General features: G+C 72.3%; 54 protein-coding genes and 1 pseudogene (2 of these 55 cut by a window edge). 36 read left to right on the top strand and 19 right to left on the bottom strand.

Annotated features, from left to right (window positions below):
* Positions 1-43, bottom strand: partial view of a molybdopterin-dependent oxidoreductase gene (locus OG782_RS06755; RefSeq protein ID WP_406458885.1) — the beginning only. Its footprint begins 1496 nt before the window's first position; the window shows 43 of its 1539 coding nt (coding positions 1-43); its start codon is at positions 41-43; its stop codon lies off the left edge, out of view.
* Between the two features lie 261 nt (positions 44-304).
* On the opposite strand from OG782_RS06755, the gene OG782_RS06750 reads away from it, so the two are divergent.
* Genes OG782_RS06750 through OG782_RS06730 form a run of 5 tightly spaced genes read left to right on the top strand, consistent with a single transcriptional unit; the run spans position 305 to position 5805 of the window.
* Positions 305-1579, top strand: coding sequence for an NAD(P)/FAD-dependent oxidoreductase (locus OG782_RS06750; RefSeq protein WP_406448481.1), 1275 nt, complete (start codon positions 305-307; stop codon positions 1577-1579).
* Positions 1573-2298: a DUF1365 domain-containing protein gene (locus OG782_RS06745; RefSeq protein ID WP_406458883.1), complete on the top strand. Its 726-nt coding sequence runs from the start codon at positions 1573-1575 to the stop codon at positions 2296-2298. Before OG782_RS06750 ends, OG782_RS06745 begins: the two co-directional genes overlap by 7 nt.
* Positions 2295-3584 (top strand): class I SAM-dependent methyltransferase, encoded by a 1290-nt coding sequence (locus tag OG782_RS06740; RefSeq protein ID WP_406448480.1) that lies wholly within the window; start codon positions 2295-2297, stop codon positions 3582-3584. Before OG782_RS06745 ends, OG782_RS06740 begins: the two co-directional genes overlap by 4 nt.
* Positions 3581-5005, top strand: coding sequence for a class I SAM-dependent methyltransferase (locus OG782_RS06735; RefSeq protein WP_406448479.1), 1425 nt, complete (start codon positions 3581-3583; stop codon positions 5003-5005). Before OG782_RS06740 ends, OG782_RS06735 begins: the two co-directional genes overlap by 4 nt.
* The gene (locus OG782_RS06730) at positions 5002-5805 is read left to right on the top strand and encodes a DUF1295 domain-containing protein (protein WP_406448478.1); all 804 of its coding nucleotides are present in this window, start codon (positions 5002-5004) and stop codon (positions 5803-5805) included. The genes OG782_RS06735 and OG782_RS06730 overlap by 4 nt, the downstream gene beginning before the upstream one ends.
* 312 nt (positions 5806-6117) lie before the next feature.
* Here the strand turns inward: OG782_RS06730 and OG782_RS06725 are convergent, their stop codons facing one another.
* Both OG782_RS06725 and OG782_RS06720 read right to left on the bottom strand, forming a co-directional pair.
* Positions 6118-6891: an anti-sigma factor domain-containing protein gene (locus tag OG782_RS06725; RefSeq protein ID WP_406448477.1), complete on the bottom strand. Its 774-nt coding sequence runs from the start codon at positions 6889-6891 to the stop codon at positions 6118-6120.
* A complete protein-coding gene (locus tag OG782_RS06720) occupies positions 6888-7472 on the bottom strand; it encodes a sigma-70 family RNA polymerase sigma factor (protein WP_406448476.1) in 585 nt (194 codons plus the stop codon). Before OG782_RS06720 ends, OG782_RS06725 begins: the two co-directional genes overlap by 4 nt.
* Before the next feature lie 198 nt (positions 7473-7670).
* Between OG782_RS06720 and OG782_RS06715 the strand changes: the two genes are divergently transcribed.
* From OG782_RS06715 to OG782_RS06705, 3 genes are all read left to right on the top strand, one after another.
* Positions 7671-8333 (top strand): PadR family transcriptional regulator, encoded by a 663-nt coding sequence (locus tag OG782_RS06715; protein ID WP_406448475.1) that lies wholly within the window; start codon positions 7671-7673, stop codon positions 8331-8333.
* A gap of 267 nt (positions 8334-8600) precedes the next feature.
* On the top strand, positions 8601-9614 hold the full coding sequence (locus OG782_RS06710; RefSeq protein WP_406448474.1) for an ABC transporter ATP-binding protein: 1014 nt from the start codon (positions 8601-8603) through the stop codon (positions 9612-9614).
* A complete protein-coding gene (locus tag OG782_RS06705; protein ID WP_406448473.1) occupies positions 9611-10390 on the top strand; it encodes an ABC transporter permease in 780 nt (259 codons plus the stop codon). Before OG782_RS06710 ends, OG782_RS06705 begins: the two co-directional genes overlap by 4 nt.
* Positions 10391-10425: 35 nt before the next feature.
* Here OG782_RS06705 and OG782_RS06700 read toward each other — a convergent pair whose 3' ends face one another.
* Together OG782_RS06700 and OG782_RS06695 are read right to left on the bottom strand one after the other, a co-directional pair.
* Complete coding sequence (locus tag OG782_RS06700; RefSeq protein ID WP_406448472.1) at positions 10426-10902, bottom strand: ABA4-like family protein; 477 nt, start codon at positions 10900-10902, stop codon at positions 10426-10428.
* Positions 10899-11360 (bottom strand): annotated as a pseudogene (locus OG782_RS06695) (hypothetical protein); the annotation flags it as partial. The pseudogene OG782_RS06695 and the gene OG782_RS06700, both read right to left, overlap by 4 nt.
* Between OG782_RS06695 and OG782_RS06690 the strand changes: the two are divergent.
* Complete coding sequence (locus OG782_RS06690; protein WP_406448471.1) at positions 11323-11730, top strand: hypothetical protein; 408 nt, start codon at positions 11323-11325, stop codon at positions 11728-11730. The pseudogene OG782_RS06695 and the gene OG782_RS06690 sit on opposite strands and share 38 nt — an antisense overlap.
* Positions 11731-11781: 51 nt before the next feature.
* Here the strand turns inward: OG782_RS06690 and OG782_RS06685 are convergent, their stop codons facing one another.
* Together OG782_RS06685 and OG782_RS06680 are read right to left on the bottom strand one after the other, a co-directional pair.
* Positions 11782-12624: a siderophore-interacting protein gene (locus OG782_RS06685; protein ID WP_406448470.1), complete on the bottom strand. Its 843-nt coding sequence runs from the start codon at positions 12622-12624 to the stop codon at positions 11782-11784.
* Between the two features lie 62 nt (positions 12625-12686).
* A complete protein-coding gene (locus tag OG782_RS06680) occupies positions 12687-13595 on the bottom strand; it encodes a 5'-3' exonuclease H3TH domain-containing protein (RefSeq protein ID WP_406458881.1) in 909 nt (302 codons plus the stop codon).
* 320 nt (positions 13596-13915) lie between these two features.
* Between OG782_RS06680 and OG782_RS06675 the strand changes: the two genes are divergently transcribed.
* From OG782_RS06675 to OG782_RS06665, 3 genes are all read left to right on the top strand, one after another.
* A complete protein-coding gene (locus OG782_RS06675; RefSeq protein ID WP_406448469.1) occupies positions 13916-14980 on the top strand; it encodes a glycine betaine/L-proline ABC transporter ATP-binding protein in 1065 nt (354 codons plus the stop codon).
* Positions 14973-17609: an ABC transporter permease/substrate binding protein gene (locus OG782_RS06670; protein ID WP_406448468.1), complete on the top strand. Its 2637-nt coding sequence runs from the start codon at positions 14973-14975 to the stop codon at positions 17607-17609. Before OG782_RS06675 ends, OG782_RS06670 begins: the two co-directional genes overlap by 8 nt.
* Positions 17610-17780: 171 nt before the next feature.
* A complete protein-coding gene (locus OG782_RS06665; RefSeq protein WP_406448467.1) occupies positions 17781-18326 on the top strand; it encodes a helix-turn-helix domain-containing protein in 546 nt (181 codons plus the stop codon).
* 20 nt (positions 18327-18346) lie between these two features.
* On the opposite strand, the gene OG782_RS06660 is transcribed toward OG782_RS06665, so the two are convergent.
* Positions 18347-19495 carry a TDT family transporter gene (locus OG782_RS06660; RefSeq protein ID WP_406448466.1) on the bottom strand — a complete coding sequence of 383 codons (1149 nt, stop codon included), beginning with the start codon at positions 19493-19495 and terminating at the stop codon, positions 18347-18349.
* A 70-nt stretch (positions 19496-19565) separates the two neighbouring features.
* On the opposite strand from OG782_RS06660, the gene OG782_RS06655 reads away from it, so the two are divergent.
* The gene (locus OG782_RS06655; RefSeq protein WP_406448465.1) at positions 19566-20498 is read left to right on the top strand and encodes a LysR family transcriptional regulator; all 933 of its coding nucleotides are present in this window, start codon (positions 19566-19568) and stop codon (positions 20496-20498) included.
* A 58-nt stretch (positions 20499-20556) separates the two neighbouring features.
* The gene (locus tag OG782_RS06650; protein WP_406448464.1) at positions 20557-21522 is read left to right on the top strand and encodes an aminoglycoside phosphotransferase family protein; all 966 of its coding nucleotides are present in this window, start codon (positions 20557-20559) and stop codon (positions 21520-21522) included.
* On the opposite strand, the gene OG782_RS06645 is transcribed toward OG782_RS06650, so the two are convergent.
* Both OG782_RS06645 and OG782_RS06640 read right to left on the bottom strand, forming a co-directional pair.
* Entirely contained in the window at positions 21519-22583 is a 1065-nt protein-coding gene (locus OG782_RS06645) for a class I SAM-dependent methyltransferase (protein ID WP_406448463.1), read from the bottom strand. The two genes, OG782_RS06650 and OG782_RS06645, sit on opposite strands and share 4 nt — an antisense overlap.
* A 195-nt stretch (positions 22584-22778) precedes the next feature.
* On the bottom strand, positions 22779-23477 hold the full coding sequence (locus OG782_RS06640; protein WP_406448462.1) for a gamma-glutamyl-gamma-aminobutyrate hydrolase family protein: 699 nt from the start codon (positions 23475-23477) through the stop codon (positions 22779-22781).
* Between the two features lie 109 nt (positions 23478-23586).
* Between OG782_RS06640 and OG782_RS06635 the strand changes: the two genes are divergently transcribed.
* The 4 genes from OG782_RS06635 to OG782_RS06620 are packed head-to-tail and all read left to right on the top strand — an operon-like array spanning position 23587 to position 28096.
* Positions 23587-24954, top strand: coding sequence for a glutamine synthetase family protein (locus tag OG782_RS06635; protein WP_406448461.1), 1368 nt, complete (start codon positions 23587-23589; stop codon positions 24952-24954).
* 8 nt (positions 24955-24962) lie between these two features.
* Positions 24963-26327: an aldehyde dehydrogenase family protein gene (locus tag OG782_RS06630; protein ID WP_406448460.1), complete on the top strand. Its 1365-nt coding sequence runs from the start codon at positions 24963-24965 to the stop codon at positions 26325-26327.
* Positions 26328-26333: 6 nt separating this feature from the next.
* Positions 26334-27122: a 3-oxoacyl-ACP reductase gene (locus OG782_RS06625; protein ID WP_406448459.1), complete on the top strand. Its 789-nt coding sequence runs from the start codon at positions 26334-26336 to the stop codon at positions 27120-27122.
* Between the two features lie 41 nt (positions 27123-27163).
* Positions 27164-28096, top strand: coding sequence for a DUF2510 domain-containing protein (locus tag OG782_RS06620; RefSeq protein WP_406448458.1), 933 nt, complete (start codon positions 27164-27166; stop codon positions 28094-28096).
* Positions 28097-28106: 10 nt separating this feature from the next.
* Here OG782_RS06620 and OG782_RS06615 read toward each other — a convergent pair whose 3' ends face one another.
* Positions 28107-29309, bottom strand: coding sequence for an amino acid deaminase/aldolase (locus OG782_RS06615; RefSeq protein ID WP_406448457.1), 1203 nt, complete (start codon positions 29307-29309; stop codon positions 28107-28109).
* A gap of 183 nt (positions 29310-29492) precedes the next feature.
* On the opposite strand from OG782_RS06615, the gene OG782_RS06610 reads away from it, so the two are divergent.
* From OG782_RS06610 to OG782_RS06595, 4 genes are all read left to right on the top strand, one after another.
* Positions 29493-30740 carry a hypothetical protein gene (locus tag OG782_RS06610; RefSeq protein ID WP_406448456.1) on the top strand — a complete coding sequence of 416 codons (1248 nt, stop codon included), beginning with the start codon at positions 29493-29495 and terminating at the stop codon, positions 30738-30740.
* A complete protein-coding gene (gene mycP / locus OG782_RS06605) occupies positions 30737-31930 on the top strand; it encodes a type VII secretion-associated serine protease mycosin (RefSeq protein ID WP_406448455.1) in 1194 nt (397 codons plus the stop codon). The genes OG782_RS06610 and mycP overlap by 4 nt, the downstream gene beginning before the upstream one ends.
* Before the next feature lie 376 nt (positions 31931-32306).
* On the top strand, positions 32307-33035 hold the full coding sequence (locus OG782_RS06600) for an SseB family protein (RefSeq protein ID WP_406448454.1): 729 nt from the start codon (positions 32307-32309) through the stop codon (positions 33033-33035).
* A 90-nt stretch (positions 33036-33125) separates the two neighbouring features.
* A complete protein-coding gene (locus tag OG782_RS06595) occupies positions 33126-33833 on the top strand; it encodes an MIP family channel protein (protein WP_406448453.1) in 708 nt (235 codons plus the stop codon).
* A 76-nt stretch (positions 33834-33909) separates the two neighbouring features.
* Here OG782_RS06595 and OG782_RS06590 read toward each other — a convergent pair whose 3' ends face one another.
* Complete coding sequence (locus OG782_RS06590; RefSeq protein ID WP_406448452.1) at positions 33910-34272, bottom strand: DUF1844 domain-containing protein; 363 nt, start codon at positions 34270-34272, stop codon at positions 33910-33912.
* Positions 34273-34606: 334 nt separating this feature from the next.
* Here OG782_RS06590 and infC point away from each other — a divergent pair, with 334 nt between their 5' ends.
* The 9 genes from infC to OG782_RS06545 all read left to right on the top strand — a co-directional run bounded on the left by infC (position 34607) and on the right by OG782_RS06545 (position 44527).
* Positions 34607-35353 (top strand): translation initiation factor IF-3, encoded by a 747-nt coding sequence (infC, locus tag OG782_RS06585; protein ID WP_406448451.1) that lies wholly within the window; start codon positions 34607-34609, stop codon positions 35351-35353.
* Between the two features lie 120 nt (positions 35354-35473).
* Positions 35474-35668 carry a 50S ribosomal protein L35 gene (gene rpmI / locus OG782_RS06580; RefSeq protein ID WP_173311612.1) on the top strand — a complete coding sequence of 65 codons (195 nt, stop codon included), beginning with the start codon at positions 35474-35476 and terminating at the stop codon, positions 35666-35668.
* A gap of 107 nt (positions 35669-35775) precedes the next feature.
* Positions 35776-36159: a 50S ribosomal protein L20 gene (gene rplT / locus OG782_RS06575; protein ID WP_024494113.1), complete on the top strand. Its 384-nt coding sequence runs from the start codon at positions 35776-35778 to the stop codon at positions 36157-36159.
* 111 nt (positions 36160-36270) lie between these two features.
* Positions 36271-37113: a TrmH family RNA methyltransferase gene (locus tag OG782_RS06570; protein WP_406448450.1), complete on the top strand. Its 843-nt coding sequence runs from the start codon at positions 36271-36273 to the stop codon at positions 37111-37113.
* Between the two features lie 122 nt (positions 37114-37235).
* Entirely contained in the window at positions 37236-38405 is a 1170-nt protein-coding gene (locus OG782_RS06565) for an ATP-binding protein (RefSeq protein WP_406448449.1), read from the top strand.
* Positions 38406-38530: 125 nt separating this feature from the next.
* Positions 38531-39658, top strand: coding sequence for a phenylalanine--tRNA ligase subunit alpha (pheS, locus tag OG782_RS06560; protein ID WP_406448448.1), 1128 nt, complete (start codon positions 38531-38533; stop codon positions 39656-39658).
* On the top strand, positions 39658-42168 hold the full coding sequence (gene pheT, locus OG782_RS06555; protein WP_406448447.1) for a phenylalanine--tRNA ligase subunit beta: 2511 nt from the start codon (positions 39658-39660) through the stop codon (positions 42166-42168). Before pheS ends, pheT begins: the two co-directional genes overlap by 1 nt.
* Before the next feature lie 436 nt (positions 42169-42604).
* Complete coding sequence (locus OG782_RS06550) at positions 42605-43945, top strand: transcriptional regulator (protein WP_406448446.1); 1341 nt, start codon at positions 42605-42607, stop codon at positions 43943-43945.
* Positions 43946-43996: 51 nt separating this feature from the next.
* The gene (locus OG782_RS06545; protein ID WP_406448445.1) at positions 43997-44527 is read left to right on the top strand and encodes an NUDIX domain-containing protein; all 531 of its coding nucleotides are present in this window, start codon (positions 43997-43999) and stop codon (positions 44525-44527) included.
* Positions 44528-44582: 55 nt separating this feature from the next.
* Here OG782_RS06545 and OG782_RS06540 read toward each other — a convergent pair whose 3' ends face one another.
* Complete coding sequence (locus OG782_RS06540; RefSeq protein WP_406448444.1) at positions 44583-45443, bottom strand: 3-hydroxybutyryl-CoA dehydrogenase; 861 nt, start codon at positions 45441-45443, stop codon at positions 44583-44585.
* A gap of 188 nt (positions 45444-45631) precedes the next feature.
* On the opposite strand from OG782_RS06540, the gene OG782_RS06535 reads away from it, so the two are divergent.
* The gene (locus OG782_RS06535; protein WP_406448443.1) at positions 45632-46897 is read left to right on the top strand and encodes a glycoside hydrolase family 10 protein; all 1266 of its coding nucleotides are present in this window, start codon (positions 45632-45634) and stop codon (positions 46895-46897) included.
* A 72-nt stretch (positions 46898-46969) separates the two neighbouring features.
* Here OG782_RS06535 and OG782_RS06530 read toward each other — a convergent pair whose 3' ends face one another.
* A complete protein-coding gene (locus OG782_RS06530) occupies positions 46970-47170 on the bottom strand; it encodes a DUF1918 domain-containing protein (protein ID WP_406448442.1) in 201 nt (66 codons plus the stop codon).
* Between the two features lie 104 nt (positions 47171-47274).
* Positions 47275-48297 (bottom strand): DMT family transporter, encoded by a 1023-nt coding sequence (locus tag OG782_RS06525; RefSeq protein ID WP_406448441.1) that lies wholly within the window; start codon positions 48295-48297, stop codon positions 47275-47277.
* Here OG782_RS06525 and OG782_RS06520 point away from each other — a divergent pair.
* From OG782_RS06520 to OG782_RS06505, 4 genes are all read left to right on the top strand, one after another.
* Positions 48296-49765 (top strand): PLP-dependent aminotransferase family protein, encoded by a 1470-nt coding sequence (locus OG782_RS06520; RefSeq protein ID WP_406448440.1) that lies wholly within the window; start codon positions 48296-48298, stop codon positions 49763-49765. The two genes, OG782_RS06525 and OG782_RS06520, sit on opposite strands and share 2 nt — an antisense overlap.
* The gene (locus OG782_RS06515; RefSeq protein ID WP_406448439.1) at positions 49762-50193 is read left to right on the top strand and encodes a GNAT family N-acetyltransferase; all 432 of its coding nucleotides are present in this window, start codon (positions 49762-49764) and stop codon (positions 50191-50193) included. Before OG782_RS06520 ends, OG782_RS06515 begins: the two co-directional genes overlap by 4 nt.
* Positions 50194-50254: 61 nt before the next feature.
* Entirely contained in the window at positions 50255-50821 is a 567-nt protein-coding gene (locus OG782_RS06510) for a histidine phosphatase family protein (protein WP_406448438.1), read from the top strand.
* A 134-nt stretch (positions 50822-50955) separates the two neighbouring features.
* A complete protein-coding gene (locus OG782_RS06505) occupies positions 50956-52107 on the top strand; it encodes a serine hydrolase domain-containing protein (protein WP_406448437.1) in 1152 nt (383 codons plus the stop codon).
* A 15-nt stretch (positions 52108-52122) separates the two neighbouring features.
* Here OG782_RS06505 and OG782_RS06500 read toward each other — a convergent pair whose 3' ends face one another.
* The 4 genes from OG782_RS06500 to OG782_RS06485 form a co-directional block, all read right to left on the bottom strand.
* Complete coding sequence (locus tag OG782_RS06500) at positions 52123-54363, bottom strand: MMPL family transporter (RefSeq protein ID WP_406448436.1); 2241 nt, start codon at positions 54361-54363, stop codon at positions 52123-52125.
* Between the two features lie 138 nt (positions 54364-54501).
* Positions 54502-55278 (bottom strand): Clp protease N-terminal domain-containing protein, encoded by a 777-nt coding sequence (locus OG782_RS06495; RefSeq protein WP_406448435.1) that lies wholly within the window; start codon positions 55276-55278, stop codon positions 54502-54504.
* 135 nt (positions 55279-55413) lie between these two features.
* Positions 55414-55911 (bottom strand): peptidylprolyl isomerase, encoded by a 498-nt coding sequence (locus tag OG782_RS06490; RefSeq protein ID WP_406448434.1) that lies wholly within the window; start codon positions 55909-55911, stop codon positions 55414-55416.
* Between the two features lie 129 nt (positions 55912-56040).
* Positions 56041-56122 carry the 3' portion of a LysR family substrate-binding domain-containing protein gene (locus OG782_RS06485; RefSeq protein WP_406448433.1) on the bottom strand. It continues 722 nt past the right edge of the window, so the window shows 82 of its 804 coding nt (coding positions 723-804); its start codon lies beyond the right edge, outside the window — the gene reads right to left on this strand; its stop codon occupies positions 56041-56043.

The following is a 56122-nucleotide window of genomic DNA, read 5'->3' as shown; positions in this document are numbered from 1 at the left end:
CCACGAGCTCGGCGACGGCCAGGGCGCAGAACCCGGCGATCAAACCGCTGAGCGCGGCGAAGGCGGCGCGTGCCCAGCGGGACCGCCGGGACCCGTGGGCCCCGCTCTGCGCTTCGTTCTGATCTTCACTCACAACCGGGATTCGTCACCGGACGCCCGGCGGATTGGTCTGTCACCCGAATGGATGAGAGTCGATCCCGGCCAATCCGCGACGCGACCGGTAACGAACCACAGCCGAGAGGCACCGGCCGCTCCCGCGCACCGGAATCAGGAGCGACCGGCGCCGGCACTCGGAGGGAGCGGCATGACAGGCAGGCGGCAACGCACAGCGGTGGTGGGGAGCGGGGTGGCGGGACTGACCGCCGCCCACATCCTGCGCACGGCCCACGACGTGACGCTGTTCGAGGCGGACGACCGGGTGGGCGGCCATGCGCACACCCATGACCTTCCCGCGTCGGACGGCCGCGTCCACCGCGTGGACTCCGGCTTCATCGTGCACAACCGGCGCACCTATCCGCATCTGCTGCGGCTCTTCGCGGAACTCGCCGTCCCGACGCAGGAGTCGGAGATGAGCATGTCCGTACGGTGCGAGGGATGCGGCCTGGAGTACGCGGGTGCCCGCGGCCCGGCAGGTCTCCTCGCCCGGCCGGCGGCGGTCCGCAGCCCCGCCTATCTGCGGATGCTGGCCGCCGTGCCCCGCTTCCACCGGGCCGCCCGGCGCCTGCTTGAGGACGGCGGCCCGGACGCGGACACGATGACGCTCGGCGACTTCGCCGCCCGCGGCCGCTTCTCCCCGTACTTCACCGCCCACTTCCTGACCCCCGTGGTCTCCGCGGTCTGGTCCTGCGACCCGGCGACCGCGATGCGCTACCCCGCCCGCTACCTCTTCCGCTTCCTCGACCACCACGGGATGCTCGCGGTGGGTGGCTCCCCGGTGTGGCGGACCGTCACCGGCGGATCGGGCGCCTACGTCGAACGCGTCACCGAACAGCTCGGCGCCGTCCGTACGGCGACCCCGGTCCGTGCCGTGCGCCGCCACACGGACGGTGTCGACATCGTCACCGCCGACGACGCCACGGAGCCGTTCGACTCCGTCGTCATCGCGACCCACCCCGACCAGGCGCTGCGGCTGCTCACCGACCCGACGGACGAGGAGACCCGCGCCCTGGGAGCCTTCCGCTACTCCCGCAACCCCACCCTCCTGCACACCGACACCCGGCTGCTGCCGAGGGCCCGCGGGGCCCGCGCCTCCTGGAACTACCTGATGCCCTCCTGTTCCGCCGACGCCGGGCACGTCGCCGTCAGTTACGACATGAACCGGCTCCAGCGGCTCGACGCCCCCGAGACCTTCGTCGTCACGCTGAACGGCGCCGACCGCGTCGCCCCCGGCCTCGTCCGAGCCCGCATGGTCTACGAACACCCCGTCTTCACCCCCGAGTCGGTGGCCGCGCAGGCCCGGCTGCCCGCACTGTCCGGCCCGGTCACCGCCTACGCGGGGGCGTACCACGGCTGGGGCTTCCACGAGGACGGCTGCCGCTCGGGCGCCGAGGCGGCCGCCGCGCTGGGGGTGGACTGGTGAACGCCCTCTACCCCTGCACGATCACGCACGTACGGACCGCGCCCGGCCGATACGCCTTCCGGCACCGCACCTATCTGTGGCTGATCGACCCGGACGCGCCCCCGCTGCTGCCCCGGGCCCTGCGCCCGCTGGCCGGCTTCGACCCGCGCGACCACTTCGGCGGCACGGCCCCGACCATCCGGGCCGGCCTCGCCCGCTTCCTGGCCGCCCACGGTACCGATCTCGCCGACGGGTCCGTGACGATGCTCACCCAGGCCCGGGTCCTGGGGCACGTCTTCAACCCGCTGACCGTCTACTGGTGCCGCCGGGCCGACGGCACCCCCCTCTGCACGGTCGCGGAGGTGCACAACACCTACGGCGAACGCCACTGCTACCTGCTGCACCCGGACGGCTCCGGCCGGGCCGACACCGGCAAGGAGTTCTACGTGTCGCCGTTCTTCGACACCGACGGCGACTACCGGATGCGGCTGCCCGAGCCCGGACCCCGGCTCGCCCTGACCATCCATCTCGAACGCTCCGGCACCCGGCCCTTCACCGCCACCGTCCGGGGCGTACGACGGCCGGCCACCCCCGGCGTGCTGCTCCGCCTCGCCGTCCGCCATCCCTGGTCCACGGCCGTCGTCTCGGCCGCCATCCGGCTGCACGGCATCCGCCTCCTGCTGCGCGGCCTGCCCGTACAGCCCCGTCCCCACCACCGCACCCAGGAAGGAATGCAGTGAGCGTGTCCACGTCCCACTCCCCGTCCCCCTCCTCCTCGCCTCCCGTGCACGCCACCGCGGGCATCGACCCCGGCCGCTGGCCCGACGTCGTGCGGCCGCCGCGCGGCTCCCGGCTGCGCACCGCCCTCGCCGAACGGCTCGTCCGCCGCGCGCTGGCCCGTCTGCCGCTCCGGGTCCGGCTGGCCGGACGCGAGGACCTCGGCCTCGGCGGCCCGCTGATGGACGTCCGCGACCCCGCCACGTTCTTCCGCAGAATCGGCGTCAACGGCCTGATCGGCTTCGGCGAGTCCTATATGGCGGGGGAGTGGGACGCACCCGACCCGGTGAGCGTCCTGACGGTCCTCGCCGACCACGTCGCGACCCTGATCCCGCAGCCCCTCCAGCGGCTGCGGGGACTCTGGGCCCGCCGCCGTCCCGCCGGGCAGCTCGGCACCCGCCAGGGCGCCCGCGACAACATCAGCCACCACTACGACCTGTCCAACGAACTGTTCGCACTCTTCCTCGACGAGACCCTCAGCTACTCCGCCGCAGTCTTCCGCGGCTTCCCCGCCGAGCCCGCCCTGCTGCCCGCCGCCCAGCACCGCAAGATCGACCGGCTGCTCGACCTCGCGGACGTCGGACCCGGCACCGACCTCCTCGAAATCGGCACCGGCTGGGGCGAACTGGCGATCCGCGCCGCCGCACGCGGCGCACGCGTCGTCTCCGTCACCCTGTCCCGGGAACAGCAGGAGCTGGCCCGCCGCCGGATCGGGGACGCCGGATTCGAGGACCGCGTCGACGTCCGGCTCTGCGACTACCGGGACGTCGACGGCGCGTACGACGCGATCGTCAGCGTCGAGATGATCGAGGCGGTCGGCGCGGAGTTCTGGCCCGTCTACTTCCGCACCCTGGAACAGCGGCTGACCCCCGGCGGCCGGATCGCCCTCCAGGCCATCACCATGCCCGACGACCGGATGCGCGCCGGCGGGAACACCTTCACATGGATCCAGAAGTACATCTTCCCCGGCGGACTCCTCCCCTCGGTCGAGGCCATCGAACAGGTCACGGCCGGACACACCGCCCTGCGCATCGACCGCTGCGACGACTTCGGCCCGCACTACGCGGAGACCCTGCGGCTGTGGCGGGAACGGTTCACCGAACGGGCCGCGGAGGCCGCCGCGCTCGGCTTCGACGCCACCTTCCGCCGGATGTGGACCTTCTACCTTGCCTACTCCGAGGCGGGATTCCGATCCGGCTACCTCCATGTGCAGCAACTGCTGCTGACCCGTCAGGAAACCGTGCGATGACACTCACCGGCAATCGGGCCGCCCCCGGCGCGGCGCAACGCCTCGAACCCCTCGTCGAGCAACTGCTCGGCGGCGAACTCCCGGTCAGGGTACGGATGTGGGACGGCAGCGAGACCGGCGCCGCCGACGGCCCCCTGGTCCACGTCCGCTCCCGCCGGGCGCTGCGCAGACTGCTCTGGGCCCCGGGCGAACTCGGTCTCGCCGAGGCCTACATCACCGGCGACCTCGACATCGAGGGAGACCTCGCCGCCGGGCTGCGGGCGATGCGCCACGCGGTGCGCGAGCGCGGACTGCGCCCGCCGCGCCCCGGCGTCGGCGGCCGGCTGCGGGCCGTCGGCGCCGCCCTGCGCATGGGCGCGGCCGGCCCGCGGCCACCGGTCCCCGCCGCCCGCGCCGGACTCCACGGCGTCCTGCACAGCAAGGCCCGCGACCGGGCCGCCATCAGCCACCACTACGACCTCTCCAACGCCTTCTACGCCCTGCTCCTCGACGAGACGATGGCCTACTCCTGCGGCTACTGGACCAGTGACGCCCCCGGCTACGGCCCCGCGGACGCACAGCGCGACAAGCTCGAACTCATCTGCCGCAAGCTGGGACTCCGCCCGGGCGCGCGGCTGCTGGACATCGGCTGCGGCTGGGGATCGCTGACGCTGTACGCCGCGCAGCGGCACGGCGTCCGGGTCACCGCGGTCACTCTCGCCCGGGAACAGGCGGCGTACGTCCGCCACCAGGTGGCCGAACGGAACCTGACCGACCTCGTCGAGGTCCGCTGCTGCGACTACCGGGACATCGCACGGGCCCCCGGCCACGAGGGCGGGTACGACGCCGTGTCCACCGTCGAGATGGGCGAGCACGTCGGGGACGCCCAGTACCCGGCCTTCGCCGGGACGCTGCACACCATGGTGCGGCCACGCGGCCGGGTGCTCGTCCAGCAGATGTCGCGGGGGCGCGACGCCCCGGGCGGCGGAGCGTTCATCGAGTCGTACATCGCGCCCGACATGCACATGCGCCCGCTCGGCGAGACGGTCGCACTGCTGGAGGGCGCCGGACTCGAGGTGCGCGACGTCGAGGGGCTGCGCGAACACTACGTCCGCACCGTCGACGCGTGGCGCCGCACCCTGGAGGAGCAGCACCGGGAGTTCACGGACCTCGTCGGCGAGGAGACCGTGCGGGTGTGGCGGCTCTACCTGGCCGGCGGGGCCCTCGCCTTCGAGGAACGGCGGATGGGCGTGGACCAGATCCTCGCCGTACGGCCGGAGGCGACCGGGGACGCCGGGATGCCGGCCACCCGGAGCGGCTGGTACGCGGCCGGGGTCCCGGCTGTCGGGGACGGGGCCCCGGCCGCCCGCGACGGTGTCTCAGCTGTCCGGGACGGGCTGCCGGCCGCCCGCGACGGGGCGACGGCCGGACTCACGGGATGACCGGCTTCGCCTGGGCGGCGTTCGCGCAGGGACTCGCGCCCTGCGCGGGCGCGGCCCTCTGCGTCATGCTCGCCACGTTCGCCGTCGGTCTGCACAAGGGCGTGCACCGGGTCGTGGACGTCGCCTGGGGCCCGGCGTTCGCCGCCGTCGCCCTCGTCTCCTGCGCCCTGTCGGCCGGGGACGGGGACGCCACCCGCCGCCTTCTGGTCACCGTGCTCACGGCTGTCTGGGGGCTGCGCCTGGCCTGGCACATCGCCCTGCGGGGCCGGGGTCACGGCGAGGATCCGCGCTACGGGGCGATGCTCGCCAAGGCGCCGGGCAACCCGGACCTGTACGCCCTGCGCAAGGTGTACCTCCTCCAAGGCGCCCTGGTCTGGCTGATCTCGCTGCCGGTGCAGGCGGCCGGGTATCTCACCGGGCCGGTGGGCGGCTGGACCTGGGCCGGTACGGGGGTGTGGGCGGTGGGGCTGGCCCTGGAGGCGGTGGGAGACCGTCAGCTGGCCCGGTTCCGGGCCGATCCGGCCAACCGCGGGAAGATCATGGACCGCGGACTCTGGGCCTGGACCCGGCATCCGAACTACTTCGGTGACTTCTGCGTGTGGTGGGGCCTGTTCCTGATCGTCTGCCAGGCACCCGGGGCGGCCGTCGCCACGCTGGTGGCACCCCTCCTGATGAGCTTTCTGCTCATCGGCGGCAGTGGGAAAGCGCTCCTGGAACGGCATATGGCCCAGCGCCCCGGCTTCGCCGCGTACACGGCGCGGACCAGCGGATTCTTCCCGCGCCCGCCGCGCCGCGGCTGAGCCGACGACACCTGCGCCGCGGCTGAGCCGCCCAGTCCGACGCCGGTGCTGAACCGCCCACCTGCGCCTCGGCCGGGCCGCCCACGACAGCGCGGCCGGGCCGCCGTCCCGCCGGGCCAGTGTGCCCCGTGCTCCGCCGCCTCCCAACGGCGGAAGCACGGGGTGGACACCGCGAAACGGTCACGGCCCGCCGGGACGACCCGACCCGGGGCGAGCGCCGTGACCACTGCGTCATGGGGCCGGACGAGCGGCCGTGCGGGTCACCTGCGACGGGTGCCCGTCCGGGCGGCGTTCATGCGGCCGGTCGCCCGCTCACGCCGAGGGCAGGTTCATCAGAGCCACCGGAGTCGACGTCGGCTGCTCGGATCCGCCCGCAGGCTCGACGGTGACGCCCATGCCCGTGGCGCCGTCCACCGGTCCGTCGAGAAGCGCCGCGTACGTCGTCGAGCCGTCCGCCGCCTCCATCAGGCCCGCCGAGCGCATCGCGCCGTCGTCGTCGAACCACAGCTGGTAGACCTTGCCGGGGGACGCCTCGGGGAGTCCGGACGCGAGGAACACCGCGCGATTCTGGCTCCTGGCCACCACGACCGTGCCCTGCGCGCCGTCCTCCAGGGCCCCGGACCGCGACCGCGCGTCGGGCGCCGCGAGGACCTGGGCCAGCTCTTCGCTCTCCCGCTGCGTGGCGTCGGCGTCCTGCCGGGCGTCCTGTGCCTCCTGGTTCTGCCACACCGCTATGCCGCCGAAGCCCGCCGCCGCGGCCAGGCTCGCGGCGAGTGCGAACCTCGGCCACCGGGCGGCCCGGCCCGCAGCGCCGCGGCCGGTGCCACCGGTGTGTGCGCGGCGTCCGCCGGCCGGCGGCTCCTGACGTACCGTCGCGACCTCCCGCAGCACCCGCTCGCGCAGCTCACGCGGGGGTGCGGCGGAGACCGCGAGCCCGAGCCGGGTCGCGGTCTCCGAGAACTCGCGTACCTCGACGGCACAGGCCTCGCAGTCGCCCAGGTGCCGTTCGAACTCCCGGCGTTCGGGATCCGGCAGGGCGTGCAGGGCGTAGGCCCCGGTCAGTGTGTGCAGTCCGGCGTCACTCATGCGCTCACCCCGAGGCAGTCGCGCAGCCGGATCAGTCCGTCGCGCAGTCGAGTCTTGATCGTTCCGAGTGGCACCGTGAGCAGCTCCGCCACCTCGCGATAGGTCAGTCCGCGGTAGTACGCCAGGGTGACGGACTCCCGTTGCAGCTCGGACAGGGTCCGCATGCAGCGGCGTACCTGTTCGCGCTCCAGCCGGCTCTCGACCTGTTCGGTGACGTCGTCGAAGGCGGGGGTGCGGTCGAGCAGCGCGGCCTTGTGCTCCCTGGCCGTCGCCGCCTCCACCGAACGCACCCGGTCCACGGCCCGGTGATGAGCCAGCGTCAGCACCCAGTTCATGGCGCTCCCGCGGGAGGCCTGGAAGCGCGGCGCCGTGCGCCACACCTCGACCAGCACCTCCTGGGCGACCTCCTCCGACTGGGCCGGATCGCGCAGCACGCTGCGCACGAGACCGAGCACCGGACCGCAGACCGCCTCGTACACCTGGGAGAAGGCGTCCTGATCTCCCCGGGCGACCATCCCCAGGAGTTCCTGGAGATCGGGCCCGGGAGAGGCCAGTTCGCTGATGTGCACGGCTTCTTTCACGCGGGCTTCCTCCCAGGGTGCTCATCGGTCTCCACGGGTGATTCGGAGCCGGTGGCAGCGCGGATTGGTCAGGGGACGAAATCCTTCCACGTTCACCGGAATTCGAGATACATCGTGGTTGACGTGTCGCGCGGACTCGCGATATGTTCGGCTACGAGTATTCGGTGACGAGGTGACGAAGCGAAGGGGGTCGGGGCGGTGGCCAAACGGCGCAAGCTCAGCAACCCGCTGGCGCTCACGGTGATGGTGCTCCTCGCGGAGCGGTCCATGCATCCGTACGAGATCGCCCAGACTCTCCGCCGAAGGGGCAAGCAGTACAGCGTCAAGATCAACTTCGGCTCGCTGTACACCGTGGTCCAGAACCTGGAGAAGCACGGGTACGTCGAGGTCGCGGGCGTGCAGCGCCAGGGCAACCGTCCGGAACGCACGCTGTACGGCATCACCGAGGCCGGTCGCGCCGAGATGCTGGACTGGCTGTCCGACCTGATCGCCGTGCCGGCGGACGAGTACCCCTCGTTCGACACCGCCCTGTCGCTGCTTCCGGTGCTGCCGCCGGACGAGGTGGCGGAGCTCCTGCTGGACCGGGAGCAGGCGCAGACCGTGCACGCCGCGGCGCTCCGTGGAGTGCTCACCCAGCTGGGTGGCACGCTGCCCCGGGTCTTCGTCATCGAGACCGAGTACCAGCTCCACATGGTGGAGGCGCAGCTGGAGTGGATCAGGAGTCTGCGCAAGGAGCTCACCGACTCCACCATCAGCGGCATCGAGGAATGGAAGTCGTTCCACGAGACCGGTGAGGTGCCCCAGGAATGGCAGGACCTGGACGAGCAGGACATCGTCCTCGACCCCGAACGCAAGGCGTGAGGGAAGGACGGACAAGAAGAAGAGAAGACCCCGGCAGGAGCTGTTGGAGCAGCGCCCGCCGGGGTCTCGAACCCCGGACCGGACAAGCCGTGAAGGCGCGCCAGGCGATCGAGGTGCGGCACACCCAGGATAGCCCGGCTCTTCACGCGCGGACCGGCTCGGCCCACCGGGGGCGCCTTGCCGGACAGGACCCGTTCCTGGCCGGCGGGGCACTCCCGCGGGCACTCGGGGACCCGAGTGCCCCGCCGACCACAGGAGAGCTCCCTCATGAGCACCCGTGCGCCCGCCGTCGAGGCGAGGCAGCTGATCAAGACCTATCCAGGTGATGTCACCGCGCTCAGCGGAATGAACCTCACCGTCGCACCCGGCACCGTCTTCGGGCTCCTCGGGCCCAACGGAGCCGGGAAATCCACCACCGTCAAGATCCTCACCACCCTCGCCCGCCCCGACTCGGGCACCGCCGCCGTCGCCGGGCACGACGTCCTGCGCCACCCCGACCGGGTCCGCCGGGCCATCGGCGTGGTCGCCCAGAAGTCCGGCGCGGACCCCGTCGCCACCGGCCGCGAGAACCTGCTGCTTCAGGGCCGGCTGTACGGGATGCGCGGCGCCGCCGTCCAGCACCGCGCCGATGAGCTGCTGGACCGCTTCGATCTCGCGGACGCCGGGAAACGCCAGGTCAAGGGGTACTCCGGCGGGATGCAGCGCCGTCTCGACGTGGCGCTCGGCCTGGTCCACCGTCCCGAGGTGCTGTTCCTCGACGAGCCGACGACCGGCCTCGATCCGGAGGCCCGTACGGCGATGTGGGAGGAGATCTCCCGGCTGGCCGGTGAGGAGGGCCTGACCATCGTGCTCACCACGCACTACCTGGAGGAGGCCGACCGGCTCGCCGATCGCATCGCGATCGTCGACCGCGGCCGCGTCGTCGTCGAAGGCACCCCCGACGAGCTCAAAGGTGAACTGAGGGGCGACGCCGTCCACATGGAACTGCGCGCCGACGGCGACCGCGAGGCCGTCACCGCCGCGTTCGCCCCCCTGCCCGGGGTGCACGAGGTCCTGGTGGAGGGCCGAAGGGTCAGCGTCCGCGCCGAGGACGGCGCAGCCGCCGTCCCGGTCCTGCTCGCCGCGCTGGAACGGGCCGGTGCGGCGGTGGCCGCCGCCACCGTCGCCCGCCCCTCCCTCGACGACGTCTATCTGCGCTACGCCGGCCGGCGCTTCTCCGAGGCGGAGGCCGCAGGTCCGCTCAGCGCTCCCGCACCGGCCGCCGCAGGAGGCACCCGATGAGCAGTCAGGCACTCGCCCAGACCTGGTACATGACCCAGCGCCAGCTGATGGCGATCCTCCGGCAGCCGGTCTTCCTGGTGATCTCGCTGATCCAGCCGGTGATCTGGCTGTTCCTGTTCGGCAACCTCTTCAGGAAGGTCGTCGAGCTGGGCGGCTTCGGCACCACGTCCTATCTGGACTACCTGATCCCCGGCATCGTCGTGATGAGCGCGCTGGGGTCGAGCATGTGGGCCGGGATGGGCACCCTGGAGGAGATCGAGCGCGGCACGCTCAACCGCTTCCTGACGACGCCCGTCAGCCGCAACGCGCTGATGAACGCCAACGTGGTGCAGAACGGCATCAGTACGGCCGTGCAGTCCGTGATCATCGTCCTGCTCGGCCGGGCCGCGGGCGCCACCTACCCCGGCGGGGCGGGCGGACTGCTGATCCTGGTCGTCGCTTCCATCCTGCTCGGTACGGTCTTCGGCGCGCTCTCCAACGCCCTGGGGATGCTGGTCCGCCGGCGGGAGTCGATCATCGGCATCAACACCTTCCTGCTGCTCCCGCTGACGTTCCTGTCCTCCTCCTTCATGGCCCCCAGTCAGATGCCTTCGTGGATGCGCCACACAGCCGACTTCAACCCGGTCAACTGGGCGATGGTGGCTGGGCGTTCGGCGCTGACCTCGGACCCCGACACGGGGCTCGTGCTCAGCCGCGGGGGAGCGCTGCTGGCGCTCGCCGTGGCCGCGGTCTGGCTGTCGACCCGTACCTTCCGCTCGTATCAGAAGTCCGTCTGACGGCAGGTCCGGCGGACCTGCCGCCGGCCGGTGCCTCACCGGCCGTACGCCGCTGTGTCACCGGCCCGGTCCGGGAGTCCGCTCCCGGACCGGGTTCGGCGTTCCCGGACCGCGCGCAGCGCGAGGAAGACCAGCAGCCCGAACGGCGAGAGCAGAATCGTCAGCACCAGCAGCGGGCCCATCAGATACGGCGGAAGCCGCAGCCGCCGGCCCTCCAGGAACATCCACTGCCCCAGCAGCAGATCCCAGGCGATGACCTGGGCCCACACGGCCCCCGCCCCGTTCGACAGTGCGGTCAGATCGCGGAAGGTGTCGATGTCCGGGCTGCTCACCGCGGTCCAGAGCTCGGGGAGGACCGGCAGGGCCATCGCCAGGTAGACGGCCAGGACCGGCAGGACGGTCAGGGGCGAGGCGGCGACCCGGGCGGTGACCGCCCGGCCCGGCGCGAAGATCATCAGGAGCCAGAACGGCGCCGCCAGCAGGAACGAGATCTCGAAGAGTGCGCCGGTCATGACACGAGCTCCTTCTCGGCGGCCTGCGGGGGCGGTTGCGGTGCGCCGGCCGGGCGCAGCGCCGCACGGGTGCCGGCGGCGGTGACGGCCAGGATCAGGGCGGCGGCGCCGAGCGTCGCGCCGTCCGGATGGATCAGCGGCTGACCGCGCAGCGCCTGCCAGGTGAGCAGGGCGACGACCGCGGCGTAGGCGCCCGAAGCGACCAGGACCAGCCGCAGTCGCACCCGGGGACTGCGCAGCCGGGGAACACGCGGTGCCAGCGTGACGAGGGCGAGCAGGAGGAGCGGCAGCAGCTGGAGTGCGTGCATGCCCACGAAGTGCGGGATGCGCAGATCGCCGCCGGTCGTCGACCAGCCGGTCAGCGGCATCGAGGGTCCGCCGTCCGGTACGCCGACGGAATGGGCCCCGATCACATCGGCCGTGCCGAGGTTTCCCGCCGCCCGCTGCTGGGGGGTGGGCTGTGCCCGCGAGGACGTACAGGAACTGCTGAAGCGGCGGGGCTGGGTGTCCGAGGCGCACAGTCCGGGCGGGGAGTCGCTGGCCGAGGTGCTGGTGGCGCTGCGCCGGGCGGGGCACGGCGGCTTCGTCGAACTGCTCGACGACTACGCTGACGCCGCCGAGCGGATCGCCCGGGCCGATCTCGACTACGTCGGCCGGCGGGTGGCGCGGGAGGACCTGGTGGAGAGCGTGGTCGTCGGCACGGTGCTGGGTGAGGCGATGTTCGCCGCGCTGCGGCGGCTCGCCCATGTCGACGTGTCTGCGCGGGCGTACGGCGAGGCCCCGGCGGGGGAGGGGCCCGGCGGAGCCACGGAGGAGGCGGGGGCCTGAGGGCACATGACTGTGCCCCGGTCCGCGGACCGGGGCACAGTGGACAGCCGGCTACGCGGCGGTCTCCTGCTCGCGCTCCACCTGCTCGTTCCACTCGCGCTTGACGGAGCGCCAGGCGTCGTCGTTCTGGCCGAGCCGCCAGTAGCCGGAGATCGACAGCTGGGCCGGCGGGATCGCACGGTCCAGTCGCAGGTGGCGGCGGATCTCCTTGACGAAGCCCGCCTCGCCGTGGACGAACGCCTGGACGTCGCCCGGGGGGAACTCCAGCGCCTTCACCGCCTCCGTGAGCGCGTCGCCGACGGGGCGCTCACCGCGGTGCAGCCAGGTGACCCGGACGCCGTCGGGCGTCGCGATCTTCTGCTCCTCCGAGGCGTCCGCGACCTCGATGAACGCGTGCACCACCGCATCCGCGGGCATCTGCTCCAGCGCCGCGGCGACGGCCGGCAGCGCACTCTCGTCGCCCACCAGCAGGTGCCAGCCGGCCGAGGCGTCCGGGCCGTAGCCGCCGCCCGGGCCCAGGAAGGTCACCTGGTCACCCGCCGCCGCGCGGGCCGCCCACGGACCGGCGAGGCCCTCGTCGCCGTGCACCACGAAGTCGATGGCCAGTTCCCGGGCCGCGGGGTCCCACGAACGCACCGTGTACGTACGGGTGGTGGGCCACAGCTCGCGCGGGTACTCCGCGCGGATGCGGTCCATGTCGAAGGGGTGCGCGTAGTCGGCCCCCTCGGGGGCGAAGCACAGCTTGACGTAGTGATCGGTGAAACCCGAGAGCGTGAAGCCGGCGAGACCGTCGCCGCCGAGCACCACCCGGACCATGTGCGGGGTGATCTGCTCGGTGCGCAGAACCTGCGCCCCCTGAGCCTTGGGTGCCCGCCGCGCCGGTCGTTCAGCCACGTGGTTGTCTCCCTGTTCCAGAATTTCGGAGCTTTGATCTTAGGGTTACCTAAGCTAGCACCTCAGGTGTGCAGTGTGGAGAGCAGCCGTTGCAGGGCTCCACCCAGTCCCCAGGTGTCCGCGAGCGCTTCGAGAGCCGCCGGGTCGCGCGGCTCGGCGGGCAGCGCGGGGTCGAACTCCGGCAGCGGTACGTCCCCGGCGACGCGGACCACCGTCGGTGCGACGGCCACGTAGGCGCGGGCCTCGTCGAGCCGCTTGCGCTGCGAGGGGGTCAGCCTGGCTGCCGGATCATCGACCGCGGCCATGATCCCGGCCAGATCACCGAACGCGTCCAGCAGCTTCGCCGCCGTCTTCTCGCCGATGCCGGGGACACCGGGCAGTCCGTCGCTCGGGTCGCCGCGCAGCAGCGCCAGGTCGACATAGCCGGAGCCGTCCACCCCGTACTTCTCACGCAGCCAGGCCTCGTCCGTCACCTGAAGGGTGCCGACACCCTTCAGCGGGTACAGCACCCGCACCCCGCGGGCGTCGTCCACCAGCTGGTAGAGGTCCCGGTCGCCGGTGACGATGTCGACCGGGCCGGTCGCCAGGCCGGTCAGCGTGCCGATCACGTCGTCGGCCTCGTAACCTTCGGCACCGACCCGGGCGATGCCGAGGGCATCGAGCACATCCGCGATGACCGGCACCTGCGGGGCCAGCGTGTCGGGCGTCTCCTCCTCGTCCGGCAGCCCCTCGCCGGTCTCCACCGCGACGCGGTGCGCCTTGTACGAGGGGATCAGGTCGACCCGCCACTGCGGCCGCCAGTCGTTGTCCCAGCAGGCGACCAGATCGTCGGGCCGGTGGTCCTGCACGAGCCGGCCGATGAAGTCCAGCAGCCCGCGCACGGCGTTGACCGGCGTGCCGTCCGGCGCGCGCACCGAGTCGGGGACCCCGAAGTAGGCGCGGTAGTAGAGGGAGGCGGTATCGAGGAGCATCAGGCGTCGCGTCACAACCCCGATGATGCCGCACCCCTGTGACAGGGGCCGCCGGGGACGCGGTTCCCGATCGCGGGCCGCTCTTTTGTGTCCTGAGTCACTCTCATGTTTGCCACGTGTAAGCGGGGGCAGGCGCGGCATCGGAGCGGACCACGTTGCAATTTCAACTGGTGCACGTGCCATGCGGACCGAATCCGCACCGCTCCACGGTCTGCCGGAGGGGGTGGCAGACCGTTTTCGGTTCAACGCGTGAGGTGTATGTGTCAAGGCTGCAAGCCGAGAACCTGTACAAGGTGTTCGGCAGACGACCCGATCAAGCCGTGCGGAAACTCGAGAGCGGCACCGACCGCGACGAGCTGCGCGCCGACGGAACGACCGCAGCGGTGATCGACGCATCGTTCACTGTGGAACCGGGCCAGATCTTCGTCGTGATGGGTCTGTCCGGGTCCGGCAAGTCCACGTTGCTGCGCATGCTCAACGGACTGCTGGAGCCCACCGCCGGCAAGGTGCTCTTCGACGGACAGGACCTGACCGCCCTGAGCCCCGCCGAACTCCGCCACGTCCGCTCCACCAGGATCAGCATGGTGTTCCAGCACTTCGCGCTGTTCCCCCACCGCAGCGTCCTGGAGAACGCCGGTTACGGCCTGGAGGTGCAGGGCGTGCCGCGCGCCGAGCGCAACCGCCGCGCCGCCGAGGCACTGGAGATGACCGGTCTCGCCGGCTGGGAGAAGTCCTGGCCGGACGAGCTCTCCGGCGGCATGCAGCAGCGCGTCGGCCTGGCCCGCGCGCTCGCCACCGACGCCGACCTGCTCCTGATGGACGAGTCCTTCAGCGCGCTCGACCCGCTGATCCGCCGCGACATGCAGGACCAGCTCCTGGAGCTGCAGAAGCGGCTGAAGAAGACCATCGTCTTCATCACCCACGACCTCAACGAGGCCATGCGCCTGGGCGACCGCATCGCCGTGATGCGCGACGGCGAGATAGTCCAGCTCGGCACCGCCGAGGACATCCTCGTCACCCCGGCCAACGACTACGTCGCCTCCTTCACCCAGGACGTGGACCGCTCCCGGGTGCTGACCGCGGGCGCCATCATGGCCGAACCGCACACCGTCATGGGCACCATGACCGACGACGGCAAGGAACTGCGTACCCCCGCCGACGTCCTGCGCGAGGCCCCGGCCACCGTCACCGGGTCCACCCCGATCATCGAGCTGTTCACGCCCTGCTCGCAGAGCGGGGTCGCGGTCGCCGTGACCGACGACAAGGGCAAGCTCGTCGGCGTCGTGCCGCGGGCCCGGCTGCTCGCCGTGCTCGGTGAGCCGATGACTCCCGCCGAGGCTCCCCAGGACGCCAAGGCCTCGCTGAAGAAGGTGGCCAGTGTTTAGGCTCCACCTCGGCGACTGGGTCGACTCCGCCGTCGACTGGCTCCAGACCCACCTCGCCTGGCTCTTCGACGCCATCAGCTCCGTCGTGAGCGGCATGTTCGACGGCATCGCCGCCGTGCTGTCCGCCCCCGCCCCCCTGCTCTTCGCGGGCATCGTCGCCGTCATCGCCTGGTGGCTGCGCGGACTGCTCGCCGGTGTCCTCGCGTTCGCCGGCTTCGCCCTCATCGACTCCGTCGAGCTGTGGGACGAGGCGATGGACACCCTCACCCTGGTGCTCGTCGCGACCATCGTGACGCTGGTCCTGGCCGTGCCGCTCGGTATCTGGGCGTCCCGCTCCAAGACCGTCAGCGCGGTGACCCGGCCGGTCCTGGACTTCATGCAGACCATGCCCGCCATGGTCTATCTGATCCCCGGCGTCATCTTCTTCGGCGTCGGCGTCGTCCCCGGGATCATCGCCACCATCATCTTCGCGCTGCCCCCGGGCGTCCGGATGACCGAGCTCGGCATCCGCCAGGTCGACGGCGAACTCGTCGAGGCGGCCGAGGCCTTCGGCACCACCTCGCGCAACACCCTGCTGCGGGTGCAGCTGCCGCTCGCGCTGCCCACGATCATGGCGGGAATCAACCAGGTCATCATGCTGGGCCTGTCCATGGTGGTCATCGCCGGCATGGTCGGCGGCGGCGGCCTCGGCGGTTCCGTCTACCGCGCCATCGGCAACGTCGACGTCGGGCTCGGCTTCGAGGCGGGCGTCTCCATCGTCATCCTGGCGATGTACCTGGACCGGATGACCGGCGCCCTGGGCCGCGAGGTCTCCCCGCTGGCCCGCCGCGCGCTCGCCAGGGCGCAGTCGGTGGCCGGCGGACTCAAGGTGTGGAACCACCGCCCGCAGCCCGTCGTCGCCGTGGCCGGCATCGTCGTCCTCGCCCTGGTGGCCGGCAGCATGAGCCTGTTCGGTTCCTCGGACACCGACGACACCGCGAGCTCCGACCCGAAGAACATCGGAGCCGGCAAGAAGATCAGCATGGGCTACATCCCGTGGGACGAGGGCATCGCCTCCACCTTCCTGTGGAAGGAGATGCTGGAGCGGCGCGGCTTCGAGGTCGACGTCAAGCAGTACGAGGCCGGCGCGCTCTACACCGGTATGGCGGGCGGTCAGATCGACTTCGAGACCGACTCCTGGCTGCCGGTCACCCATGCCGCGTACTGGAAGAAGTACAAGGACCGCCTCGAGGACATGGGCTCCTGGTACGGCCCCACCTCGCTGGAGCTCGCCGTCCCCTCCTACGTCAAGGGCGTCGACTCGCTCGACGACCTCAAGGGCAAGGCGTCCGACTTCAAGGGCCGCATCGTCGGCATCGAGCCGAGCGCCGGTGAGACGGGCCTGCTCAAGGACAAGATCCTGCCGGGCTACGGCCTGGACAAGGAGTACAAGGTCGTCGACGGCTCCACGCCGTCCATGCTGGCCGAGCTGAAGCGCGCGTACGCCAAGAAGGAACCGATCGTCGTTCCGCTCTGGTCGCCGCACTGGGCGTACAACCAGTACGACCTCACCAAGCTCAAGGACCCCAAGAACCTCTGGGGCAAGGGCGACGGAATCCACACCCTGACCCGCAAGGGTTTCGCGGCCGACAACCCCGAGGTCGGCAGCTGGCTCAAGAACTTCAAGATGACCGAGGACCAGCTCACCGGTCTTGAGGCGCAGATCCAGAAGAGCGGCTCCGGCAAGGAGCAGGAGGCCGTCCGCACCTGGCTGAAGGCCAACCCGGGCGTCGCCGACACGTGGACCCCGGTCAAGAAGGCCGCCGCCTCCAAGGGTGCGAACGGCAAGGACGAGCGCGACCGCGCCGTCGAGATGGCCTGGTTCCCCTGGGAGGAGGACATCGCCGCCACGTACCTGTGGAAGGCCGTCCTGGAGGACCGCGGCTACCGGATCAACCTCAAGCAGTTCGAGGTCGGCCCGATGTACGCCGCGATGTCCCGCGGCCAGATCGACGTGCAGTTCGACGGCTGGCTGCCGTACACCCAGAAGAACTACTGGGACAAGTACGGCTCCAAGCTGACCGACATCGGCTCGTGGTACGGCCCGACCTCCATCGAGATCGCGGTGCCGGACTACGTCAAGGACGTGAAGACCCTGGCCGATCTGAAGGGCAAGGGCTCGCAGTTCAAGAACCGGATCGTCGGCATCGAACCGGGCACCGCCACGATGGAGAACCTCAAGAAGAACGTGCTGCCGGGCTACGGGCTCGACAAGGAGTACAAGGTCCTCGACTCCTCGACGCCCGGAATGCTCGCCGAGCTGAAGCGCGCGTACGCCAAGAAGGAGCCCATCGCCGTACTGCTGTGGACCCCGCACTGGGCGTACAGCGAGTACGGGATGACCAAGCTCCAGGACCCGGAGAAGGCCTTCGGTGACGGCGACCGGCTGCACACCATCGCCTCCAAGGAGTTCCCGCGGAACTACCCGCAGCTGACCAAGTGGTTCAAGGACTTCAAGCTCAGCGAGGAACAGCTCGCAGGCCTGGAGAACCAGATCCAGAAGCTCGGCGCGGGGCACGAGGAGGAAGCCGTGAAGGCCTGGATGGACAAGAATCCGGGCATCGCGGACAGGATGGCGCCTCAGCAGTAACACCGGCAGCGGTCCCACCAGGGGCAGCGGCACGCAAAGGGGTGGGCACCGCCGGCGGCGGTGCCCACCCCTTTCGGGCTGTCCGGACATCTCATACCGGCCGACCTGGCGTATCGGTGTGCGTAAGGTGCTGGCAGCCGGAAGGATGGCGAGTCGGGAGGGAGCCGGACAATGGACGACAAGGAAACACTTCGGGTGGGCGCCGCGGTCCGCCGACAGCGCAGATCCCTGGGACTCACCCTGGCCGCGGTCGCCGGGCGCAGTGGTCTGTCCGTACCGTTCCTCAGCCAGATCGAGAACGAACGGGCCAGGCCCAGCGCCCGCTCCCTGGACCGGGTCGCCGAGGCGCTGGAGACCACCACCGCACGCCTGCGCGCCGCCGCGGACTCGGCACGCGCGGTCGATGTCGTGCGCGGCGGCCAGGAGGACGGCGTACGCAGGGTGGTGCGCGGCCGTCATCAGCTCAGCGCACTCGAATTCACCGGGGAACTCGATCTCGGGCGCGAGTTCCAGCACCGCAACGACGAGGTGATGTACGTCGCGGAGGGCGCCGCCGAGGTGGAGGCGGAGGGACAGGCCTACCGGCTGGAGCGCGGTGACACGCTGTTCCTGTCCGGCGGGGTGCGCCACCGCTGGCGGGCCACGGTCCCCGGCACCCGGCTGCTGTTCGTCGCGGTCGCCGAGCACATCGACGCCACCTTCGACCCGCGCCGCTGAGGTCCTCGGCGGGGCGGCGCTCAGGCGGCGGGGGCCGCCACCGGCGCCGGCTTCTGCGGCGCCGCGAGCAGCGCCCCGCTCAGCAGCCCGCGCACCGTGCGGACCCCGGTCACCGCCCAGGCCGTCACCAGCAGTACGTACAGGGCGACGGCCAGCCAGGTGAACGCCGTCAGACCGGTGTGCCGGGCCAGACCGGCGGCGCCCGTCACACACGTCCCCACGGGGAAGGTGAAGCCCCACCACGTCATGGCGAACGGCATCCCGCCCCGCAGCGCCCGCACCACCAGGGCGGCGGACAGGGCCAGCCACAGCAGCGCGAACCCCATCACCGGCACCCCGTACAGCACGGCGAAGGCACTGAAGGCGGAGGCGTACGGCGCCCCGATAGCACCCGGCGCCAAATCGGCCAGCGCGTTGACCGCGGTCGTCGACTGGCCCAGCGGGCCGAGCACCAGGAACAGGGTGGGCGTCAGCACGAGCGGCAGCGGGCCCCGGTGGACCAGCCGGGCGAAGACCAGCGGCAGCATCACCAGCGTCGCCAGCAGGCTCAGCCCGAACATCGCGTAGCAGGCGAGCAGCATCGCCTCCCGCCACTGTCCCTCAGGCAGCTCCGCCACCAGCAGCGGGCCGAGCGCCGCGGACACCATGGGCGCCACCACCGGCAGCAGCCACACCGGGGACGCGGTGCCGGGCTCCGGCCGGTGGCGCACGATCATCAGATACGGAATCGCCACGGCGGCCGCCAGTCCGGTCAGCGTGCCCGCGGTGTACAGCAGCACATCCAGCACCAGGGCCGCCTGGTGCCCGATCACATCCTTGCCGACCACCATCCCGGACCCGCCGACGGCCAGCAGCGCCATCGCCAGACAGCCGTAGAACGGGGCGACGGCCGGGTCCAGGAGATGCGCGCGGGCCTGGTCGCGGTGTGCGGCCCAGTGCCCGGCGCGGGCCGTGAGCACGGCGGCGAGCAGCACCGCGGAGAGCACCCACACCAGCGCACAGGCCGCCCGCAGCCCGGGGATGTGCACCGGCAGGGCGGCACCCGCACTCGCCACGATCGCGGTGCCCATGACGGTCGCGTACCAGTTGGGGCCGAAATGCCGCAGGGCCGGGCGCCGGACGGCGGTGGAGTACGGGAGGGCGGTGCGGGTCTGCGGAAAGATGGCCATGCCACGATTTTCGGCGCCGGGATCGTCCCCCACCAGGGAGTCCCGCCCTATGAGGTCATAAGGTGGACTTATGTCCAGCGATTCACCTGCACTTCTGTCCCACCGGGTACCCGATCTCGGCGCGCTGGAGCTGCTCCTCGCCGTCGCCCGGCACGGCAGCCTCGGACGGGCCGCCCGGGACGTCGGCATCACCCAGCCCGCCGCCAGCAGCCGCATCCGCTCGATGGAACGCCAGCTCGGCCTCGCCCTCCTCGACCGGTCGCCGCGCGGCTCCCGGCTCACCGACGCGGGCGCCCTCGTCACCGACTGGGCACGCCGGGTCGTCGAGGCCGCCGAGGCCTTCGACGCGGGCGCCCAGGCGCTGCGGGACCGCCGCGACTCCCGGCTGCGGGTCGCCGCCTCCATGACCATCGCCGAGTACCTCCTCCCGGGCTGGCTGATCGCCCTGCGCGGCGAACGGCCGGACACCGCCGTGTCCCTGCTCGCCGGTAATTCCGCCGCGGTCGCCCAGCGGCTGCTGGCCGGTGAGGCGGACCTGGGCTTCGTCGAGGGACTGTCCGTCCCCGAAGGGCTCGACGCAACGGTCATCGCCCACGACCGCCTGGTCGTGGTGGTCGCCCCGTCCCACGCCTGGGCCCGCCGCCGGACCCCGCTGACCCCGCAGGAGCTGGCCGCGACCCCGCTGATCCTGCGCGAGTACGGCTCGGGCACCCGTCAGGTCCTGGACGCCGCCCTCGCCGTCCACGGCGGACTGGCCCAGCCGCTGCTGGAGCTCTCCTCGACCACCGCGGTGAAGGGGGCGGCGGAGAGCGGCGCGGGCCCCTGCGTCCTGAGCGAACTGGCCCTCGGCGAGGAGCTGTCGGCCCGGCGCCTGGTCAAGGTGCCGATCGCCGGCGTCCGCCTGCGCCGTCAGCTCCGCGCGGTCTGGCCCGCGGGCCACCGCCCCACGGGGCCGGCCCGCGATCTGCTCTCTCTGACCCGGACGGACCCGTCCGGCGGCTGAGGGCGGCGCGCGGACAAATACGGTGGCCGCCCGCCTGCCGGGCGGAAAGGATGGGCGGATGACCGTGACCGCCCCACCCGCCGCCGGAGTCCGCCACCACTGGGCCGGACTGCCCGCCACCGTACGGACCGCCGTCCAGGACATCCTCGGCGCACCCGTCGTCGAGGCCCGGAGCCAGAGCGGCGGGTTCTCGCCCGGTGTCGCCGCCCGGGTCCGGCTCGCGAACGGCCGGCGCGCCTTCGTCAAGGCCGTGAGCGCCGAGACCAACCCCGGCAGCCCGGACCTGCACCGCGCCGAGGCCCGCAACACCGCGGCGCTCCCCGCGCACGCCCCCGTACCGCGACTGCTCGGCTCGTACGACGACGGCACCTGCGTCGCGCTCGTGCTGGAGGACATCGACGGCCACCAGCCCCGCGTACCGTGGGACCCGGCCGAACTCGACCGCGTCCTGGCAGCCGTCGGCGAACTCACCCGGCTCCTGACCCCCGCCCCGATCGAGGCGCCCCCCGTCGCCAAGCGCGAGGCCTCGATGTTCACCGGCTGGCGGACCCTGCACGCGGCGGGGGACACCGGCCGCCTCGACCCCTGGGCGGCACGTCACCTCGGCGCACTCGCGGAACTGGAGTCCGGCTGGGTGGAACCCGCCACCGGCGACAGCCTCGTCCACGGCGACCTGCGCGCGGACAACATCCTGCTGACCGAGGACCGGGTCGTCTTCGTCGACTGGCCCCACGCGATGCGTGCGGCCCCCTGGTTCGACCTGCTGGCGATGCTGCCGTGCGTGGCCGCTCAGGGCGGCCCCGATCCGGAGACCCTCTTCACCGCCCACCCGCCCGGCCGGGACGCCGACCCCGCCGGAGTCACCGCCGTGCTCGCCGCACTGGCCGGCTACTTCGTCGCGCACTCCCTGCGCCCCGCGCCGCCGGGCCTGCCGACCGTGCGGGCGTTCCAGGCGGCTCAGGGCGCGGCCGCCCTGGACTGGCTGCGGCGCCGGACCCGCCACGCGCTCGACGACGTCTTCTAGCGCCGCGCCACGTAATACACGTTCAGGATGTCGCCCTCGACCCGCTGGGTGTCGACGTGGCCGAATCCGGCCTCGGCGAGCATCCTGCGGGCGGTCTGCTCACCCCAGACGGTGCCCAGCCCCTCGCCGCCCTCTCCCAGCGAGACGCTCATGCAGTAGAACACCGAGAACGTGTACAGCGCCGGGCCCAGCGGGTGGTCGATGTTCTCCTCCAGCCGGCTGGACGCCGCGATGTCCCCCATCAGGAACACACCGTCGTCCGACAGGGCGGCGGCGACGGCGGCCAGCGCGCGGGCCGGCCGCGCCAGGTCGTGGATGACGTCGAACGCCGTGATCAGGGCGTAGGAGCCGGACAGTTCGGCGCAGTCGCCGATATCGAAGGCGGTGTTGGTCAGGCCCAGCGAGGCGGCCTCGGCGCGCGCGGCGGCGATGCCCTCCGCGGACATGTCGAGCCCCTGGAAGCGGCTCGCGGGAAAGGCCCCGGCCAGGACGTTGACCGCGTGGCCGTGACCGGTACCGATGTCCACCACGTCGATGCCCGCGCGCAGCCGCTCCGTGAGACCGGGCACCAGCGGCACGATCCCGTTCACCAGCGCCAGGTCGAAGACCTCACCGGACTCCTCCGCCTGAAGGGACTGGAACCGCGGATACGCCGAGTACGGCAGCCCGCCGCCGGTGCGGAACGCCTCCAGCACCTGCTGCTCGACCTCGCCCATCATGCCGAAGTCCTGTGCGATCCGGGCCAGGTTGTCCGGCCCGGCCGCCCGGGTCAGCGAGGCGGCGTGTTCCGGCGGCAGCACGTACGTGCCCTGCCCGGGTTCGTAGTCGACGATGCGCCCGACGACCATCGCGCCCAGCCACTCCCGGACGTAGCGCTCGTTCAGCCCGGCGGCGCGCGCGATCTCCTGACTCGTGGCGGGTGCCATGCCGGCCATGGTGTCGAACAGGCCGCTCTGGTGACCCAGGCCCGCCATCAGACCGAGGCAGGTGTCATTCACCACCTGAACCATGCGGCCCGCGAACGCCTCCTGCTTCACCGCGTCCGGTGTGATCACGGACATCGCTCCTCCTCTCGCCACCGGGCCACGAGGGGAAGCGGGCGGGCGGACGGCCGGCCGCGCTCACGGCGGGCGGCCCGACGGGACGGCGCCGGATTCTCTCCTGTCCGCCACGCTACGCCGCCGGGCCGCCGACGGCCGCCCGGGGCCGCGGCCGTTCCCGCGGGAGCACCGGACGCGGCACGCCCACACCGGTCCTCAGCCGGCCGGCGAGGCCGCCGCCACCAGCGCCCGCATCACCCGTACGTCGTCACCCATCTCCGGATGCCACTGCACCCCGAGCACCCAAGGCGTCCCGGGCCGCTCGACCGCCTCCACCGTGCCGTCCGCCGCGTGCGCCGAGGCCACCAGGCCCGTACCGAGGCGGTCCACGGCCTGGTGGTGGTAGGTGGGTACGTCACACGCCCCGGGTACCACGGAGGCGTACCGCGTCCCCGCGACCGCCGTCACCGTGTGCGTCCCGAACACCCCTGTCGTCCCGTCAGGACCCGTGTGACCGTCCAGATGCTGCGTCAGTGTGCCGCCCAGCGCCACGTTCAGCAGCTGCATCCCCCGGCAGATGCCGAGGAACGGGGTGCCGGACTCCAGAGCCGCCCCGATCAGCGCCGCCTCCCAGCCGTCGCGCTCCGGCGCGGGCGGCCCGCTCCGCGGATCGCGCCCGGCCCCGTACCGCGCCGGGTCCACATCCGGTCCTCCCGCCACGACCACCGCGTCGAGCCGGGCCACCACCGACGCCGCGAGCTCCGGGTCGTCCGGCGGCAGCAGCGCGGCCAGTCCGCCCGCCTCCCTGACCAGCCGGGCATAACCGGCGGGCAGCAGCGTCGCCGGCAGGTCCCAGACCCCCCAGCGTGCCGAGGGCACCAGATACGTACTTATCCCGATCAGCGGACGGTTCATCTGACCTCCTGGTCGCACGGCACGCGGAACGCACAGGCACCGTATCCAAATCCCTTGCACTGCCCATAGATTTGGATCATCTGTCGGCCCGCGAGGAGAGGATCCATCCGTGTCCGACCGAACAGCCCCGCTCGCCGTCGAGGAACTCCGCCTCCTCGTCGAGAGCGGTGAGATCGACACCGTGGTCCTGGCCTTCCCGGACATGCAGGGACGGCTCCAGGGCAAACGCTTCGCCGCCGCCTTCTTCCTCGACGAGGTCGTGGGGCACGGCACCGAGGGCTGCAACTACCTCCTCGCCGTCGACACCGACATGAACACCGTCGACGGATACGCCATGTCCTCCTGGGACCACGGCTACGGCGACTTCGCCATGCACCCCGACCTCACCACCCTGCGCCGGGTCCCCTGGAACGAGGCCACCGCGATGGTCACCGCCGACCTCGCCTGGGCCGACGGCTCACCCGTCACCGCCGCGCCCCGCCAGATCCTGCGCCACCAGCTCGAACGCCTCGCCGCACACGGCTACACCGCCCACGTCGGCACCGAGCTCGAGTTCATCGTCTTCAAGGACACCTACGAACAGGCCTGGGACCGCGGCTACCGCGACCTCACCCCGGTCAACCAGTACAACATCGACTACTCCGTCCTCGGCACCGGCCGCATCGAGCCCCTGCTGCGCCGCATCCGCAACGAGATGGCGGGCGCGGGCCTCACCGTCGAGTCCGCCAAGGGCGAGTGCAACCCCGGCCAGCACGAGATCGTGTTCCGCTACGACGAGGCCCTCGTCACCTGCGACCAGCATGCCGTCTACAAGACGGGCTCCAAGGAGATCGCCGCGCAGGAGGGCGTCGCGCTCACCTTCATGGCCAAGTTCAACGAGCGCGAGGGCAACTCCTGCCACATCCACCTCTCGCTCCGCTCCACCGGCACCCCCGGACGCAGCGTCATGGCGGACACCGACGGCACCATGTCCCCGGTGATGCGGCACTTCCTCGCCGGCCAGCTCGCCGCCCTGCGCGACTTCTCCCTCCTCTACGCGCCGAACATCAACTCCTACAAGCGGTTCCAGCCCGGCTCCTTCGCCCCGACCGCCGTCGCCTGGGGCCACGACAACCGCACCTGCGCACTCCGCGTCGTCGGCCACGGCCCGTCCCTGCGCTTCGAGAACCGCCTCCCCGGCGGTGACGTCAACCCGTATCTCGCCGTCGCCGCACTCGTCGCCGCCGGCCTGTACGGCATCGAGCACGCCCTCGAACTCCCCGAGCCGTGCGAGGGCAACGCCTACACGGCCCCGTACGACCACGTCCCCACCACCCTGCGCGAGGCCGCCGCGGCCTGGGAACACAGCGAGATCGCCCAAGAGGCCTTCGGGGACGAAGTCGTGGCGCACTACCGCAACATGGCACGCGTCGAGCTGGACGCCTTCGACGCAGCGGTGACCGACTGGGAGCTCCGCCGCTCCTTCGAACGCCTGTGAGGACCGCCTTGATCCGTGAGCACCGTGTACTGAACCCGGCGACGGAGGAAATCCTCGCCACCGTCCCCGCCACCACGGCCGCCGAGGTCGGCGCCGCCGTCACGCGCGCCGCCGCGGCCCAGCGGGTCTGGGCCGCGCTCGCCCCCGCCGACCGGGCCCGGCTGCTGCGCCGCTTCGCCGTCGCCGTGGACGGCCGTCTCGAGGAACTGGCCCGGCTGGAGGTGCGGGAGGCCGGTCACACGATCGGCAACGCGCGCTGGGAGGCGGGCAACGTCCGCGATCTGCTCGACTACGCCGCCGGGGGAGTGGAGCGCCTCACCGGCCGGCAGATCCCCGTGCCCGGGGGCATCGACATCACCCTGCTCGAACCCCTCGGCGTCATCGGGGTGATCGCACCGTGGAACTTCCCCATGCCGATCGCCGCCTGGGGGTTCGCCCCCGCCCTCGCGGCCGGCAACGCCGTGATCCTCAAACCGGCCGAGACCACCCCGCTGACCGCGCTGCGGCTCGCCGGAATCGCCCTGGAGGCAGGCCTTCCCGAGCACCTCCTCCAGGTGCTGCCCGGAGCGGGCGACGAAGCGGGCAACGCCCTGGTGGAACACCCGGGCGTCGCCAAGATCGTCTTCACCGGCTCCACCCGGGTCGGCAAGCAGATCATGGCCAAGTGCGCCGAGCGCGTGAAGCGGCTCACCCTCGAACTCGGCGGCAAGAGCCCCAACATCGTCTTCGCCGACGCCGACATCGAAGCCGCGGCGGCCGCCGCCCCGCTGTCCTTCCTGGACAACGCGGGCCAGGACTGCTGCGCCCGCACCCGCATCCTCGTCCAGCGCTCCGCGTACGACCGCTTCCTGGAACTCCTCGCCCCCGCCGTCGCCGCGGTCGTCGTCGGCGATCCGGGCGACGAGAAGACACAGATGGGCCCGCTCATCTCGCGTACGCAACTGGAGCGGGTGCGCGGATACGTCCCCGAGGGCGCGGCCGCGATCCGGGGCAGCGCCCCCGAGGGCCCCGGCTTCTGGTTCCCGCCGACCGTCCTCACCGACACCCGGCCGGACGCGCCCGTCGCCACCGAGGAGGTGTTCGGCCCGGTCGCCGTCGTACAGCCCTTCGAGGACGAGGCGGACGCCGTACGGCTCGCCAACGCCACCGAGTACGGCCTCGCCGGATCGCTCTGGACGCGTGACGTGGGGCGCGCGCTGCGCGTCTCGCAGGCCGTCCGGGTGGGCAACCTCTCCGTCAACTCCCATTCCGCGGTCCGCTACTGGACCCCGTTCGGCGGTTTCAAGCAGTCCGGCCTCGGCCGGGAACTGGGCCCCGACGCCCTCACCGCCTTCACCGAAACCAAGAACGTCTTCCTCAGTACGGAGGCCTGAACCGGTATGACCACGGACAACGAGAACATCTGCCGACGCCTCGTCGGCCGCACCGCCGTCATCACCGGCGCCGGCAGCGGCATCGGCCTGGCCACCGCCCACCGGCTCGCCTCCGAGGGGGCGCACGTGGTCTGCGGCGACATCGACGAGACCGCCGGCAAGGCGGCCGCCGAAGCGGTCGGCGGCATCTTCGTACGCGTCGACGTGACCGATCCCGAACAGGTCGAGGCGCTGTTCAAGGCCGCGTACGACACCTACGGATCCGTCGACATCGCCTTCAACAACGCCGGCATCTCGCCGCCCGACGACGACTCCATCCTCACCACGGGACTGGAGGCGTGGAAGCGCGTCCAGGACGTCAACCTCACCTCCGTCTACCTGTGCTGCAAGGCGGCCCTGCCCTACATGCGGCGCCAGGGGCGGGGATCGATCATCAACACCGCCTCGTTCGTGGCCAGGATGGGAGCGGCGACCTCCCAGATCTCGTACACCGCGTCCAAGGGCGGGGTCCTGGCGATGTCACGCGAACTGGGCATCCAGTTCGCCCGCGAGGGGATCCGGGTCAACGCCCTGTGCCCCGGACCGGTCAACACCCCGCTCCTCCAGGAACTGTTCGCCAAGGACCCGGAACGCGCGGCCCGCCGGCTCGTCCACATTCCGCTCGGCCGGTTCGCCGAGGCCACCGAGATCGCGGCCGCCGTCGCCTTCCTGGCGAGCGACGACTCCTCGTTCGTCAACGCCACCGACTTCCTGGTCGACGGCGGGATCTCCGGCGCGTACGTCACACCGCTGTAGTCCCGGGGCCCGGAACCCGGACCGGAACCTAGAGTGGAGCGATGAGCAACGCGACCCCGCCCGGCTGGTACCCGGACACATCCGCACCGGGCGGCGAACGGTGGTGGGACGGCGCCGCATGGACCGCCCACACCCGTTCGTACGCCACCGTGCCCCAGCAGTCCGGGCCGGGCCGGGCCGGCGGCACGGGCGGTGGCGGCAACGGCGCCAGGACCATCGCGCTCGTGGCGGCCGGCGCGGTGGTCGTCGGCACGGTCGTGACCGGGGCGGTGCTGCTCGGCAGGGACGACGACGCCTCGCCCACCACGACCCGTTCGGGCACTTCCGCGCCGCAGCCCCCGGGCACCGGCACCGACGAGGCCCCCGGCGACAGCCCGTCGCCGGACGGCTCCCCGGCCGCCGCCGACCCCACGGTGCTCGTCGACCAGCTCAACGGTGTCACCCTGCCGGTCCCCGACGGCTGGGAGCGGCCCGAGAGCACCGTCGAGGAACTGCTCACCATGCGCACCAAGGGCTCCTACGACTGCCCCGGGGCCTCCTCCGCCTTCTGCTACCACGGCACGGTGACCACCTTCACCCCGAGCGGCACCGACGCAACCACGCCCGAGGCGCTCGCCAAGAAGGACATCGGCGACGCCGCGGAGCGTGCCTACGAGGAGAACGTCGTCGGGCAGCGGATCCACGGCGGCATCACTTCGCACCGGCAGATCGCCGCCGGCCCGGTGAGCGTGGCCGGGCGCACCGGATACTTCATCCGCTGGCGGGTCTCCACCGGCAAGGGGCCGGGCGGCTATGTGCAGTCGCTCGCCTTCCCCTCACCCGTCGGCAGCGAGTCGCCCGTCCTCGTCCGCTACGCCTTCGACGCCGGCCCCGACGGGCCCCCGCTCGCCCTCATGGACACCCTCACCAAGGGCATCCGGCCGATCGGCGACAGCGAGACCGGCGGAGGCGTCGGCAGCTCCGTCGCGCCCTGACACGGCCTCCTCAGAGGAAGGTGCGGCCCTCGCCCCGGTACGTCGGCACGGTCGCCGTCACCCGGTCCCCCTCGATCAGCTGAAGCTCGTCGAACCGCTCGCACAGCTCACCGGCCTTGGCGTGCCGGAACCACACCTTGTCGCCGATCAGCAGATCGTCGGCCGGGGCGCCGAGCAGCGGCGTCTGTACCTCGCCGGGTCCCTCCTGCGGGTCGTAGCGCAGCCCCTCCGGCAGATACGGGACCGGCAGCCGGTCCGGACCGGCCGCTCCGGACGCCGGGTAGCCGCCGCCGAGCACCGTCACCACACCCACCCCGGGCCGGCGCACCACCGGCTGTGCGAACAGCGCGGCAGGGCGGGCCGTGAACGAGGTGTAGTTGTCGAACAGCCGCGGCACATAGAGGCCCGAACCGGCCGCGATCTCGGTCACCGCGGGCTCCGCCGCGGTGTGCTGCACACTGCCGGTGCCGCCGCCGTTCACGAACTCCAGGTCCGGCGCCACGGCCCGCACCGCCCGCACCACCTCGGCCCGCCGGGCCGCCAGTTCCCTGCGTCCCGTGGCCTGCATCAGCCGGATCGCCCGGGACCGCAGCGGCCGTCCCGCCACCGAGTCACCGACCCCCGCGATGTGCCCCTCGTACGCCATCAGCCCCACCAGCCGGAACCCCGGCCTGCGCGCCACGGACCTGGCCAGCTCGGCCACCTGGGCGGGGGAGCGCAGCGGTGAGCGCAGGGCCCCGATCCTGACCCGGCCGCCCAGCAGCCGCAAGGAGGTGTCCAGCTCCAGACAGACCCGGATCTCCTCCGTGCCCCCGGCCCGTGCCGCGTCGATCAGCTCCAGCTGCGCATGGTCGTCCACCATCACCGTCACGGCGGCGGCCAGCTTGGGGTCGGCGGCCAGTTCCGCGAAGGCGGACCGGTCGGCCGACGGATAGGCCAGCAGGACGTCCTCGAACCCGGCCCGCGCCAGCCACAGCGACTCCGCGAGGGTGAACGACATGATCCCGGCGAACCCGGGCCGTGCGAGCACCCGCTCCAGCAGGGCCCGGCAGCGCACCGACTTGCTCGCCACCCGGACGGGCTTTCCGGCGGCCCGGCGTACCAGGTCGTCGGCGTTGGCATCGAACGCGTCCAGATCGACGACGGCGATCGGGGCGTCGAGATGGGCGGTGGCCCGGTCGTACCGGGTCCGGTCAGCGGCGCGGGCAGTCATGGCCGCAGCTTGCCAGACCGCCGTACCGCTGGGTAGGGGGACGATCTGCGCAGATCGGCCGCGAGCGCGGCGGCCCGCTCCCATCGCCGCCGCCCCAGCCCGTAGAGTGACGGTCACGCGGCGAGCAACGGGCCTGCCTGTGAAGGCGATCCGCGTGCGGTACGGAACGGACCAGGGGGGCGGATGAGTACCGAGGCGCAGCGCGCTCCCGTCCCGCCACGCCCCACCACCCCACCGGCCGTCCAGCCGCCGCCACCGGTACCGGCACCCGTGGAGCCCGCCGCACCGGTGATGGACGCGACCGTCCCGCCTGCACCCGCCGCGCCGCCGGCCCGTGTCGAGCCGCCTGCCGACCGTCCAGCCGCCCCGCCGGCGCCCGCCGTACCGCCCGCCGTTCCGCCCTCCGTGGAGACGACCGCCCGGCTGCGTCCCGTGCCCCCGGCTCCGCCCGAACGGGCGGAGGCCGCCGGGGCCCCCGCCCCCGCAGGCTTCCCGCCGCGCCCTCCGGCGCCGCCCGAGGCGACCCGGCGCCGGCCGGTGGGCGCCGTGGAACTCGGCGGACCGCCCCCACGGCCCGCCGGCACCACCGCTCCGTACCCCTACCGGCCCCCGCACGACCACGCCCCGGCCGGGACACCCTCCGAGACCGCCACCCGGCTCCGCCCGCTGCGGGCCCGGCATCCGTTCAGGACCGCGGCCGCCGCCGTCTGCGTCGTGCTCGGCCTCGGGCTGATCGGCGGGGCGGTCACCGGCAGCTGGCTCGTCAGCGACTCCTCGGCCGATCCGGCCGCCCACAGCGCGTACACCGTGGGCCGCGGCGCCTGGCACAGCATCCCCGTGGACACCCTGTTCCCCCGCACCCTGAAGGGGGACGGCGCGGGGCCGGGCGGCGCCGACCGGGTCTGGACCAGGATCGCCGTCGCCCCGGACAGCGGGTGCACGGGCGCACTCGACCCGCTGCTGCTCAAGACGCTGCGTCCGGTCGGCTGCGCCCGCCTGCTGCGCGCCACGTACACCGACGCGACGAGCAGCAGCGTCACCACGGTGGGACTGGTCTTCACCGAGGCCGGCACCGAGGCGATGCGGGCGCTGAGCACCCGGTTCGCCGGCGAGCACCTCGACACGCGCACGGACCTGATGCCCCGCGCCTACGCCGTGGAGAACAGCCCCGCCGCCGGATTCGGCGACCGGCAGCGCGCCAGCTGGACCGTGCACGTCCTGACCGAGGTGCCCGTCGTGGTGTTCGCCGTCTCCGGCTTCGCCGACGGCCGGAAGGTCACCGACCCGCAGCCCGCCGCCAAGGCCATGGCCGCCCGTGCCACGACCGCCGCCGCCCAGGCCGGACTCGGGCACGAGGCCAGGGGAGTTGCCGACCGGGTCGAGCGCGCACTGCGCAGAACCGTCGCCGACCTCACGGAGAAGCCGGAATGACCCGCCCTGCCCGCCGCCGCGTCCTCGGCGCGCTCTGCGCCGCCACCGCCTTCGCGCTCCTGCCCGCGTCCCCGGCCGGGGCGGACACCATCAGGGCCCAGCAGTGGGGCCTGGACGCCCTGCACACGGACCGGGCCTGGCAGACCACCCGGGGCAAGGGGATCACCGTCGCCGTCGTCGACACCGGGGTCGACGGCAGCCTGCCCGACCTGGCGGGTCAGGTCCTGCCGGGCAAGGACATGATCGGCTTCGGAGCAGGCCGCGGGGACCGGTCCTGGGCGCGGCACGGCACCGCGATGGCCGGGATCATCGCGGGCCGGGGGCACGGCAGCAGACGCGAGGAGGGGGTACTCGGCATCGCGCCCGAGGCGAAGATCCTCCCTGTCCGGGTCATCCTCGAAGCGAACGACCCGTCCCGCGCCAAGGCCCGCAAGTCCCGGGGAACGGCCCTCGCCGACGGCATCCGCTGGGCCGCCGACCACGGGGCCGACGTCATCAATCTCTCCCTGGGGGACGACAGCGAGTCCGCCCACCCGGAGCCCGGTGAGGACGCCGCCGTCCAGTACGCGCTGAAGAAGGGCGCGGCCGTCGTCGCCTCGTCCGGCAACGGGGGCGAGAAGGGCGATCACATCTCCTACCCCGCCGCCTACCCGGGCGTGATCGCCGTCGCCGCGGTCGACCGGTACGGCACCCACGCCTCGTTCTCCACCCGCCGCTGGTACGCCACGGTGAGCGCTCCCGGCGTCGACATCGTCGTCCCCGCACCCGACCGCCAGTACTACGTGGAGTGGGGCACCTCCGCTGCCGCCGCGTTCGTCTCCGGCGCGGTCGCGCTGGTCCGGGCCGCCCATCCGGGCCTCACGCCGGCCCAGATCAAGAAGCTCCTCACGGACACCGCGCGCAGCTCCCCGGCCGCCGGCCGCGACGACGCGCGCGGGTACGGCATCGTCGACCCGGCCGCGGCCGTCAAAGCCGGAAAAACGATGCGCCCCGAAGGGCTGCGCACCGACTCCGCCCCGGCCGGCTACCGCAAGCGGTACTTCGGAGCCGGCCCCACCCCGCAGCCCGAGGACGACGGCCCAGCCGGCTGGCTCGCCCCGGCGGCGGGCGGCCTCGGTGCGGTCCTGCTGGCACTGGCGGTGGTGCTGTGGCGCGGCAGGAGCGTCCGGGCCTCCCGCCCCGGCCGCTGACCCGGCCTCACCCGGCGGCCCTCAGCACCTCCACGGCCGGCTCCGCCGCCGACTGGCAGCGGTTCGACGGCCCCGGCCGGTTCCGCGTCGAGATCCACCACCGGCTCCTCGCTTCTCGGCGCCGCGGCCGGAGAGCAGACGGCGGGCGACACGGACGATACGGAGGCGACGGCCGCCGGTGAGTGATCCGCGGACCGGCCGGTCAGATACGCGCCCCCGGCGGCCGTCAGGGCCGGCACGAGCGCGGCCGTGACGGACAGGGCGGATCCGGGTACGCGGTGTCGGGACATGGCCAGGACGCCGGGAACCGCGGCTGAGAGCGGGCTGGGGCCGACCTGTCGGCGGGATGGGAATGCCCAGGCACTAGGCTCGCCCCGTGGCGCAGAAGAACATTCCGGACCCCGGGTACTCCGACGACGACGGCACGGCCGACCCCGCACTGACCGCGGCACTCGCCGCCTGGGCCGAGGACCGCAAGGCCGTCGGCCCGGTGCTCGAAGCGCTCAGGGGGGCCCGGCTCCTGGTTCCCGTGGTGGCCGTCCTCGGTGAGGTGGAGGAGGACGAGAACGGGCTGCGCCGCGAGAAGACCAGCGACATGGCGGTTCCCACCCTCCAGGCCGGAGACCGCCGGGCCCTGCCCGCCTTCACCTCCACCGCCTCGCTGGCCCGCTGGGACCCGCAGGCCCGCCCCGTCGCCGTACCCCTGCACCAGGCACTCCAGGCCGCCGTGCACGAGAAGGCCGACACGGTGGTGCTCGACCTCGCGGGGCCGGTGGCCTTCGAACTGACCGGTTCCGCCCTGCTCGCCCTCGCCGAGGGCCGCACCAGCGCCGACCCGCTGGACGACCCCGCCGTCATCTCGGCGGTACGGGACGCCGTCGCCGCCGAACCCGCGGTGCTCCGTGCCCACCTGGGCCCCGGCCGCGCCGACGGCACGCTCGCGCTGGTACTGGAGGAGAGCGCCGACCCCGCCGAGGCGGCCGGCCGCCTCGCGCGGGCGCTGGCGGCGGACGAGGTGCTGCGGGCCCGGCTGGTCCGCGGCCTGGATCTGGCACTGATCCCGGCCGGTGCGCACACGCCCGGTGAGGCCCTGTTCACGCGCTGATCACCCGATCGGCCCAACGCGCACGAAGCCGCCACCGGCCGGAGAATTGCGAACGAATCGGACAACATTCGATCTTCGCGAGGTGGTTGTATGCAGACGCGGACAGCTGTGTCGGAGTTCCTCGGCACACTGCTGCTGGTGTTCTTCGCCGTCGGATCGGCGGTGCTCGGCGCCCAGTACATCGGGACCGTCGGCATCGCGCTGGCCTTCGGCTTCGTGCTCCTCGCCCTCGCCTACGCGCTGGGCCCGATATCCGGCTGCCATCTCAACCCCGCGGTGACGCTGGGGATGCTGACCGCCCGGCGGATCGACGTGCGGACCGCGGTGACGTACTGGATCGCGCAGTTCCTCGGCGGCATCGCCGGCGCGGCCCTGCTGTTCCTGCTCGCCAAGCAGGTGCCCGGACTGAAGACGAGCGGAACGTTCGGCAGCAACGGCTACGGCGACCGCTCGGACGTGCACATCAACGTCGGCGGCGCCTTCCTCGCCGAGGTGATGCTCACGTTCCTGCTCGTCTTCGTCGTGCTCGCGGTGACCCACAAGGTCGCCGTCATCGGCTTCGACGGTCTGCCCATCGGGCTCGCGCTCGCCGTGGTCCACCTGGTCGGCATCCCGCTCACCGGCACCTCGGTCAACCCGGCGCGCAGTCTGGGACCGGCGCTGTTCGCGGGCGGGGCGGCGCTCTCCCAGCTCTGGCTGTTTCTGGTCGCCCCGCTGGCCGGCGGAGTGATCGCGGCGCTCGCCCACCGGCTGACCCACCCGGCTCCCGGACGGCTGGAGCACCCCGTCCGGGCCTGACCGGGCCCCGTACGCCGTGAGCCCCCTGCCGGGTCGGGCAGGGGGCTCACGGACACCTGGAACGGAAGGGGCGGGCTCAGCCGAAGACGGGGCCGGTGTACTTCTCGCCGGGACCCTTGCCCGGCTCGTCCGGTACGAGCGAGGCCTCGCGGAACGCCAGCTGCAGCGACTTCAGGCCGTCGCGCAGCGGGGCCGCGTGGAAGGAGCTGATCTCGGTGGTGCTCGCGTCCAGCAGGCCGGCCAGCGCGTGGACCAGCTTGCGGGCCTCGTCGAGGTCCTTGTGCTCGTCGCCGTCCTCGGTCAGTCCGAGCTTCACGGCGGCGGCGCTCATCAGATTGACGGCGACCGTCACGATCACCTCGACGGCGGGCACCTCCGCGATGTCGCGGGCCATCTCGTCGAAGCCGGGGGAATTGCTGCTGGGGGTCGCGTCACTCATGCGCCATACGATAGGCCCACGGCCGGACGCTCCCGTCGCCGGGAGCCGCGCACCGGCCCCGGCCGTCGCGTCCCCCGATGCGAGGTTCGCACCACTCCGGGGGAGCTGCTAACCTTGTGTAACGACCGGCTGGGTACCTATGTGCCCGGCCCACAAGTGGAGGCTCCGATCTCCCACCTGGCCGTCCTCAGGACGGCGGGTCACCGGTCAGGTGGCGCCCATCGTTCCGTACGGACGATGGAGCCGCCCGATGCGCCCCGCGGTTGACCGCGGCGGTGTTCCGGTTGTTCTGGAGCCCCGCCTGTGTCCCGTCCGGGGCATTTTTCTTGTCCTGATGCGGTTGGTCTGTCGAAACAGACGTTACGTGGCTGTCCGCCAGACGGCCGCGTGGTGCTACCGAGGAGGATCCATCAGCGCCGAGCCCCGCATCAACGACCGGATTCGCGTACCCGAGGTGCGACTTGTCGGTCCCAGCGGCGAGCAGGTCGGGATTGTTCCGCTTGCCAAGGCCCTGGAACTCGCACAGGAGTACGACCTCGACCTGGTCGAGGTGGCGGCTACCGCCCGTCCGCCCGTGTGCAAGCTCATGGACTACGGGAAGTTCAAGTACGAGTCGGCCATGAAGGCCCGTGAGGCGCGCAAGAACCAGGCGCACACGGTCATCAAGGAGATGAAGCTCCGGCCGAAGATCGACCCGCACGACTATGACACCAAGAAGGGTCACGTCGTCCGGTTCCTCAAGCAGGGCGACAAGGTCAAGATCACGATCATGTTCCGTGGTCGTGAGCAGTCCCGCCCGGAGCTGGGCTTCCGACTGCTCCAGCGTCTGGCTTCGGATGTGGAGGAACTCGGCTTCATCGAGTCCAACCCGAAGCAGGACGGCCGGAACATGATCATGGTTCTGGGCCCGCACAAGAAGAAGACCGAAGCCATGGCCGAGGCCCGCGAGGCCCAGGCCGCCCGCAAGGCGGAGCGTCAGGGTTACACCCACGACGACGACGCCGAGACTGCGGACGAGGCTGTCGAGGCTCCGGCCGAGGCGACCTCCGAGGCTCCGGCCGAGACACCTTCCGAGGCGTGACCTTCGGGGGCTGCCATCCAGGCGCCCCCGGGTCCCCCCGGAATCCCACCAAGATCTGACGCCCCTGCGTTCCGGTGCCCGCACCGAGAGGGGCGCCACTGACGAGGAGAGAACGGCGCTATGCCGAAGAACAAGACGCACAGCGGTGCCAGCAAGCGCTTCAAGATCACCGGCTCCGGCAAGGTGCTCCGTGAGAAGGCCGGCAAGCGCCACCTGCTCGAGCACAAGTCGTCCAAGAAGACCCGCTCGCTGTCCGGCACGGTCGTCGTGGCTCCGGCCGACGCCAAGAAGATCAAGAAGCTTCTCGGCAAGTGAGGCCGTCGTTCCCGGTGACACCGGGAACGCGCCCTCGATCCGACCGGGACCAATTCGTTTCCGGGCCGTGTGAGTACGACCACGGCCCCGCTACAAGGAGTTAACAAGTGGCACGCGTCAAGCGGGCAGTCAACGCCCACAAGAAGCGCCGGGCAATTCTCGAGGCCGCCAGCGGTTACCGCGGTCAGCGCTCGCGCCTGTACCGCAAGGCCAAGGAGCAGGTCACCCACTCCCTGGTCTACAACTACAACGACCGCAAGAAGCGCAAGGGCGACTTCCGTCGGCTGTGGATCCAGCGCATCAACGCTGCGGCCCGCCAGAACGGCATGACGTACAACCGCCTCATCCAGGGTCTGAACGCCGCCAACATCGAGGTGGACCGCAAGATCCTGGCCGAGCTCGCGGTCAACGACGCCAACGCGTTCGCCGCCCTCGTCGAGGTTGCCCAGAAGGCCCTCCCGAGCGACGTCAACGCCCCGAAGGCCGCCTGATCCAGGCCGCACTTCTCGGTTTCCGAGCCGGACCCGCAGGCGCTCGCCGTCTGCGGGTCCGGTGCGTTGCACGACTTGCACCTTCGTACGCAGAGAGGCTCGCCGCCGACCATGGGCATCCCTGAACTGATCTCCCCGCGATCGCCACGGGTCGCCGCCGCCCGGCGGCTGGCCAGGCGCAACTTCCGCGGCAAGGAGCGCCGGTTCATCGCCGAGGGGCCGCAGGCCGTGCGCGAGGCCGCCGGCCACCGCGGCAGCGACGGCGAGCCGACCCTCCTCGAGCTGTTCGCCACCGTGGAGGCGGCCGAGCGCTACGAAGCCATCGTCGACGCCGCGCTCGACGCGGGCGCCCGGGTGCACCTCGCCGACAGCGAGGTCCTGGCCGACGTGTCGCAGACCGTCACCCCGCAGGGGCTGATCGGCGTCTGCCGCTTCCTCGACTCACCCTTCGACGCGGTCATCGCCGCACGGCCGAAGCTGGTCGCCGTCCTGGCGAACGTCCGTGACCCGGGGAACGCCGGTACGGTGCTGCGCTGCGCCGACGCCGCGGGCGCCGACGCGGTCGTCCTCACCGACGCCTCCGTGGACCTGTACAACCCCAAGTCCGTGCGCGCGTCCGCCGGTTCGCTCTTCCACCTGCCGGTCGCCGTCGGCGTCCCCGTCGAGCAGGCCGTGCAGGGCCTGCGGGACGCGGGCGTACGGATCCTTGCCGCGGACGGCGCGGGCGAGCACGACCTCGACGACGAGCTCGACGCGGGCACCATGGGCGGACCCACCGCCTGGGTCTTCGGCAACGAGGCCTGGGGCCTGCCCGAGGAGACCCGGGAACTGGCCGACGCCGTCGTGCGCGTGCCGATCCACGGCAAGGCGGAGAGCCTCAACCTGGCCACCGCCGCGGCGGTCTGTCTGTACGCCTCCGCCCGCGCCCAGCGCCCGGCCCGCGACGGCCGCTGACCCACCGCGTTGCGCCGCTCCCGGCGCAGAGCCCCCGCAGGGTGTCGCTCCGTCACCGACGACTAGTAGGGTGACGAACTCGGGGGCCCACTGCACCGGTTCGAGAGGTGGGGTACGGGAATATGGCTGTCGGCATGAGCGGGCCGCGGGCGACACACGCGGCCGTCGTGCGCGCCGCCGGGGACGCCGACGGGGACGCCGACGGCGTGAGCGTCGCGGACTTCGGACCGGGCGGCCGGGCGCTGGCGCTGGACCCCGACGACCTTCCCGACGGGCTCGTCGTCGCCGACGAGAGCGGCCGGGTCATCTGCTTCAACTCCGCCGCCGCACGGATCACCGCCGTGCCGGGCGCCTCGGCCCTCGGCCGCCCGCTGGAGCACGTACTGCCGCTGGAGGACCTCAAGGGCCGCCGCTGGTGGGAGCTGACCGACCCCTACGGCGGCCTCGCCACCCGCGTCGGACAGCCCGAACGCAACCTCCTGCTGCCCGGCGGCCGCGAGGTCCTCGTCTCCGCCCGCTACGTACGCGAGCGCCCGACCGGGCCCGTGCGCCGGGTCGTGGTCAGCCTGCGCGGCACCGAGGCCCGCCGCCGCAACGAACGCAGTCACGCCGAGCTCATCGCGACCGTCGCCCATGAGCTGCGCTCGCCGCTGACGTCCGTCAAGGGCTTCACCGCGACCCTGCTGGCCAAGTGGGAGAGGTTCACCGACGACCAGAAGCGGCTGATGCTGGAGACCGTCGACGCCGACGCCAACCGGGTTACCCGGCTCATCACCGAGCTCCTGGACATCTCCCGGATCGACTCGGGGCGACTCGAGCTGCGCCGCCAGCCCGTCGACCTCTCCGCCGCCGTCGAGCGCCATGTCCAGGCGCTCACCGCGTCCGGCCAGGACCCCGGCCGGTTCCTGGTCCGCACCTGCCAGCCGCTGCCCGCGGTGTGGGCCGACCCGGACAAGGTCGACCAGGTGCTCGGCAACCTGCTGGAAAACGCGGTGCGCCACGGCGAGGGAACCGTCACCATCGAGGTGGCACCCGCACCGGCGAAGAGCGACGAGAGGGGAGCGGCCGTCACTGTGAGCGACGAAGGTCCCGGCATCCCCGAGGAGTCGATGAGCCGTGTCTTCACCCGCTTCTGGCGGGGGAGCAAGCGCGGCGGCACCGGCCTGGGCCTCTACATCGTCAAGGGCATCGTCGAGGCGCACGGCGGCACGATCACGGTCGGCCGCGGCCCCGGGGGCGGCGCCGAGTTCCGATTTATCCTGCCCGTGAGCACGCCGGCCTACATGAAGTAGCGGGCCTGAGCGGACCACGGGCGGCCCCCGCATCCTGTGGCCCTTAGACTCGACCTTTGGCACCTTTGCGTCCTCCGGTCGTCGAGCGGGGCCGCGCCACCAGCCAATCGGAAGTACGGGAAGAGATGTCGGCACCGAACAAGTCGTACGACCCAGTCGAGGTCGAGGCACTGAAACCGGAAGAGATCGAGCGCATCCGGGACGAGGCGTTCGCCGCCTTCGCCGCCGCGGGCGACCTCGACGCGCTCGCCCAGGCGAAGACCGCGCACACCGGTGGTACCTCGCCCCTGTCGCTCGCCAACCGCGAGATCGGCGCACTGCCGCCGCAGGCCAAGGCCGAGGCGGGCAAGCGCGTGGGCCAGGCCCGCGCCGCCGTGGGCAGGGCCCTCGCGGCCCGCCAGACGGAGCTGGAGGCGGAGCGGGACGCCCGGGTCCTGGTCGAGGAGGCGGTGGACGTCACGCTGCCGTACGACCGCACCCCGGCCGGCGCCCGCCACCCGCTGACGACCATCATGGAGCGCGTCGCCGACGTCTTCGTGGCCATGGGCTACGAGGTCGCCGAGGGCCCCGAGGCCGAGGCCGAGTGGTTCAACTTCGACGCCCTGAACTTCGTGCCCGACCACCCGGCGCGGCAGATGCAGGACACCTTCTTCGTCCAGGGTGCCGACGGCGCCAAGAACGACGAGTCCGGTGTCGTCCTGCGCACGCACACCTCGCCGGTCCAGGCCCGCACCCTGCTCGACCGCGAGCCCCCCGTCTACGTCGTCTGCCCCGGCCGGGTCTACCGGACCGACGAGCTCGACGCCACGCACACCCCGGTCTTCCACCAGATCGAGCTGCTCGCCGTCGACGAGGGCCTCACCATGGCCGACCTGAAGGGCACCCTCGACCACATGGTCCAGGCGCTCTTCGGCCCGGACATGAAGACCCGGCTGCGGCCGAACTTCTTCCCGTTCACCGAGCCGTCCGCCGAGATGGACATGGTCTGCTACGTCTGCCGTGGCGAGTCCGTCGGCAACCCGGACCGCCCCTGCCGCACCTGCGGCAGCGAGGGCTGGATCGAGCTCGGCGGCTGCGGCATGGTCAACCCCAAGGTGCTCATCGCCTGCGGCGTCGACCCCCGGAAGTACAGCGGATTCGCCTTCGGGTTCGGCATCGAGCGGATGCTGATGTTCCGCCACAACGTAGAAGACATGCGAGACATGGTCGAAGGCGACGTCCGGTTCACCCGGCCCTTCGGGATGGAGATCTGATGCGCGTCCCGCTTTCCTGGCTGCGGGAGTACGTCGACCTGCCGCCCACCGAGACCGGCCGTGATGTACAGGCCAAGCTCGTCGACGTCGGCCTGGAGGTCGAGACGGTCGAGCAGATCGGCGCCGGCCTCAAGGGCCCGCTGGTCGTCGGAAAGGTGCTGACCATCGAGGAGCTGGAGGGCTTCAAGAAGCCCATCCGCTTCTGCACGGTGGACGTCGGCACCGCCAACGGCACCGGCGAGCCGCAGGAGATCGTCTGCGGAGCCCGTAACTTCGCCGTCGGCGACAAGGTCGTCGTGGTCCTGCCCGGCGCCGTGCTGCCCGGTGACTTCGCGATCGCCGCGCGCAAGACGTACGGCAGGACCTCGCACGGCATGATCTGCTCGACCGACGAGCTCGGCATGGGCGACGACGGCACGCACGGCATCATCGTGCTGCCGCCGGAGCACGAGGTGGGCACCGACGCGATCGAGCTGCTCCAGCTCGTCGACGAGGTCCTCGACATCGCCGTCACGCCCGACCGCGGCTACTGCCTGTCGATGCGCGGTGTCGCCCGTGAGACCGCCATCGCCTACGGCCTGCCGCTGCGCGACCCGGCGCTCCTGGACGTGCCCGCGCCCAACGCGTACGGCTACCCCGTCGAGGTCGCCGACCCGATCGGCTGCTCCCGCTTCACCGCGCGCACCGTGGTCGGCCTCCAGCCCGAGGCCCGGTCCCCGATCTGGATGCAGCGCCGGCTCCAGAAGGCCGGGATGCGGCCGATCTCGCTCGCCGTCGACGTCACCAACTACGTGATGCTCGAGCTCGGCCAGCCGCTGCACGCCTACGACCGGACCCGGATCGACGGTCCGATCGGGGTGCGCCGCGCCGAGCAGGGCGAGAAGCTCACCACGCTCGACGGCACGGTCCGCGTCCTGGACGCCGCCGACCTCGTCATCACCGACAACCGCGGGCCCATCGGCCTGGCGGGCGTCATGGGCGGGGCCAACACGGAGATCGCCGACGCCTCCGAGGGTGCGCACACCACCGAGGTCGTCATCGAGGCCGCGCACTTCGACGCGATCTCGATCGCCCGTACCGCGCGCCGCCACAAGCTGTCCTCCGAGGCGTCCAAGCGCTTCGAGCGCGGCGTCGACCCGCAGGCAGCGGCCGCGGCCGCGCAGCGCACCGTCGACCTGCTGGTGCTGCTCGCCGGCGGTACCGCCGAGGCCGGCGTCACCGAGGTCGCCGCCCCGTCCGGCCCCCGCACCATCACGATGGCGGCCGACCACCCCGACAAGGTGGCCGGTGTCGCGTACGGCCGCGAGACCGTCGTACGCCGCCTCCAGGAGGTCGGCTGCGACGTCTACGGGCAGGACGAGCTCCTCGTCACCGCCCCGTCCTGGCGGCCCGACCTGAACGAGCCGAACGACCTCGCCGAAGAGGTCATCCGGCTGGAGGGCTACGAGAACCTCCCCTCCACGCTCCCGACGCCGCCCTCCGGCCGCGGGCTCACCGACCGCCAGCGGCTGCACCGCCGGGTCGGCCGGGCACTCGCCGGTGCGGGCTACGTCGAGGCGCTGAACTACCCGTTCACCGGCGAAGCCGTCCTGGACCAGCTGGGCCTGGACGCGGACGACGCCCGCCGCCGTACCGTCCGGCTCGTCAACCCGCTCTCCGACGAGGAGCCGTCGCTGCGCACCACGCTGCTGCCGGGCCTCCTCGGCGCACTGCGGCGCAACGACGGCCGCGGCAGCCACGACCTGGCGCTCTTCGAGACCGGTCTCGTCTTCAGGCCCACCGGCCAGGAGACGAAGCCCGTCCGGCTGCCCGTCGACCGGCGCCCCTCGGACGAGGAGATCGCCTCCCTCAACGCCGCGCTGCCGCGTCAGCCGCGCCATGCCGCCGTCGTCCTCGCGGGCGCCCGCGAGCAGGCCGGCTGGTGGGGCAAGGGCCGCCCGGCCGACTGGGCGGACTCCGTCGAGGCCGCCCGCACCATCGCCCGTGAGGCCGGTGTCGACCTGACGGTCCGCGCCGACCGGCACGAGCCGTGGCACCCGGGCCGCTGCGCCGCGCTGTACGTGACGGTCAACGGCGAGGAGACGCTCTTCGGGCACGCCGGTGAGCTGCACCCGCGCGTCGTCAAGGAGCTCCACCTGCCGGAGCGCACCTGCGCCATGGAGGTCGAGCTCGACGTTCTGGAGCAGGCAGCCGACGGCGCCCTCCAGGCTCCGCGGATCTCCACCTTCCCGGTGGCGACCCAGGACGTCGCGCTGATCGTCGGCCAGGACGTTCCCGCCGCCGATGTGGAGCAGGCGCTGCGCGCGGGCGCCGGTGAACTCCTGGAGTCGCTGCGGCTGTTCGACGTCTTCACGGGTGAGCAGATCGGTGAGGGCCGCAAGTCCCTGGCGTACGCGCTGCGGTTCCGTGCCGCGGACCGCACGCTGACCGTCGACGAGGCGAGCGCCGCCCGGGACGCGGCGGTGGCGCTGGCCGCCGTGCGTACGGGCGCGGTGCTGCGCGGCGCGTAAGGCTCCACGCGGTTCCGCACACAGTGAGGAGGGGCGTATCCGGTCACCGGATACGCCCCTCCTGTGTGCTCGCACAGGGGCGAGGACCGCACGCGGGCTCCGGCCCGGCCCGGGGGAACCCGGTTCCCGGCCGGCCCCGAAGCCACCCTCCGATCCGTGGGCAGTGGGTCGTGCGATCCGGCGCCGTCCGCACTGCCGCGGAGTGTCGGGCAGGTCGGCAGAACGGACGGCGCGGGTGCGGGTCGCCATGCTGTACGAGGGGGAGCAGACGACCCGGCCGCCTCTTGCGAGGGACTCAGTCAAGCGATCCGCGGACCGGCGCAACAGAGTGCGCAGCGGGACGGTTCGGGCATTCCGTTCACACCCCGTGTGAATCGTGCTCCACTGGGGCGACACGTCCTGGCGTGCCGAACCACCGGAGGGGGCAATGGGGGCCATGGAGCCCAACACTCTGCTAGAGGCTCTGATCGACGAGGCGGGCTTCTCCCGGGCCGGGCTCGCCGCACATGTGAACCAGGCCGGCCGCGCCCGGGGACTGTGCCTGCGCTACGAACACACCGCCGTCGCCCGCTGGCTGAAGGGCCAGCGGCCGCGCGGCCAGGTGCCCGACCTGATCTGCGAAGTGCTGGGCAACCGCCTGAACAGGGCCGTCTCGCTCGACGGCATCGGTCTGGCCGCCGACGGCGGCCACCCGCCCGCGCAGGGCTCCTCGCTCACCGGGTTCGTCGAGCGGGCCACGGCCCTGTGGCGCTCGGACGAACAGCAGCGCCCGCATGCCGTCGCCGCCCCGGCGGTCACCGGAACCACCGCGGTGATGCCCGTCTGGGAGTGGGAGAACCCGCCGGAGGACGCCGACGTGTCCCGGGCCGGCCCGACCCGCGTCTGCGCGGCCGACATAGCGACCCTTCGGGCCGCCCGTGCCCACTACGAACTGATGTACCGCAGGGCAGGCGGAATCGCGACGCGTTCGCGCATCGTCGGCTTCCTCAACGCCGAGACCGCCCCGCTGCTGCGCGGCGGCTACAGCGATGCGATGGGGCGTCAGCTGCACCGCGCCACGGGCGCTCTGGTGGCCGTCGCCGGCATCTGCGCCTACGACTCCGACGCGCACGGGCTCGCCCAGCGCTACTTCCACCAGGCGCTGCGCCTGGCCAAGGCGAGCGGGGACCGGGGGCTCGGCGGCTATGTGATCGCCCTGCTGGTCAACCAGTCGCTGTTCCTGGCCGATTACCGGCAGTCCGTCGCCTTCGCCGAGGCGGCGCTGCGGGCCGCCGGCCGCGACATCACGCCCGCACTGGCCGCGGATCTCCATGCGATGCAGGCCAAGGCGTACGCCCGTCTCGGGGACCGGGCCGGTGCCCGGGAGTGCATCCGGCGTGCCGAGTCGGAGGCCGGACGCATCCGGCCCGGCCAGGAGCCGGACGAGACGGGGTACGTCCAGCCGGGCCTGGTCGACGTACAGGTGGCGGAGGCTCTGCTCGGTCTCGGGGATCTGCCGGCGGCCAGGGCGCACGCCGCGGCCGCGGTGCGCACCCCCGCGCACGACCGGGGCCGGGTCCACCGGCTGGCGATGCTGACCACGATCGAGCTGCGGCAGGGCGAGGCCGACCGGGCCGCGGTGACGGCCGCGGAAATGGCGGAACGGGTCAGGGGCATGGAGTCGCAGCGGCTGCGCGACCGGCTGCGGACGGTGCGCGAGCATCTGGTCGCGAGCGGCAGCGCCGAGGCGGAGCGGGCCGCCGAACTCGTCGACGCATCCCTGCGCGTACCGCTGTGAGCCCAGGTCTGCTGCGATATGGCCACCTACGAGTCAGAAGGTGGCAGAACTGTGCAGTGGACGAACCTGAACGAACAGACTGTGTACGAGAATCGCTGGTTCCGGGTCAATCAGGCGGATGTCGTCCTGCCCGACGGTGACCACCTCGACCACTACGTCATCCGGCTCCGCCCCGTCGCCGCGGCCACCGTCGTCAACGAGGCCAACGAGGTCCTGCTGCTCTGGCGGCACCGCTTCATCACCGACAGCTGGGGCTGGGAGATCGCCGCGGGTGTGGTCGAGGACGGCGAGAGCCCGAGCGCGGCGGCCGCCCGGGAGATGGAGGAGGAGACCGGCTGGCGCCCCGGACCGCTGCGTCCGCTGCTGACGCTGGAACCGTCGAACGGGCTCACCGATGCCCGGCACCACTTCTACTGGGGCGAGGAGGCCGGCTGGACCGGCGACCCCAGCGACGCCTTCGAGTCCTCGCGGCGCGAGTGGATACCGCTCAAGCTGGTGCCCGACATGATCGCCCGTGGCGAGGTCCCGGCCGCGGGAATGGCGGCCGGGCTGATGATGCTCCACCACTTACGGCTCGGCTGAACCGTCACCGCGTGCGAGGGACCGGCCGGCCCCTCGCACGCGGCGGTGAGCGGTGTCAGGCGTACGGGTAGAAGCCGGACCCCGTCTTGCGGCCGAGCCGCCCCGCGTCCACCATCCGCTGGAGCAGCGGGGGAGCGGCGTACAGCGGCTCTTTGTACTCGGCGTACATCGAGTCGGCGACCGAGGCCACGGTGTCCAGGCCGATGAGATCGGCGAGCTTGAGCGGACCCATCGGGTGCGCGCAGCCCATCTCCATGCCGTTGTCGATGTCCTCGCGGCTGGCGATACCCGACTCGAACATCCGGATCGCGGAGAGCAGGTACGGGATCAGCAGCGCGTTGACGACGAAGCCGGAGCGGTCCTGGGCGCGGATAGGGTGCTTGCCCAGCACGTCCTGCACCATGGCCTCGGCCCGCTTGACCGTCTCGTCCGACGTGGTCAGCGCGGGGATCAGCTCGACGAGCCGCTGCACCGGGGCCGGGTTGAAGAAGTGGATGCCGATGACCTGGTCCGGGCGGGAGGTCGCGACGGCCAGCTTCACCAGCGGGATCGAGGAGGTGTTGGAGGCCAGGATCGCGTCCTTCCTGGTCACCACCTGGTCGAGCACCTGGAAGATCTCGGTCTTGACCCCCTCGTTCTCCACCACTGCCTCGATGACGAGATCGCGGTCGGCGAACTCTCCGAGGTCAGTGGTGAAGCTGAGACGCGCCAGGGTCTCGTCGCGCTCGTGAGCGGTGATCTTGCCGCGTTCGGCCGCCTTCGAGAGGGAGTTGTGGAGCCGGGTGCGGCCGATCTCCAGCGCCTCGCCGGTGGTCTCGGCCACCCTGACCTCGAGGCCGCTGCGGGCGCACACCTCCGCGATGCCTGCGCCCATCTGGCCACAGCCCACCACTCCGACGCGTGCAATGTCGGCCATAGAGTCCGTCACCTCGTGCCTTTCGCTGTTCTCCGTTCGGCGGCTTCCGTCTGATTCCGGGCTCCACCACGACCCCACGACGTTACTCCGCGCCCTGCCCGGGATCAGGGGCCGGGGCGGGCATGCTCGGCTCTGTGCCCGGAATGCGGGGATGCGGACCAGAGCAGAGAGACGGCAGGTGCAGCGATATGCGGCAAATGGCCCGAAGGAGCTTTGTGGCGGGTGCGGCCGGGGCTGTGGCCTCGCTCACGGCGGCCGGTGACGCCGCCGCGGCCCCGCGGGAATCCGGTCGTCCCGGCCGCGCGGGCGGTTCCCGCGATGTGCTGCGGCGCGAGCTCCGCGGCATGTGGGTGGCCACCGTCGCCAATGTCGACTGGCCCTCGGCTCCGGGCCTGCCGGCCTCCACACAGCGGGCCGAACTCATCGCCTACCTCGACGAGGCCGTCGAGCGGCGGCTGAACGCGGTGATCCTCCAGGTCCGCCCGTCCGCCGACGCGCTCTGGCCCTCGCCGTACGAGCCGTGGGCCCAGTGCCTCACCGGAGTCCAGGGCAAGGACCCCGGCTGGGACCCGCTGGGCACGGCCGTCCAGGAGGCGCACAGCCGCGGGCTGGAACTGCACGCCTGGTTCAACCCGTACCGGGTCGCCAACCACACCGACCCCTCCCGGCTGACCGCCACCCACCCCGCGCGGCTCCACCCCGGCTGGATCCTGCCGTACGGCGGGAGGCTGTACTACAACCCGGGGCTGCCCGAGGTCCGCAGCTTCGTCCAGGACGCGATGCTCGACGCCGTCCGCCGCTACGACATCGACGCCGTCCACTGGGACGACTACTTCTACCCGTACCCGGCGGCCGGACAGGAGTTCGCGGACGGTGCCACGTACGCGAAGTACGGGGCGGGCTTCCCCGACAGGGCCGCCTGGCGGCGCGCCAACACCGACAAGCTGGTGCACGAGACGGCCGAGCGGATCAAGGCGGTCAAGCCGGGCGTCCGGTTCGGCATCAGCCCGTTCGGTGTATGGCGCAACGCCTCCACCGATCCGCTCGGCTCGCCGGGCGACGCGGGTGTGCAGACGTACGACGATCTGTACGCCGACACCCGCGGCTGGATCAAGAAGGGCTGGATCGACTACATCTGCCCGCAGCTCTACTGGAACATCGGCTTCGCCCCGGCCGACTACGCACAGCTGCTGCCCTGGTGGGATGACGTGGTACGGGGCACGGGCGTCGACCTCTTCATCGGCGAGGCCCTCTACAAATCCGGCGACTCCGCCCAGCCCGCCGCCTGGCAGGACCCGGCGGAGCTCTCCCGCCACATCGACTTCGCCGCCGGGTACGACCAGGTCCGCGGCCACGTCTTCTTCTCGGGGAAGGACGTGGTCGCGGACCGCGCGGGCGCCATGGCTCAGGTGGTGGCCGATCACTACCGGACGCGGGCGCGCCCGCCCCGCTGACCGGCCGCCCCCAGGGCTTTCCGTTTGGATCATGCCGGGCTCGCGGGTCCGGCATGATCCGGACGAGAGACCCTACGCCGGGTCCCGGCCGGCGGTGTGCTGGACGATGCTGTCGGGGCCCGGGGCGATCAGATGCTCGTGTCCGTCGTCGGAACGGACCCGGTACGGGGGAGTGCCTCCGTCCCCGAGCACTTCGACGATCTCTGCGACCCGGTCGTGCTGTCCCACGGTCCTGCCGTGCGTCAGCAGCCGGTCGCCCATGTGTGCCTCCATCGGGAGTGACCTCCTCACGGGTGGCGTTCCATGTCGACAAGTCTATGACCGGGTGGCGTCTTCGCCCGGTGGCGCGGACGCCACCCCCGCCACGGACGGCCCGGTCACCGCCGTGGCGGGCGGCCGGCCCCCGCGCGCTGGGTGACCGCGATGCAGACGAGGACCGCGACCGCCGCCACCGGAGCCGCCGCCGCGATGTCCTCCCCGAGCAGGAAGAACGACCAGAACAGGGTCAGCAGGGGCTGGGCGAGCTGTAGCTGGCTGGCCCGTGCCACACCGATCTCCGCCATGCCGCGGTACCAGACGTAGAGGCCGAAGAAGGTGGAGACCGCCGACACCCAGACCAGGCCGATCACCCCGTGCGCGGTCAGCCGCACCGGCTCGAACGGCAACGCGAGGGCGGCGCCCGCCACCGAGAGCGGCAGGGTGAGGATCAGCGCCCAGCCGGTCACCTGCCAGCCCGGCATCACCTTCGCCAGCCTGCCCCCCTCGGTGTACCCCGCCGCGCACACCAGCAGGGCGGCGAACAGGAAGAGATCGCCCGCCGACACCGTGCCGTCGCTCTGCAGCAGGGTGAAGACGATCACCACGGCCGCCCCGGCGAGCGCCGCGATCCAGAACGCACGGGGAGGGCGCGCTCCGGTCCGTACGGAGGAGAACACCGCCGTGGTCAGCGGCAGCAGCCCCACCACCACCGCGGCATGCGAGGTCGTCGAGGTCTGCAGCGCCAGCGTGGTCAGCAGCGGGAACCCGACCACCACACCGCCCGCGACCACCGCCAGACCGGCCCAGTGCTCCCGCGCCGGCACCCGCACCCGGGCCGCGAGCAGCAGACCGCCCGAGAGCGCGGCGGCCAGCAGGCTGCGCAGCGCCACCAGGGACCAGGGCCCGAAGCTCTCCAGGCCCCATGCGGTGGAGGGGGAGGTCAGCGAGAACGTGACGACCCCTAGCAGGGCGAGCAGCGTCCCGCTCCGGCCGGCGGCGGGGAGCAAGGGGCCGGCGGGGTGCGCAACCCCCGCAGGGCCGGGCGATGCCGGGCCGTTCGCCGCGGGGCCGCCGGGGTGTGCACCCGCCGCCGGGCCGGCCGCTATCGTGGAGCCGGGAGTAGCGCTATCCTGTGCTGTCATGCATGAGCGTAGCAGTGTGGCCGATCTGGCCAGCAACCTCCGGAGCGAGCTGAACCGCTACTCGCCCGGTGAGAAGCTTCCGTCCAGCCGGTCCCTCGTGGAACGCTTCCGGGCCAGCCCCGTGACCGTCTCGCGGGCCATCGCGCAGCTCGCCACGGAAGGGCTCGTCGTCACCCGCCCCGGAGCCGGTGCGTTCCGGGCGCACCCCCGCGGCGACGTACCGCCCCCCGGTGACACCTCCTGGCAGGAGGTGTCACTCAGCGGCGACGGCAGCCCCGGGGCCGTGCCGCGCACCGTCGACGCGTCCGGCGTCCTGGTCTCCCTGGCCGCCCCGCCCACCGGCGTCATCGAGTTCAACGGCGGCTACCTGCACAGCTCGCTCCAGCCCGAACGCGCCCTGGCGGCCGCCCTGGCCCGGGCCGGCCGCCGTCCGGGGGCCTGGAGCCGCCCGCCCACCGACGGACTCACCGAGCTGCGCGCCTGGTTCGCCCGCGAGATCGGACCCGCGTTCACCGCAGCCGACGTGCTGATCACCGCGGGTGGCCAGAGCGCCCTGGCCACCGCCCTGCGGGCGCTCGCCCCGGCCGGCGCGCCCGTACTCGTCGAGTCGCCCACCTACCCCGGCATGCTGGCCGCCGCCCGCGCCGCCGGACTGCGTCCGGTGCCCGTCCCGGTCGACGCGGACGGCGTCCGCCCCGACCTGCTCGCGGAGGCGTTCCGGGCCACCGGGGCCCGGGTCTTCGTGTGCCAGCCCCTGTTCCAGAACCCGACCGGCACGGTCCTCGCCGAGGGCAGGCGCTCCGAGGTCGTCCGGATCGCCCGGGAGGCCGGGGCGTTCGTCGTCGAGGACGACTTCGCCCGCTTCCTCGTCCATGACGACGCGGGCCCGCTGCCGCGCCCGTTGGCCGCCGACGACCCCGACGGAGTCGTCGTCCACGTCTGCTCCCTCACCAAGGCCGCCTCGCCCAGTCTCCGGGTGGGCGCGCTCGCCGCCCGCGGCCCGGTCCTCGAACGGCTGCGCGCCATCCAGATCGTCGACAGCTTCTTCGTTCCCCGGCCGCTCCAGGAAGCCGCCCTGGAACTCGTCGGTTCACCGGCCTGGGGCCGCCATCTGCGTTCCGTCTCCACCGAGTTGAGGGCCCGCCGCACCGCCATGACCGTGGCGCTGCGCCAGGGTCTGCCCGGTCTCTCGCTGCAGCACATCCCGGTGGGCGGCGGCTGTCTGTGGCTGCGGCTGCCCGATGCCGAAGCCGGCACGGACGAGTCCGCGATGGTGGCCGCCGCGCTGCGCGCCGGCGTCGCCGTCGCGCCGGGCCGGCCGTACTTCTGCGCCGAACCCCCGGCGCCCCAGGTCCGGTTGAGCTTCTGCGCCGTCGCCGGACCGGCGGAGATCGCCGAGGGGGTGCGCCGGCTGCGTACCGCCTGGGAAGGGACCCTGGCCACCTCGGCCGATAGTCTCCGGCCATGAACGAAACGCAACCGCTCCGTTACGAGATCTCGTCCGATCCTGCCCGGCTCGATGGCGCCCGGATCCACGACTGGCTCTCCAACGACGCCTACTGGGCCGAGGGCCGCACCCGGGAACACCAGGACCTGGCCATCGCCGGCTCGCTCAACTTCGGGGCCTACGACACGGTGACGGGCGAACAGGCCGGGTACGCCCGCGTGGTGACCGACCTCGCCACCTTCGCCTGGCTCTGCGACGTGTACGTCGACCGCCCCGCCCGCGGACACGGCATCGGCGGCCGGCTCGTCACCGCCGCGCGCGACCACCTCGCCCCGCTGGGCGTCCGCAGGTTCCTGCTCGCCACGGCCGACGCCCACGGTGTGTACGAGAAGGTCGGTTTCCAGCCGCTCGAGAACCCGGACCAGTGGATGTGCCTCCGGTTCGGCTGAGCCGGAAGCGCTTGCGGACGCACTCTTGACCTGTCGTGCGATCGGCTCCACGATCTCGCCCATGAGTGTTCGAGTCTCGCTCGTCGCCGCAGCGCGCAGTTCCTCCCTGCTCGGCGAGCGCTTCGACGACGACCGGCCGCTCGACGAGGCCGGCTGGCACGCGGTGCAGTTCGCCGCCCCGGCCCTGATACCCCTGGGCGCGGCCGAACTGCGCTACTGCTCGCCGACCGCCCGCAGCCGGGCCACCGGCGAGGCGCTCGGCTTCGCCCCCCTGGTCCAGCCCGCGCTGCGCGACTGCGACATGGGGCGGTGGCGGGGCTGCACGCTCTCGGACGTCACCGCGCGCGAACCGGCGGCCGTGAACGCCTGGCTGACGGACCCGCGCTCCGCCCCGCACGGCGGCGAACCGCTGCTCGCGTTCATCTCGCGGATCGGGGGCTGGCTGGACACCCGACCCGCCTGTGACGGGGCGATCGTCGCGGTCGCCGAACCCGCCGTCGTCCGGGCCGCCCTGGTCTACGCGCTGAACGCCCCGCCGTCGACGTACTGGAACGTCGATGTCCGTCCGCTCTCCACCATCACCCTCACCGGCCTGCCGCGCCGCTGGAGCCTGCGCCTGGAGACCTGAGCGCGCCGGCGCAGCGCCCCTCGGTCGGCCCGTGCAGGATCGCGGCGCCCATCCCTTCCCGTCGGTCCGACCAGTCGGTACGTTGTCCGGGAACCAGGTCCGACCCGGCACGCACCGGGCGAGGGAGGTCCCCTGTGCCGCAGATCCACGGCCACTGCGACGAGCGGTTCTCCGCGGTGCGCAGCGCCTTCGAGGCGAACTTCCACGAGCGCGGCGAACTGGGTGCGGCCGTCACCGTCCTGGTCGACGGAGCACCCGTGGCCGACCTCTGGGGAGGCTGGGCGGACCGCGCCCGCACCCGTCCCTGGGAACGGGACACGCTGGTCAACGTCTGGTCCACCACCAAGGGGCCGGTCGCGCTCTGCGCCCACATCCTCGCCGACCGGGGCCTGCTCGACCTCGACGCCCCGGTCGCCGCGTACTGGCCGGAATTCGCCGCGGCGGGCAAGGAGGCCGTGCTCGTCCGGCATCTGCTCTCCCACCGTGCGGGCCTGGCGGGACTCCGCGAACCGCACACCCTGGCCGAGCTCTACGACTGGGAACTGACCACCGCCCGGCTCGCCGCGACCGAACCGTGGTGGGAGCCGGGCACCAGGTCCGGATACCACGCGCTCACCTACGGCTTCCTGGTCGGCGAGGTGATCCGCCGCGTCAGCGGCGTGCTGCCGGGGGAGTTCCTGCGACAGGAGGTGACCGGACCGCTCGGCATCGACTTCACCGTCGGCCTGCCTCAGAAGGAGGCGCCGCGCGTCGCCGAGCTCGTCGTCCCGAAGGCGGACCGGGCCCGGCAGGCCGCGTACTTCGCGCAGATGGAGCCCGTCGCCGTCGCCTCGCTGCTCAATCCGCCCACGGGTGCGGCGGCCGCCAACACCCCCGAGTGGCGCGCGGCGCAGATCCCGGCCGCCAACGGCCACGGCACGGCACGGGCGGTCGCCGCGCTCTACGGCGTCCTGGCCGGGCGGGGCAGCCTGGACGGCCGGCGGATCCTGTCCGAGACGGCTGCCGAACGGGTCCGCGAGGGCCAGGGCAGCTGCCGCGATCTGGTGCTGGGTGCGGGGTTCGCCCACGAGACGGAGATCGCGCTCGGCCTCTGGCTGAGCGGGCCCGACCGCTCGTACGGCCCCAACCCGCGCGCCATCGGCCACGACGGCGCGGGCGGCTCCTGCGGCCTCGCCGACCCGGAGAACGGCGTCGCGCTGGGCTACGTCATGAACAGCATGGGCCCGCACATCGCGAACGACCCGCGCAGGACGGCGCTGACGGAGGCCGTGTACGCGTCCCTGTGACCCCCGGACAGGCCGTCACGCGGCGGCCACCGGCGGGACCGATTCGCCCTCGGTGTCGATGTGGGGAAGCACCCGGTCCAGCCACCGAGGACACCACCAGGCCTTGCGCCCCAGCAGCGTCATCACCGCAGGCACCAGCAGCAGCCGGACGATCGTGGCGTCGACGAGGACGCTGACCGCCAGCCCGAGCCCCAGCATCTTGATCACGATGGTGTCGCTGAGGATGAAGGCGGCGAACACGCTGACCATGATCAGGGCGGCACAGGTGATCACCCGGGCGGTGATCTCCAGCCCGTGCGCCACGGCCCCCTTGCTGTCCTCGGTGCGCAGCCACGCCTCGTGCACGCGCGAGATCAGGAACACCTCGTAGTCCATGCTCAGCCCGAAGACGATCGCGAACATCATCATCGGCACATAGCTCTCGATGGGCACCGTCCCGGAGACGCCCAGCGAGGGACCGCCCCAGCCCCACTGGAAGACCGCCACCACCACCCCGTACGAGGCGGCGATCGACAGGAGGTTGAGGACGGCGGCCTTCACCGCGACCAGGACGCCGCGGAACACGATCAGGATGATCACGAAGGCCAGACCGACCACGACGGCGATGATGAGGGGAAGACGGCTGACGATGATGTCGAGGAAGTCCTCCTGCGCCGCGGTCGTTCCGGTCACATAGGCGGATGCCGCGGTGCCGGACACGCCCTGCGGCAGGACATCGTCCTTGAGGTGGTTGAAGAGCGTGGTCGTGCCCGCGTCCTGCGGGGCCTCGGTGGAGACGGCGCTGCCGATGAGCAGCGCGCCGTCGTCCGTCGGCTGGAGCGGGCTCACACTGGCCGCGCCCGGGACATCGGTGAGCGCCTTCTGGAGGCTGCTCGCCAGCGCCGAGCGGTCCGCGCTCGGCACCGCCTGCTGATCGACGACCAGGGTGAAGGGACCGTTGGCGCCGGGACCGAACCCGGTGGAGATGAGGTCGAACGCGCGGCGGTCGGTGAAGCTGGTCGGATCGGCTCCGTCGTCGATGTGCCCGAGCCGGATGGAGAACAGGGGGATCGCGAGGACCCCCACCACGACGAGTCCGGCGAGCAGGAACCACCAGGGCCGGCGCTCCACCCGCTGGGCGTACCGGTGCCAGCCGCCCTGCGACGGGGTGCCGGGTGCCGCCCCGCCCTCGGCGACCGGCGGCCGGACCCGGTAGCGGTCGATCCGCCTGCCGACGAGGCCGAGCAGGGCCGGGACCAGGGTGAGCGCGCCGATGACCGCGGTGATCACGGTGACCGCGGCGGCTGCGCCCAGTTTGCCGATGAAGCTCACCCGGGAGACGTACAGTCCGGCCAGCGCGACGATGACGGTGCAGCCGGAGACCAGCACGGCCCGCCCGCTGGTCGCCACCGCCCGGCCGGCGGACTGCACGGGATCGGCGCCGTCCTTGACGAGCTGGCGGTGACGCGTGATCAGGAACAGGGCGTAGTCGATCCCGACGCCCAGTCCGATCATGGTGGCGAGCGTGGGCGAGACGCTCGCGAAGGTGGTGGCCGCCGCCACCAGCGCCAGACAGCTCAGCCCGACGATCACACTGATGAGCGCGGTGAGCAGCGGTACGCCCGCGGCGATGATGCTGCCGAATCCGATGAGCAGCACCACCACCGCGACGGCGAACCCGATGGCCTCGCTGGTCAGGTCCGTGGTCTCGGGCCTGGCGAGCTCGCCCAGCGGGCCGCCGTACTCGACCTGCACGCCGGCGGTGCGCAGCGGCTTCACCGCCGTGTCGACCTCGTCGAGGTAGGCGTGGTCCAGCGAGGTCGGGTTCACGTCGAACCGCACGGTGATGTACCCCGTCTTGCCGTCCTTGGACAGCGCGGTGGACGTCGCCGAGGACGAGGAGGGCAGCGGGTTCTGGGCGGACAGCACGTGCGGCAGCTTCTGCAGGTTGCCCACCACCTGGTCGACCTGGCTCTGCACGTCGGTCAGGGGCTTCTGGGCATCGTGCAGGACCACCTGCGCACCGGTGCCGCCCGCGGCGGGATCGTGCGCCTTCAGCAGCTCGGCGCCCGTGTTCGACTGGGTGCCGGGCAGGTTGAAGTCGTCGGAGTACGTTCCGCCGAACGCGCTCTGGAGCGCGTGCAGCCCGCCGAGTGCGACCAGCCAGGCGACGATGACCACGACGAAATGGCGTGCGCACCATTCGCCCAGCCGCAGCAGCCACCCCCCGCGGGGTTTCGCCGGTGCCGCGTACGTGCTGCTGCTGGGCGGGGCCATGCGTTCTCCCGGAGGAAGGGACGGGCCGTTCAGCCGGGGCGCGCCGCGCCCTGTGTCCACTTCGAGAACGTAGATGCCGCTGCGGCGGGCGGGGGCCGCGACACGTTCGCCGTCAGCACGGTTCCGCCGCTCGGCCGGTCATTCCTCCCGCGCGGGAGCCTCCTGCGCGGCGGGCGCGGGCTGCTGTGCGGAGACGAGGAGCGAGAGTGCCTCGGTGATGCCCCTCTCCGCGGCCGCCTTGTCGATGCCGAGGCCGCTCAGCAGACCCGTACCGTCCTCGTGCTCCAGCAGGGCGAGCAGGATGTGCTCGGTACCGATGTAGTTGTGTCCCATCCGCAGGGCCTCGCGGAAGGTGAGTTCCAGGGCCTTGCGCGCGTCCGCGTTGTAAGGGATGAGCTCGGGCAGTTCGCCCTCGGTGGCTGCCGGGAGTGCTTCGGTGGCGGCCTGGCGGACGGTGTCCAGGGCCACGCCCTGTGCCTTGATGAACACTCCGGCGAGCCCTTCCGGCTCGCTGAGCAGGCCCAGTACGAGGTGCTCGGTGCCGATCTCGGCGTTGGCCGCGGCGCGCGCCTCGTTCTGTGCGGCCATCACGACGTTCTTGGCACGTGGGGTGAAGCGGCCGAAGCCCTGGCTGGGGTCGAGGTCGGAGGGCTCGCCGGGGTCCTTGGCGACGAACCGCTTCTGGGCCGCCTGCCGGGTCACCCCCATGCTCTTGCCGATCTCGGTCCAGGAGGCGCCGGAACGGCGGGCCTGGTCCACGAAGTGGCCGATCAGGTGGTCGGCGACGTCGCCGAGGTGGTCGGCGGCGATGACCGCGTCCTGGAGCTGGTCGAGGGCGTGGGGGTGGACCTTCTTGATGGCGTCGATGAGATCGTCGAGACGGACCGGATGCGTCATGCCTGTGGGCTGCGTCATGTGTCAACCTTAGGTTGACAGAGGAAGGGGTGTCAACCTTCAGTTGACACTGTGGTGCCCGTACGACAGAACGCGCCGGCCGACGGTGTTCGTCGGCCGGCGCGTCCGGTCAGTCGTTCCGCGAGCGGGCCTGGATCAGAGGACCCCGGAGTCGGCGATGGTGACCTTCGCCTTGGTCCGGCCGCTCTGCGAGCCGAGACCCTCGATCTTCGTGACCAGGTCCATGCTCTCCTGGTCGGCGACCTCGCCGAACACGACGTGCTTGCCGTCCAGCCACGAGGTCACGATGGTCGTGATGAAGAACTGCGAGCCGTTGGAGTTCGGTCCGCTGTTCGCCATGGAGAGCAGGCCCGGCTTGGTGTGCGCGAGCTTGAAGTTCTCGTCGTCGAACTTCGCGCCGTAGATGCTCTTGCCGCCGGTGCCGTCACCGCGGGTGAAGTCACCGCCCTGCAGCATGAACTCGGGGATGACCCGGTGGAAGGACGAACCCTTGTAGCCGAAGCCGTGCTCACCGGTCGCCAGCTGGCGGAAGTTCTCCGCGGTCTTGGGAACGATGTCGTCGTACAGGTTGAAGACGATCCGCCCGGCGGGCTCGTCGTTGATGGTGATGTCGAAGTAAACCTTGCTCGTCATGGAACCATCCTGACATCTGCCCGTGAGGTCCCGACGGGCGGGCGCGGTGAAGCGGTGCGCACGGGTGGTGGGCCGGCGGCATGTGGTGGGCGCGGTGGCAGCCACCACCATGTCCGGACAGCGATGCCGTTACGGCCGGCGGCGGGGCTTGCCGCGCTTGGCCGCGGCGGCACCCTTGGCACCCCGGGAGCCCTTGGCCCCCTTCGCGCCG

Source organism: Streptomyces sp. NBC_00876, from assembly GCF_045207435.1.
Classification (GTDB): Bacteria; Actinomycetota; Actinomycetes; order Streptomycetales; family Streptomycetaceae; genus Streptomyces.
Note: the sequence above shows the minus strand (reverse complement) of the source record. Positions and strands in the feature narration are given on the sequence as shown.

What these genes read in the sequence shown, in the direction of transcription:
- OG782_RS06750 (WP_406448481.1), top strand. Translation starts at nt 305, where the DNA reads ATGACAGGCAGGCGGCAACGCACAGCGGTGGTGGGGAGCGGGGTGGCG.
- OG782_RS06735 (WP_406448479.1), top strand. Translation starts at nt 3,581, where the DNA reads ATGACACTCACCGGCAATCGGGCCGCCCCCGGCGCGGCGCAACGCCTC.
- OG782_RS06730 (WP_406448478.1), top strand. Translation starts at nt 5,002, where the DNA reads ATGACCGGCTTCGCCTGGGCGGCGTTCGCGCAGGGACTCGCGCCCTGC.
- OG782_RS06725 (WP_406448477.1), bottom strand. Translation starts at nt 6,891, where the DNA reads ATGAGTGACGCCGGACTGCACACACTGACCGGGGCCTACGCCCTGCAC.
- OG782_RS06710 (WP_406448474.1), top strand. Translation starts at nt 8,601, where the DNA reads ATGAGCACCCGTGCGCCCGCCGTCGAGGCGAGGCAGCTGATCAAGACC.
- OG782_RS06705 (WP_406448473.1), top strand. Translation starts at nt 9,611, where the DNA reads ATGAGCAGTCAGGCACTCGCCCAGACCTGGTACATGACCCAGCGCCAG.
- OG782_RS06700 (WP_406448472.1), bottom strand. Translation starts at nt 10,902, where the DNA reads ATGACCGGCGCACTCTTCGAGATCTCGTTCCTGCTGGCGGCGCCGTTC.
- OG782_RS06680 (WP_406458881.1), bottom strand. Translation starts at nt 13,595, where the DNA reads ATGCTCCTCGATACCGCCTCCCTCTACTACCGCGCCTACTTCGGGGTC.
- OG782_RS06665 (WP_406448467.1), top strand. Translation starts at nt 17,781, where the DNA reads ATGGACGACAAGGAAACACTTCGGGTGGGCGCCGCGGTCCGCCGACAG.
- OG782_RS06660 (WP_406448466.1), bottom strand. Translation starts at nt 19,495, where the DNA reads ATGGCCATCTTTCCGCAGACCCGCACCGCCCTCCCGTACTCCACCGCC.
- OG782_RS06655 (WP_406448465.1), top strand. Translation starts at nt 19,566, where the DNA reads ATGTCCAGCGATTCACCTGCACTTCTGTCCCACCGGGTACCCGATCTC.
- OG782_RS06650 (WP_406448464.1), top strand. Translation starts at nt 20,557, where the DNA reads ATGACCGTGACCGCCCCACCCGCCGCCGGAGTCCGCCACCACTGGGCC.
- OG782_RS06645 (WP_406448463.1), bottom strand. Translation starts at nt 22,583, where the DNA reads ATGTCCGTGATCACACCGGACGCGGTGAAGCAGGAGGCGTTCGCGGGC.
- OG782_RS06640 (WP_406448462.1), bottom strand. Translation starts at nt 23,477, where the DNA reads ATGAACCGTCCGCTGATCGGGATAAGTACGTATCTGGTGCCCTCGGCA.
- OG782_RS06625 (WP_406448459.1), top strand. Translation starts at nt 26,334, where the DNA reads ATGACCACGGACAACGAGAACATCTGCCGACGCCTCGTCGGCCGCACC.
- OG782_RS06620 (WP_406448458.1), top strand. Translation starts at nt 27,164, where the DNA reads ATGAGCAACGCGACCCCGCCCGGCTGGTACCCGGACACATCCGCACCG.
- OG782_RS06615 (WP_406448457.1), bottom strand. Translation starts at nt 29,309, where the DNA reads ATGACTGCCCGCGCCGCTGACCGGACCCGGTACGACCGGGCCACCGCC.
- OG782_RS06610 (WP_406448456.1), top strand. Translation starts at nt 29,493, where the DNA reads ATGAGTACCGAGGCGCAGCGCGCTCCCGTCCCGCCACGCCCCACCACC.
- mycP (WP_406448455.1), top strand. Translation starts at nt 30,737, where the DNA reads ATGACCCGCCCTGCCCGCCGCCGCGTCCTCGGCGCGCTCTGCGCCGCC.
- OG782_RS06595 (WP_406448453.1), top strand. Translation starts at nt 33,126, where the DNA reads ATGCAGACGCGGACAGCTGTGTCGGAGTTCCTCGGCACACTGCTGCTG.
- OG782_RS06590 (WP_406448452.1), bottom strand. Translation starts at nt 34,272, where the DNA reads ATGAGTGACGCGACCCCCAGCAGCAATTCCCCCGGCTTCGACGAGATG.
- infC (WP_406448451.1), top strand. Translation starts at nt 34,607, where the DNA reads ATGCGGTTGGTCTGTCGAAACAGACGTTACGTGGCTGTCCGCCAGACG.
- rpmI (WP_173311612.1), top strand. Translation starts at nt 35,474, where the DNA reads ATGCCGAAGAACAAGACGCACAGCGGTGCCAGCAAGCGCTTCAAGATC.
- OG782_RS06570 (WP_406448450.1), top strand. Translation starts at nt 36,271, where the DNA reads ATGGGCATCCCTGAACTGATCTCCCCGCGATCGCCACGGGTCGCCGCC.
- OG782_RS06565 (WP_406448449.1), top strand. Translation starts at nt 37,236, where the DNA reads ATGGCTGTCGGCATGAGCGGGCCGCGGGCGACACACGCGGCCGTCGTG.
- pheS (WP_406448448.1), top strand. Translation starts at nt 38,531, where the DNA reads ATGTCGGCACCGAACAAGTCGTACGACCCAGTCGAGGTCGAGGCACTG.
- pheT (WP_406448447.1), top strand. Translation starts at nt 39,658, where the DNA reads ATGCGCGTCCCGCTTTCCTGGCTGCGGGAGTACGTCGACCTGCCGCCC.
- OG782_RS06550 (WP_406448446.1), top strand. Translation starts at nt 42,605, where the DNA reads ATGGAGCCCAACACTCTGCTAGAGGCTCTGATCGACGAGGCGGGCTTC.
- OG782_RS06540 (WP_406448444.1), bottom strand. Translation starts at nt 45,443, where the DNA reads ATGGCCGACATTGCACGCGTCGGAGTGGTGGGCTGTGGCCAGATGGGC.
- OG782_RS06535 (WP_406448443.1), top strand. Translation starts at nt 45,632, where the DNA reads ATGCGGCAAATGGCCCGAAGGAGCTTTGTGGCGGGTGCGGCCGGGGCT.
- OG782_RS06530 (WP_406448442.1), bottom strand. Translation starts at nt 47,170, where the DNA reads ATGGAGGCACACATGGGCGACCGGCTGCTGACGCACGGCAGGACCGTG.
- OG782_RS06520 (WP_406448440.1), top strand. Translation starts at nt 48,296, where the DNA reads ATGCATGAGCGTAGCAGTGTGGCCGATCTGGCCAGCAACCTCCGGAGC.
- OG782_RS06525 (WP_406448441.1), bottom strand. Translation starts at nt 48,297, where the DNA reads ATGACAGCACAGGATAGCGCTACTCCCGGCTCCACGATAGCGGCCGGC.
- OG782_RS06515 (WP_406448439.1), top strand. Translation starts at nt 49,762, where the DNA reads ATGAACGAAACGCAACCGCTCCGTTACGAGATCTCGTCCGATCCTGCC.
- OG782_RS06510 (WP_406448438.1), top strand. Translation starts at nt 50,255, where the DNA reads ATGAGTGTTCGAGTCTCGCTCGTCGCCGCAGCGCGCAGTTCCTCCCTG.
- OG782_RS06500 (WP_406448436.1), bottom strand. Translation starts at nt 54,363, where the DNA reads ATGGCCCCGCCCAGCAGCAGCACGTACGCGGCACCGGCGAAACCCCGC.
- OG782_RS06495 (WP_406448435.1), bottom strand. Translation starts at nt 55,278, where the DNA reads ATGACGCAGCCCACAGGCATGACGCATCCGGTCCGTCTCGACGATCTC.
- OG782_RS06490 (WP_406448434.1), bottom strand. Translation starts at nt 55,911, where the DNA reads ATGACGAGCAAGGTTTACTTCGACATCACCATCAACGACGAGCCCGCC.